The sequence below is a fragment of the Verrucomicrobiota bacterium genome (assembly GCA_039192515.1).
In the GTDB taxonomy this organism is placed as follows: domain Bacteria; phylum Verrucomicrobiota; class Verrucomicrobiia; order Methylacidiphilales; family JBCCWR01; genus JBCCWR01.
This window is the reverse complement of the sequence record JBCCXA010000018.1, coordinates 1-57,671: the sequence shown is the minus strand read 5'-3', so window position 1 is coordinate 57,671 and position 57,671 is coordinate 1. Positions and strand designations below refer to the sequence as shown.

Sequence of the window (57,671 nt, the reverse complement as noted above, 5' to 3'; positions counted from 1 at the left end):
GGATAAAGATGATGCGTTGCTATGCCTGGAACGGCATGCAACAAGTAAGCTTAAAAGTGCTGATGATTTGTTGCGCATAGGAAGCTATGGGTTTCGTGGCGAGGCTTTGCCAAGTATTGCATCAGTTGCGCGGTTTCGGTTGCTGACTCGAGTAAAAGAAGCGTTGAATGGTACCGAGCTAAAAGTTAATGGAGGTAAGTTACATGATGTGATTGAGTGCGGTTGTGCTAAGGGTACTACAGTTGAGATTCGCAGTTTATTTTTCCACACTCCAGGAAGAAGAAAGTTTCTTCGATCAGATCATACAGAGTGGAGTCATATAGATCATTACATCAAGTTAGCTTCGATGGTTAGACAGGATGTTGACTTCTTGCTGATTCATAATGGTCGAGAAGTAGCAAGATATTTAGCAACGGATGATTTGAAATACCGTCTCAAGCAAATGTTTGGAGAGGAATGGCTGCGAAATATGGTAGCTATTAAAGCTAGTGAGGAAGGCTTTAGCATAAAGGGTCTCATTGGTAAGCCCGGAGTTAGTCGAAGCAGTAGGCATGAACATTTTGTTTTTGTAAACAAACGTCCTATTCATAACAACGCTATCAATTTTGCGCTCATCCAAGGTTATCAAAGGGCTCTGGTGAGGGGACGCTTTCCTGTAGTCGCATTATTTCTTGAAGTTCCTCAGGAAATTATAGATGTCAATATTCACCCTGCTAAAAGAGAGGTGCGTTTTCATGATGAACTACGAGTCAAACACTTTGTATCTTTAACAGTACAGGATACTTTGCGTGAGGAGGTTTCAAGCCCATTGTCAGTAGAAATTAATAAGCCTGTATTAGAGAATGAAGATAAAAAGCCTTTGGTTGTGATGCCTCCACCTATGCTAGGTTCTTCATTTATGAGGGACCTTCCTGTAGCAAGCAGTGCCGAACCTCTCGAGAATAAAGCTGCTGCTAATGAGGACTCTATAAAAAATTTTGATCATCAGCAAGATGTTGAAATAGATAAGCCAATCAAACCGGTCCTAGAACGTAATCATGATTTAAATGTGCTTGGCGTAGTGATGAGCCACTACATCATTGCCGAGGGAGATTCGGGCATTGTCTTGGTGGACCAGCAGGCTGCACATGAAAGGGTCCTTTTTGAGCGAATGTTGGAGGCATTTCATGGCGAGCCAGCCATGAGTCAAAAATTGCTATTGCCTCTGACTTTAGATTTTCTTGCGTCCCATTCAGAAATTTTAATTCGGCAAGCAGATGCACTAGATCGTATGGGGATTGGTATTTCATCTCTAGGTGGGGATAGTTTTATGGTCGATGCACTGCCATCTGAAGTTGAAGTGCAGAATGCGGAGTCGTTTGTAAGAGGTATTGTAGAGGAACTAGACAAAACTGGTGGATCGAAAGCAAAATCTCGTGTGTTAGAGGATGAAGTGATTGCTAGAGTTGTCAGCCAAAGAGCAGTTCGAGGCAAAGTGTCTCTTAAAGCGGAGGAAATTGACAAACTATTAAAAGACCTTCATGTTTGCGAACTCCCCTATACCTGTCCTCAAGGTAGGCCTACCATGATTCATATTGGACGTAATGAGCTTCAACGAAAGTTTGGACGCTGAACAAGATAATTGGGTTTATCCGTAAGATTTGAAGAACTTACGTTTCTCATTTTCATCTATATTTTTTTCAGTTTGTTCTTCTTGGTGTGCTTCTTGAATTGGTTCTGAGGCGGGTGGTGACTCTTCTACAAGCTCCTCCTCATCAAAATCCGGCATGGGGATATCTGGAGTTCTTGAAGGCATCATGCCCGGTGGTGTTCCACCACTGGCTTGAGTAAATGCCATACTGACACTTTCTATGGCATCATCAAGAATTTGGCTCTCTTGTTTGCTGAGATTGCCTTTCGTTTTAATGCGGATAAGTTCTAGTTGGTCGAAAAGGACCTTGCCTGTTTCCAAATTTGGTTTGGCACTTCTTCCATCTGGGGTGGGCATTTGGCCTAGCACGAAGAGAATGTTTTGTGCCTGCATCATGATGAACTCCACAAAGCGCTGAGCATTGATGACTTTTTCTGAGTTTGCAGAAGCCTGCTCTTTCTTGCTCTCTGGTTCTTTTGATTCTTGGGATCCTTCTTTTTTTCCTAGTCCAAACATATCATCATACCTTTGTTATCTGGGTTTATTACAATTCTCTATCAGGCTGAACAATAACGCTTATATAGTTGTCTTGGGAGAAATATTTTTGGAAAGCTTCATTGACTTGTTCAGTGGTAGTGTCTCGGATTTTTTGGTTTATTTTTTCTTCAAAGTCGGCACCAAGTCCATAGAGATAAAATAATGCCGCTTTATAGGAACGGGTGGAGGCTGCTTGATCTTGAAGAATACGTTTGCCCAATAGTTGCACTTTAGCTCTTTCGATTTGTTCGGGTGAGAAGCCACTTTGGTTGATATCTTTAATTTCTCTAAAGATCTCAGTATGAACTTTTTCTGCTTTGTCCTTTTGAGTGCCGGCGTAATACATAAAATAGCCAGGATCTAGGCCTGCCAAGAGTCCTGTGCCCACAAAATAAGCTAAGGATTGCTCTTCACGAATACGGGTGAAAAGTCGTGAAGCTTGACCTGACAAAGCTTGGTCAATGATTTCTAAAGCGGGTCTGTCAGGACTATCTAAACTTAAAGAAGGGAACCCTATAGTCACGATCGCTTGTACTTTATCCGTTGGAAGAATATGCTTTTTGCTGTATTCAGGATTATCAGGTTTGTATCTGCCTTTGTAGCTGACAGGCTCTGAGGGTTGGAAAGAAGAGAGTTTTTTATTTAATTCAGCTATTGCTAGATCCTCGTCGAAGGAGCCGCCCAGTGAAAAAACAAGGTTATCCTCAGCTAGTAGTTTTCGGTAATAGCTTTTGAGAGTTTGCTGGTCAAGTTTGGCAAGGCTTTCCGGATTACCCAGGGTGCTCAATCCGTAGGGATGAGGCTTGAATAATGAGGCTCGCAATTTATTTCTAGCAAGAGAAACAGGGTTATCTATCTCTAACTTGATGTCTGTAAGGAGCTTGTCGCGCTCCTTGTCGATTTCATCCACAGGAAAGGTAGGATTTAGGAGAACATCTGTAAGGATATCGATAGCTTGACTAAGGTCACTATCCAGAACTTCAATAGCTAGAGAAAAGCTGTTATTTCCAAATTCAGCAGCAATTGAGCCACCAAGTTGCTCTACCTCTAACGCGAGATCTGAGGCAGAGCGGCTAGCCGTTCCTTTGGTCAAGAGCCTTGTCATGAGTTGGCCGATGCCATTATTTTCTTGTGTCTCGGCTAGCAATCCACCCAATGCAGTCGCACGGATTGTAACAAGAGGGGCCTTTGCATCTCGGATCATGACCACCGGCATGCCATTGTTCAGTTTTTTAATATTTTTACGTGATGGTTCTTTGACTAATTTATCCTCATCAGCATCTTGTGTGCTTTCTTCTCTGGGATAGAGTGAGACCAAGGTAAGACTATTAGGAGTAAAGTAGGTTTTAGCAGCACGTTGGATATCTTCTGCCGTGACATTTTTAATGCCTTTTAGATAGTTTTCATCGAAATAAATATCACGTGCGACGAACCAGCTAAGTCCTAGGCTAGAGGCTTTACCGCTTACGGTTTTGAGCTCTGCAGCATGGCTAGTGATGACTTGGCGCTTGGCTTTCTGTAACTCATTTTCGGTCACATGAGTATGCTTAAATTCTTCTAGGATAGAGGTGACTTCTAGTTCTATCTCCTTTAGACTCATGTTTAAGGGTGTAGTATCTGCTTTTGGTAGCAGTGTGGCGGAAACGGCCCATAGTCCTGAATGAGCTGGAGTATAAGAGGACGCACCGACGTCCCTTAGTAGTTTTTTCTTTTCTACAAGCTCTTGGTAAAGGCGAGAGCTGCGACCTCGGCCGGCAATCAGAGCTAAAACATCGAGAGGATATAAGTCTGGGTGTGTAATAGCTGGGATTGGGTAAGCCATGATCATACGTGTGACATCAGTTGAAAAGGGTTTAAGGTGTTCCCGGCGTCCCAGCTGTCGTGGTTCCTTAGGAATGAATACATCTGGAACAAACCCACGCTCTAGAGTAGAGGTTTCTTCCTCAAGTGCTTCTTTGATTTCCTGTGCGTTGACATCGCCTACAATAATGAAAGTGACATTATTCGGGACGTAGTGAGCTTGGTAGTAGTTGTATAGATCATCACGTGTGAGTTTATTAAATAGGTCCATGTGTCCAATGACAGGCTGCTTGTAGGGGTGTTCGACGAAGGCGGTGGAAAAGAGGATTCTAGAAAGGGCTCGATCTGGGCTATCCAACCCCATGGCAAATTCTCTGCGGATCACTTCTTGTTCTTTGATAAATTCATTTTCAGGAAGTTTGGAATGAAAAATAGCATCGGCTAGAACATCAAGTGCGGTTTTCCAGCCAGAACTTGGAGATTCAATGTAATAAACGGTTCGATCAAAGGTAGTATACGCATTTATATAACCGCCTACGCTTTGAACCTCTTCAGCGATTTGAGAGACGCCTCTACGATCTGTTCCTTTAAATAACATATGCTCGACGGCATGTGATATACCAGAGCCTAAATACTTGCCCTCAGTAATGCTTCCTGCGGGCACCCAAGCCTGAACGGATACCACTGGAGAGGTGCGGTCCTCTTGGACGAGTAGACGCAGGCCATTGCTGAATTCAAATTGTTCGACTTCTAGGCTAGCAAGGTCTTCTTGGGGTGTGACTACTGTTGATTCATTAGAAACCTTCGAATCTTTTTCAGGCTGAGGCGTGCAACTTGATATTATCATGGCTGTGATAAGAAAAACAAAATATTTATAGGCATGCATGTCTATCGAAATAATCTGGTTAAAGAATCCATCGCTGAAGTTACAACAATAGATCTTATGACGACAGAGAGGTGGTTATAACTCAGAAGAAGGTGTCTTCGGAGATGCTTTCTTGGTATTAGCTCTTCTTGTCTGATTTGATTTTGCTTTGCGGGTGCTAACAAGCTTAGGCTTTTCTGCAGGAAGAAAGGGTTGAACAAAGGCATGATAGAATGTATACCTTTCTTTGAAATCATCCAGTGAATCAGAATCACTTTTTCCAAGAACATTGTGATTTACCAAATTAAAGACAATATTGCCGAAGTCTTCACATTTTTCAATGCCCCATTCATTGAGAACCATCTTGCTCATGGGACCGAATTCCCGAAGAGTATGTTGTCTAAGGCCTTCCAGTAATTCGTTGCCAGTTACATGACGATTTGCTGAGTTAGAATTGCGCTTCAGCGTTTTAAGTGTGAAATCAAGACCTTCACGAACGAAGGTATAAGAATTCTTATCATAACGGGTATCCTCTTGACATATAAGTTCTACCACTTCTCCAAAACTCAACTTCGACATAATTTCTGGGCTCTCTATTTTATCTGCTGTGGAACGTCAGTCCACGATGCATTGTTTCTGATGAGATATATTGCCCCACCTAGCACGAGCAAAGAAAGCAGAAAAATAATAATTAATTGCTCCTTGCGCGTAAATTCAGGAAATAGAGGCATATATTAACCAATTACAATATTTATCATTCGGCCAGGGATTACGATAATTTTGCGCATCTCTTTGCCTTCAAGGTGTTTAGATGTATCAGAGTGGCGGCGAATAAAGTCTTCTATGGCTTCTCTATCCCAGTCGCTAGGGACTTTGACTTTGAAACGAAGCTTTCCATTTATTTGCACAGGTAGCTCGATTTCCGTCTCTATGAGGTATTTTTGCTCAAAAATTGGCCAGGTTTCGTATGCTAAAGAGCCGGAGTGACCGAGTTTTTGCCAGAGTTCTTCAGCTATATGTGGGGCAAAAGGGGCAAGCAATAAAACAAAAGTGTCTAGAACTTGCTTGGGCTTCAGTTCTAGTTTTGTGAGTTCATTGGTGAGAACCATAAGTTCTGCAATGGCTGTATTAAAGCTTAAGTGATCTAGATCTTCCGTTACTTTCTTGATTGTTTTATGAAGGGTCTTGAGGAGTTCTTCGCCTGGTGGCATGTCTGAGATTTGCTTGGAGAGGTTCCATTCTCCTTCTTGATTTTCTATCATTACAAGTCGCCAAGCGCGACCAAGGAAGCGGTAAACACCTTCTACCCCTTTTGTGCTCCAAGGTTTTGCTTGGGTCAGTGGTCCCATAAACATTTCAAATAGTCTAAGTGCGTCTGCACCATAGTCCTCTACTACCTCATCGGGATTAACGACATTACCTTTGGATTTAGACATTTTCTCACCATCTTCTCCTAAGATAAGACCTTGATTGACCAGTTTATAGAAAGGTTCAGGTGTTGAAACCACACCTATGTCGAATAGCACTTTGTGCCAAAAACGAGCATAGAGTAGATGTAAAACAGCGTGTTCTGCTCCGCCTACGTATAGGTCGACTCCATGATCACCCATCCAATATTTTTCAACTTCCGGGTCCACTAGCTTCTCTTGATTGTTGGGATCAAGGTAGCGGAGATAATACCAGCAAGAACCAGCCCATTGGGGCATGGTATTTGTTTCACGTATGAAGCCATCTTCTGACTCAAGCCATTCTTTTGCCTTGGCTAGAGGCGCAAGCCCTCCATCGCTAGGCCGATAATCATCGAGTTCTGGCAGCTCTAGAGGCAAGTCATCCGCTGATATAGCTTGATGTTCATTACCTCTCCAGAGAATGGGGAAAGGTTCACCCCAGTAGCGTTGGCGTGAAAATAACCAATCCCTTAGCTTATACTGTACTTTCCCGTTTCCGATACCTTTTTCTTCAAGCTCTTGAATCATTCGTGCTTTAGCATCGGGAGTTTTAAGTCCGTTGAGGTAATTGGAATTAATAGCTGTTCCACTTCCGCTAAAACATTGTTCATTGCCGCTATTATCTGTATTTGGAGCTTTTACAACTTGGGTAATTTCTAGATCAAAAGCTTTGGCGAAGTCATAATCACGCTCATCATGAGCGGGCACTGCCATAATGGCTCCAGTTCCATAGCTAATGAGAACATAGTCGGCAATCCAAATAGGAATCTTTTTGTCATTAGCTGGATTGATAGCATAAGCACCTGTAAAGACACCGGTTTTTTTCTTAGAAAGCCCTGTCCTTTCTAGGTCAGACTTTACAGAGATTTCTTGGATATAAGATTCGACCTTCTCTTTTTGAGCAAAAGTTGTGATTTGCCGAACTCGAGGATGTTCTGGAGCAAGCACCATATAGGTAGCTCCAAATAATGTATCTGGTCGAGTTGTGAATACTCTAAGAGTTGCTTCATGATGTCCATCTACTTGGAAATTTACCTCGGCACCGGTACTGCGTCCGATCCAATTTCTTTGCATCTCTTTTAAAGACTCTGGCCAATCAAGTTGATCTAGATCATTTAGTAGACGCTCAGCATAAGCAGTGATCTTGAGCATCCATTGCCGTAAAGGCCTTCGCTCTACTGGATGGTTTCCTCGTTCCGAGCGTGGTCCTTCTTCCGTCGTCAGAACTTCCTCATTAGCTAAGACAGTTCCCAGCTTTGGACAGTACCAAACAGGTGCTTCGGAAACGTAGGCGAGTTCTTTGTTATAAAGCTGAATAAAAATCCATTGAGTCCATCTATAGTAATTGGGGTCAGTGGTGTCTACTTCACGATCCCAATCATAGGAGAATCCAAGGGCATTGATTTGGCGTTTGAAATTAGCGATGTTTTTGAAGGTTGTTTCACGTGGATGAGTGCCGGTATTTATGGCATGTTGCTCGGCAGGTAAGCCAAAAGCATCCCAGCCCATAGGATGCAGGACATTAAAGCCACACATTCTTTTATATCGTGAGATGATGTCAGTTGCGGTATAGCCTTCGGGGTGGCCTACGTGTAAGCCCGCACCAGAAGGATATGGAAACATATCAAGGGCATAATATTTAGGTTTTTCAGACCCTTCTTCTCCCGGATTAGCTGCCTTAAAAGTCTTCTTCTCCAGCCAATAGTTCTGCCACTTAGGCTCGATTTCATGAAAGGGGTATTGTTTACGCATATTTTATAATTAAAGATCCGCCATTATGCAGAGTAGCGGATTTTTGCAAATAAAAGGTTAGGCGTAACAGGCTAAGGAGAACCTAGAAATAGGTTCGTAGACCAGCTGTGAAAGTGTGAAGCAGAACATCTAATTCAGTTTCTGAGGCCCCCAATTGGTCATCAATTCCTTGTAGGATAAGAAGGCGATAGTCTAAAGATAATGCAAATCGATCTGTAACAAATAGCTCGGCTCCTACGGGCACTTGAAAGGCAAGTAAAGCAGATTCGTAATCAGAATTAAGCGGAGTTGCTTCATCAACCCAAGCATGCCCTGCTCCGATGCCAAGGCCAACATACGGCCTCAAGCGCCCGATGTCTTTCTTCAGCAAAAGATTGGCGAGTCCAACAGCAACATCCATCTCAGCGTTTACCGGTAGTGTTCCGAAAGTGGTGGCATCAACTTCATGGTTGAGATAGAAACCCTCTATTTCGAGACCAAAAATCCATTCCGTATCGAAAGCCATGAAAGGGAAGTCATAGCCATACTTCAAACCCACCAACCATGATATGTTATCCTCATCGTCATCTAGATTATCTTCCACTCCACCAATTGTGGTTTCTTGGAAGTGATTTTGTATGGGAGAGATACCGCCAAAAACTCCTAGGCTGTGGCCAGTAGCATTTTTGCCTGCAGCGCTAGCATTTCTAGGTTTTGATTGGCGTGGTTTGATGTCAGCACGAAATGCAGGGGTGGGAGCAAGCTGTTTAGGCGGGGCTTCGGGTTGCGAGTTGTCAGTGAGTGGTCCATAAGCCGAAGGTATATGGCGTTGAGCGATAGATGTTGATACAAATATAGCTAAGGTTAGCAGATTTATAAGTAATTTCATATTATAACGACCTACTTAGTTTTAAATTAAATATATGTAAAAAGTAGCAACCACTAAGTTATTACCTTAAATGACATTTAGGTCAAGTATAATTAATAGATTCAATGTTGGCATTAAATTCCACATCACCTATCCGGTCCACCTGCTCGAACTCAATCCCGAACAAATCAGCTCGTTGATTACCTCAGGGCTCGATGCTTGTGGGCTGCCTCACAACGTCTTTCAGGATGATTTACTGACACTGCTGGTTCGTTCTTCTGATGGTATCCTAGGCGGGGCCCGAAACTTCTGCCACTCAGCTTATCAAAAAAAGCATTTGATTTGAACGAAGCTGCCTTGGCCACAACAAATAAAATAATTAGCTAACCTCCTTTGTGTCAGTACAGATTTTCTGTTAGATAATACAGCCTCAAAAAAGTATTTATCTATCGGCATTTGTAAATACAGTGGGAGGTTGTATTTTTTCTATGTTGGCTTTTAATTATAAATGATGAGACATGAACTCATAAATAAGAGAAAACAAGAAATGGATCTCTTGATCTCCTAAAAGATTGAGAAAAATCCCGATCTCATTCATGTTGTAAAAGAGAGAGTTCTTAGTAGACCTAGCAATCTAAATTACACTGAGAAAAACGACTTCTTGAAGTCTGCAATGAGAATATCAATTTTGCTAAGTCATGGTGCTTTGATCTAATCGACGCAACCTATGCCAGCTTACAAGTCGGACGAGAAAAAGGATCTTAATTTTCTTCAAGTCATGCTCAATGAGAAAATCATCAAGCCCCAAAAAGCTGTAACCAAGCAAGCGTTGCTGCAGCACGTAAATTAAGTGTTGTCATCTGGCGAATTCTCCAAGGCCATTATACTCCTTAAGAGAAGTAACCCAGACCCTTACCATTAAACTCACCAAGATTAGTGTGGTTATTGGCAGCACAGAGAATAAATATACGGGCTTCTCCATCAGCAAAGAATTTATAGAGCAAAAAGCAAAACTACTAACCCAGACTAGACTACTTGGCTTATCGCATATTTGCATGATCCGTGTCTGATAGGGATTGAAGTAAGTTTGCTCATTAAGTAATTTACTTGCAAACAAAAAGTTGTAATAATAACTTGTTTTAAAGTTTTTGGAGTTTATAATTTTGATTAAATCAAATAAAATAAACTAATAGATAATGCCGTTAGGTTTAATGATAGACTATTATGATAAATTTATTTATCATTAAATAATTATACTCTATATGTGAAAACACATAATTATAAATACCTGCTACTCGTAATAACCCTATTTTTATTTCAACAACCTGGGAAAACAGAGGTATCTGATCTTTATGGTGCCGATGGAGAGCTGAGAACAGATTTCTCTAGAATACCAGATTTTTCATACACTGGCTACAGAGAAGGCGAAGTTCCTATTCCTAAGGTGCCTACTGTTGCTAACGTAAAGGACTTTGGTGCTATTGGTAACGGGGTTGCTGATGATACGCAAGCATTCCTAGATGCAATTAAGAAGACAAAAAATGGGGCTATATTCATTCCGGAGGGCACTTATGTCATTACTCAAATTTTAAAAATCCAGAAGTCCAATCTTGTATTGCGTGGAGCAGGCAAGGACAAATCAATCCTCTATTTCCCCAAAAGTTGTAGAGAGGTATCAGATGAAAATTTTCATGGCAAAGGAGGCTTCCTTTGGGTTGAAGGCAAAAGGCAGCAGAGTGATAACCTGGCAAATATAACATCAAATGCCGTGCGTGGGGATCGCTTTCTTGATGTGAACTCGACTGATAATCTATCGGTTGGGCAAAGAATTGAAATTTCCATGAGTCTTCGGAAAAATAATATTCTTAATAATGCTCTTGTTAATCACCTATATGGTGGAGATCCTGGGGATGTCTCAATTTTACGAGGTGAGCCCTGGCAAATGTTTGAAATAGTTTCGTTAACGAAAAACAGAATCGAACTCGACAGGCCTTTGTTTTTTAATGCTCAGAGCAATTGGTCTCCCAAAATCAGAACAGTAAACTATTCCGTTAATGAATTCGGCATAGAGGACCTTGGTTTAGAGATGGCACGAGACCAATATGATGGACACTTTGAGGAAGAGTGGAATGGAATATATTTCCTAGACATATCGAATTCGTGGATCAAAAATGTGCATATTCATTTTGCGGATGAAGCTTTTCTCATTAAAGGTCGCTTTTGCACCCTGGATAACGTCAGCTATGACGCGCCCACGGGTAAGAACGGAGCGGATTTTGGGCATAATGGAATTTTTGTTGATAGGCCAGGAGGTTACAATTTAATCAAGAACTTTCAGGCTAATGCAACCTACATGCATAGTTTAGCGGTGCGCGGAAGCTCAGGAAATGTGTTTTCAAAGGGCACAGGTGTGCGAATCGATTTCGACATGGCTGCCCACTGTCCCTTTTCAAATCTTTATACTGAAATAGAAATAACACAACCAAATTTGATATGGAAAGGTAGTGGTACACCTGGATCTGGTAAATCAGCTGCTGCTTGGAATACCTTGTGGAATATAAAAGCAGACTCATCAATATCTTATCCTAAAAAAAATACTTGGTCGAAAATGATTAATGTGATCGGAGTAACATCAAATCAAAAATCTAAAAAGAATCCTGACGCAGATTGGTTCGAAGTTATTGATCCGGACAATCTCATACCTCAGAATCTATATGAGCACCAACTAAAGAAGAGGCTGTCTGATGAAGGTGGGGGAAATGGGCCAGATAACAAAGCTCCAACGGTTAGCTTTGATCCTACAGCTTCTACCTTGGAATTAGAAGAAGGATATAGCTCAATTAATATCGTAGCTATCGCTAATGACGAGGATGGAAGCATAGCCAATGTTAAACTCTATCTAGATGAGATTTTAGTTGGACAGGACAAGAATCCAAAATACAAATGGTTGGGAAGTAAAGAGCCCGAATTACTAGGATTGGGTGCAGGAACTTATCAATTAACCCTCATAGCAACAGATGATGATGGAGCTATGAGTAATAATGCAATGGCAGAGCTTACCATTACAGCTGCCGTAGGCAATATGCCACCTACAGTTCAGTTTAATAATAATAAGTCAACCCTAGAGCTTACTGAAGGTTATAGCACGATTTTGATTAGAGCTAATGCATTAGACATTGATGGAAGCATTGATTATGTTCAATTGTATTTGGGTGATGATTTAATCGGAGAAGACTACACAGCCGTATATAAGTGGAATCAGAACACAAATCGCGAGTTACTTGGACTCGCTGCAGGAACTTATGAGCTAACCCTTATCGCTACAGACAATAAACGCGCTACGGCTCAAGCAGTTACCAACATGACGGTGAGTATGACTGCTAAAACCCCTTACCAAATCTGGGAAAAAGAGAATGGTTTGGCAACTGACTCGGGTGATTTAGACACGGACAATGATGGTTATAGCAATAAATATGAATTCCTCTTTGCCCTAGACCCCAATAACCCTCTAAACCCGAGAAAAGCGCAAGTTTATGTGGATGAGCAAGGTCATTTGAACAAGACTTACACCCGTCGCAAAGATCAATCAATTACTTACACTGTTGAGATTTCAACAGATCTCATCCCAGGTTCTTGGGCGTCATTAGGTAATGAAGAGTATACAATCACTACTAGCTCGGCTGATAACGGCGATGGAACTGAAACACTTACTATCATGTATAAACCTGCCTTAAAAGATATTGCAGATAAATTATTCTTTCGTATTAAAGCCAGTGAATGAACTTCAAGTAATATAAAATGATTTTGTAATGATTGCTGTCAACTCCATTGATTGGCAAATTTATCCTAGCATAGCTTCATTTTTCAAGGAGCTTCAAAATGATTCCATAGCCGCGTTATCATAACAGTAACCGGTCGCTCTTTTGAATAAAAAGTCTGCGCTTATCGACCATGCCATGATCGACGATAATTGAAAGCCTTGATCAGAATGAATAATGAGTCCTTGAGAAGGAATTCTATTTGCTAGGGCAAATTCGATAAGCGGAGTCTTCATATTATCTTCTAATGCTCAATCAACAATTTTTTTAGTTACCCAATCCATAACAACAGCCAAATAAAACCAGCTTTCTCGAGTGTATGTAGGTAATATCACTCACACAGACCTGGTCATGTTTAAAATCTTCTAAGTTAAAATCTTTAGGTCGATTGGGTGCCACGATCTCTTGCTGAGCTCTGTTGGGCGGTGCGTGGACGAAAAAATCTCTTTTTTTAAGCTCGAAGTCCAGTTTATTTAATCATCGATGCCACCCTGTTTTTTGAATAGACTTGCCCTCTGGAGTTTAAAATTTTTGCAATTCTTGAACTACCATAGTGTCCTTTGTATTCCTGGTATATCTGCTTAATTTGATTACTCAGCGCATTATATTGCAGCTTTAGATAATTGGTTTTCTTCTTGAGCCCATCTGTAATAATCACTACGGCTTAGTTAGGGTTTTGCAGAGTTCGCTCACCTTATACTGAGTCGAAAGTTCTTTAATAATCGTATACCTTCCATCGACTCGCCTTAGAGAATGCCCACTATTTTTTTAGTACTTCTCGTAGTCGCTTAACATATTCAAGCTCTTTTCGTAATTCCTGCTAATTATCCAAAGAATTGCTCAGAATCAACCTTTTCTCAGGAAATTTCTTTAACCATTACTATCTAACATTTACGAACTTTCAAAGTGATGAAAATCATGTGTCAATGATTAAGGTGAAAAGTGCAATGGAATGGGAATGATTCAACATCCTCAAAAACGTCGCCTTTGGTGTCATTTGTCCATTTTGAACTCTTAATTTGTTGACTATCAAGATTTTATGTCATCAGACAGTAAGAGATTCGTACCTCGTCAGTTTTATGTAACTCTCAATCGTTATCCTTTCAACATCTGTGAATAAGACTCAAGACAGAACAAGCTGTAAAATATCAAGAATGGGGCTATTGATTAGCTTGACGAACTTCTTGTATTTGTTCCCTTAATTCCCTCTCTTCTCTAGTAGAGAGTTCGCCATCGCCATTTTTGTCGTAACGCATGAGCACCATGAGCCATCGATGTCGGCCTGTCTTATCATCTTTGATTTTTTCAATGACAGCATTTCTTTCAACTTCATCTAATCTGCCGTTGCCATCTGAGTCATGTTTATCTAGCACTTTTTGCCAGCGATCTTCACGCATAGTTTCAATTTCTCGTTCATCGAGCTTTCCATTTCCATTTCGGTCATATTTTTCTAGGTTGTCGGGGTCATGGACACCGCCACCGAATATTGGGTGGCCTCCATGACCAGGCTTATTTAGATGTTTCCCAGGCTTACCTTTCCCTTTAACTCCGTTGTTGCCCTTGGCAAAGGTGTCATTAACAGTTAATAAACTGAAACTCAATACGAGCGCCATTACAGATATCAGTGGTTTTCTTAGTTTCATATATATTATAGAACGACCAATTTGAAAAAAAGTTTTGCAATAAAAGCGATTTTTTTTGTAGCTGGTATTTTATGGTTCTGTGGTTAGATTTCGCATAGTTCATGATAGTTTGGAAATTCGCACATATCCTCGTTTTAGTCGTTTCTAGTTTCTGCCTATTATCTTGCCAAAAGCGCACCCATGCAGTGGACTTTATATTTTTGAACGGTGCGGAGCCGCAAACCATTGATCCGGCTACTTTAACAGGGCAACTGGAAGGCAGAATTGCCAAAGCACTTTTTGAGGGCTTATATAATTATAGCCCAGATGGTAAAGTAGTTCCTGGAGTTGCGGATAGCCATACTGTATCAGAAGATGGTTTAAATTATACTTTTACCATTCGCCAAGGGGTGTCGTGGAGCAATGGAGAACCAGTGACTGCCCATGACTTTGAGGCTTCTTGGCGTCGAGTGCTTGAACCACTCACTGCATCAAAATATGCTGAAATCCTCTATTTCATTGACCAGGCCGAAGCCTACAATAAAGGGGAAATTAATGACTTCTCATTAGTAGGTTGTAAGGCTTTGGATGCTAACACCTTCCAAGTAAGACTTCATACACCGGCTGCCTACTTTCTCGAATTGACTGCATTTAGCACATACCTACCGGTTCATATCCAAAGTGTGGAAAAATATGGGGATGCTTGGATTAAGCCCCAGCATCTGATTTGCAACGGTCCTTTTAAGATGAAAAATTGGTTTATTAATGACAAGATTGAATTAGAAAAAAACGAGCACTATTGGAATAAAAATACTGTGCGATTTAACCGCATAGATGCCCTGGCAGTGAATAGCGCCAGCACTGCCATAAACATGTATCTGACCGGACAGGTTGATCTAATATTAGACAAGAATCTTGTCCCGGGAATGCTTATGGCAGATTTGCGACAACGTCATGACATTCATATCTATGACTACTTGGCTACTTTTTTCTTACGTTTCAATGTCACCAGGCCCCATCTCAAAGATCCTCGTGTTCGTAAGGCATTAGCACTATCTGTAGACAAGCAAGAGATTGTCGAACGAATCACCCGAGGGGGTGAAAAAGCTGCTCATACTTTGTGTCCACCGGGTATCCCTGGATATCCTTTGCCTGAAGGATTAAATCATGATCCTGTTCAGGCGCGTGAGCTATTTGCAGAGGCTGGATATCCCGATGGAAAAGGATTCCCCCGAACGGAGATACTTTTTAATAAATCTGAGCTAAATGAGCAAATAGCTGTAGAAGTTCAGTCTATGTGGAAGAAGCAATTAGGCATTGATGTAGAGTTGCGAACTCAGGAATGGGCGAATTATTTATACTCCATGGACCATTTGGACTACGACATCGCGCGCTCAAGTTGGATAGGAGATTATGTTGATCCCAATACATTTTTAGATTGTTTTGTGACAGGTAGAGGAAATAACCGCACTGGATGGAGTCATAAAACTTATGACAGCCTGCTCTTGGAAGCGTCTCTAACCACTGATGTTAATAAGCGCGCTATACTGTTTCAGCAAGCAGAGCAGATTTTGGTAAAAGAGTCCGTAGCAGTTCTTCCCGTTTATCACTATGTAGGCGTCGTATTTTATGACAAAGAACGTTTGGGTGGGTTTGAGCCGAACTTACTGGCTGAGCATCCCTTTCAGCATATGTATTGGAAGGATTCGTCTCAGTGATTTCATTCTTAATACAGCGCTTTTTACAGTCTATATTGGTTATTCTACTGGTGGTATCGGGAACTTTTTTGTTGATGCGGCTAGCTCCTGGTAGCCCTTTCGCTACAGAACGGAAGCTACCTCCAAAGGTGGAACAAACTCTTCTCGAGAAATACGACTTGGATGGAAATTTGGGAAATCAGTTTTTAAGCTATTGGGGAAACTTATTGAAGGGGCAATTGGGTTATTCAACTAAATTTGAAGGGCGCTCCGTTGTAGAAATTTTAAAGCAAGCTTTGCCCAAGTCATTGCTTCTGGGCTTCTTTAGCTTGGTTGTAGCACTGGGTTTGGGAATACTTTTGGGCAGTTATGCTGCTATGAATCATCAAAGTTGGCGAGATTGGATCGCTATGTTTTTGGCCTTTGCTGGGATTTCCCTGCCAGTATTTGTGATTGCGCCATTGGTTGTGCTATTGCTGGGTATGCAATTTCGGATTTTTCCAGTAGCAGGCTGGGGAACTTTAGCACATATGTTTTTGCCTGTGCTGTGCTTGGGCGGCTATTACGCGGCCTACTGTTCACGCTTGATGCGTGCTAGTATGCTCGAAGTATTGGACAAGAGCTATATCCGAACTGCTAGGTCTAAAGGCCTGCGGGAACTCTATGTGATTTACAAGCACGCCTTCAAGAATGCGGTGCTTCCATTAGTAAGTTATAGCGGCCCCTTGGCAGCACATTTATTCACAGGCAGTATGATCGTTGAGGAATTTTTTAAAATACCGGGTATGGGGTCTTTCTTCGTAAACGGAGTTTTAAATCGAGATGTTTTTTTAGTGGGCGGAAGTGTGATTGTCTACTGCACTTTGCTCTTAGCCATGAATCTTTTCGTGGATCTTTTGTATGTAGCCTTGGATAAGAGGATTAAGTTGTGGTAAGGGAGGGGGCATCATTAAGAAAAGCCAAGAGAGTGATGACCATGGCTTGCATTTTATTGGGAATAGTTGCTGTGATGGCTGTGATTGGACCAGTCATAAGTCCCTATGGTTACGAAGAGACATCTGAGATACAATTTGGAGCTCCTAGTGCAAAGCATTGGTTTGGTACTGATTTACATGGACGAGATCTTTTCACTAGGGTCTTATTCGGTGCTCGAATTTCTCTGCTAGTGGGTATTGTCGGGACTTCGATTAGTTTAATTGTGGGAGTGAGTTATGGGATTATCAGTGGCTATATTGGAGGTAAGGTGGACAGCTGGATGATGCGTCTAGTAGATGTTCTTTATGCATTACCTCGAATTGTTTTGGTTATTGTTGTCATAGCTGTTTTTGATAGTCAGGTAAAAGATCTCTTACATGCATCAGCTTGGTCTGAGGCTGTTCCATATACAAGACTCGTGTTGATGTTTATCTCTTTAGGTATGGTGGAGTGGTTAACAATGGCTAGGATAGTGAGAGGTCAGGTATTAAGCTTGCGAAGTCGTGAATTTATTCAAGCAGCTCAGAGTTTGGGGCAAAGGCCTTGGAAAATTGTTGGCAAACATCTACTACCAAATCTTCGTGGTGTTATCATAGTGTATCTAACTTTAACGGTGCCCGCGGTTATTCTGGAAGAGTCCTTTTTGAGCTTTTTAGGACTAGGTATTCAGCCTCCTCAATCGAGCTGGGGAACCTTACTTGCCGATGGAGCGTCTGTGATCAATCCAATTCGATCTTACTGGTGGGTTATGATGGGACCTGCCTTATTCATGGCTATTACCCTTTTTGCACTTAATTATCTTGGTGATGCATTGAGGGATTACTTTGAGCTAGATGATCAATCTGTAAAGTAATCAGTTAAGTCTGGCCCTGCCGGAACAATTTTAGTGGGATTAATATCGTCGTGAGTATAATAATAATGGCGCTTGATATGATCCATATTAATAGTCGGAGCAATCTTGGGATGGTTGGCCATGTTTTTGGTGAAGAGGAAGAGGTTAGGGTAATCAACCATTCTTTTTAAGTTACATTTAAAGTGTCCAACATAAACAGCATCGAACCGGATGAGCGTGACAAAAAGGCGAATATCGGTTTCGGTCATTTCTGAACCGAATAAGTACGTTCTGTCTACTAACTTGATATCAAGTTTATCTAGAGTTTCAAAAAGAGGGTAAACTGCTTGCTCATAAGCTTCCTGTGTTGTAGCGAAACCAGAACGATAGACTCCATTATTAACCTTTTGATAAATTTCTTCGTTCCAACTATCGATTTCATCCTTTAGATTCTTAGGATAAAGATTTAAAGGTGTCTCAGCTAGGGCCTTAAATTCCATGGGTAACATGCGTAATAAATCATCATCATTATTACTAACGATTTGATTCGTCTTTTTGTCCCATAGTACAGGTACTGTAATCCGCTGATTATAATATGGATCTGTCGCCAGGTATGCTTCTTTGAGTAATTTAAACCCATTGATAGAATCCTCACTGTAGCCTTCACCGTGACGAAAAGCCCATCCATCATGGTCATTGCGGATAGGGTCTACAACGGTCATTCCAATCGCTTTATTTAGACCGAGCAGTGCTCTTGCAATAATGATACGATGCGCCCATGGACATGCATAGGATACATACAAATGGTAACGGTTTGAGTCTGGTGTAAAAGCAGAAGAACCATCCGCTTTCACCCACTGGGTAAAGGCATCTTTTTGTCTATTAAATGAACCATCCTCATTTTGCTCTTGAGGAAATTGTGCTGAGTCATTCATCACTAAAATTCGGTTGTTAAATGGCTAAGAAATAAATCCAGCATCTCTATCCAGCTTACCGGCTCTTCCAAGGGAAGAACACCTTTCCTTACAAAGAACATGAGCCCAACATTCCAGAAGCCTAAGCACAGAACGACCAGTTCCAAGCAATATTTAGCATACTTATTTTGTTTAAGCTGCTCAAATCCCCAAGCTAGCCCTAACATCATAACGATTAGAGCGCCTTCAAAAGCCCTTGACCCAAAAGATGCACCAAACCACCAACAATACCAAGATGCGTTAATATAGACTGTAATCAATAGCGATGCGACCATCATTATAAATGCTGCATGGCGCATCTTGTATAACATGAATAGACAAAAAATGAGCCCAAACAGTAAACCAGGGTGCCAATAAAAAAGGCCGTGTAATGGTGAAAAAAGAATGTTGAGTATCTCCGGTTCTAGAAAATCAAACCCTTCATTTGTATAGGTATAAAGGATAGGTTTACCATAAACAGCTAGCCATGCTAACATTTGCAGAATAATCAAGATGAGGCCAGATAGAACACACAAGCTGATGCCTAATAATTTCTTTCTTTCAAATGTAAGCAACTCCTTTAAAGCAATTCCAAAAGGGTAAATCAGCATGATAACCGCCTGGTATCGTGCTAATACAGCGAGACCAGTCAGTACTCCAAGAGCTACCCATATCATATAACCACTTTGGCCTAATTCTATTTTCCGAGTTAATAGCCATGATCCAGCTAGACAGCTAAAAACTAGGTTATGGGACATAGAGACATCTATAATCTGGTAATAGGGAAGAAATGAAATGATCCAGATGCCAAATACTCCAAACAAAGAAGCTGCCCTTGAGAACCAAGATCGTGCTAAGAGATATGAGGCTATTAAGCCCAAGAAAGCATAAAGATATTGACCAATGAAAATGGTAAACTGATAAGGAGGCGAAAATCCATCGCGCTCGTAATCGATGCCAGGCTCCTGATTCATGACAACATATAAATCAGCAAGGAGATACCAGGGAAGGCTACTGATTGCCCAGCCTATGCCGTATTTATTAGCAACTAATCCGAGATCAGTTTTTTCTTGTTGTAGGAAAAAGTCTCTTATTTCCATGGGCAGAGTGTTACATTCGATGAGATCATCAGAAAAATCAAAATCACCTCCCACTAAAGGTGACCGAAGCCAGAAGTAGTAAAAAGACTGGTCAGACCCTCTTATGACTGGCCGGAAAGGATCAGCAGTAAGTCTTCCCAAGTAATCAAAGGAAAAATAAGCAAAAGTTAAAATAGAGAAGACTATTAAGATAATGAGTTCTCTATGTTTCATTTCCAATCTACTAGGACACTAGCCGTCTGTTATAAGAGGAAGCTACTTTAAATAAGCTCGGGAATCATCTCGAATCGGCATTAATTCCTTAAGAAGGTCATCTGTCCCAATGTGTTTGCCGTAAATTTTGAGAGCGTATCCGTCGGTCATTCCAGCAATATAATCGCAAGCAATACGGGAGATGCCCTCTTTCTTAATTCGGAGTGCATATTTATCACCAATCAAATGAGGGTGTTTATGGTAGAGTTCAAAAAGAGACTGTAGGATCTGACAAGCTCGCTGGTTTACCGAGTGAACTGATGGGTGGTAGTAGAAACGCTGTAAAAGAAAGTCACGTAGGTTTTGAATTTTTGCACGTGTTTTGAGTGAGAATGAGATGAGGCGCTTATTCTGATCTTTGGCTTGGTCTGCAGATTTAGGATTAGCTTTTCGGATATTATCCGAAGAAGATTTACAGAGATCTTCGACGAGGAAATCGATCAAACAGCGAATAAGGTAGCGGCGTTTGCGTATTTCATCTAAGCGAGAGTATTCAAGAGATAAGCGGTCATAAAGTTCCTTCCACAATTCAATATCACTTAAGTCTTTACTGGTGATGAGATCATTCTCTAGAGCGTCATCAAGATCGTGGCAACAGTAAGCTATTTCATCAGCCATGTCTGCAACTTGTGCCTCTAACGAAGGTTGGAGGTCGGTTTCTTTTCGTTTATGATGTTTTTTATTGAGCCCGTCGAGCAGCTCCCAAGATAGATTCAGCCCATTGAATTCAGGATACTTCATCTCGAGTTCTTCAACTACTCTTAAGCTTTGTTGGTTGTGTTCGAAGCCTCCAAACTCTTTCATTAAAGAATTCAAAGTGTGTTCCCCAGGGTGACCAAAGGGTGCATGGCCCAAGTCGTGTGCTAGGGCGATTGCTTCAGCAAGGTCTTCATTAAGAGCCAGGGAACGTGCCGTAGTGCGAGCAATCGCCGCGACTTCAATAGTATGTGTCAGTCTTGTCCGAAAGTGATCACCCGTCCCATTGAGAACCACCTGTGTTTTGTATTCGAGTCTTCGGAAAGCTGTGCTATGCAAAATACGGTCACGGTCGCGCTGGTATTCACTGCGGAAGACATGAATAGATTCTGGGTGTGAGCGACCTCTACTCATGGAGCTGAGTTGAGCGTAAGGCGCAAGGAAATCACCTTCTTTTAATTCCCATTGGATACGAGATTGCAGCGGCATGGAGTTGGAAATCATGTTAAATGTAGCGCATGCTGTCCAGTGGAATTCGCAGAAATTATCAGAAGTAAAATAATGGGTAACGCATTCTCCTATTTGACAAGCGCATGCCCGAGTTCTAGGTTGGGGACTTTATGGCAATTTATTCGATGCATCAACTCGGGCAATCTACGCTAGGTCTTTGTGCTATGCCTGGTGTTGAGAGTGCATCAGTGGGTTTATGGTTTCGAGTTGGATCAAGGCACGAGCCAGAGATATTGAATGGGGCAGCGCATTTTATCGAGCATATGCTTTTTAAGGGGACTCGAAAAAGAAATGCTTTAGATATTAGCCAGTCGGTAGAAAGTGTTGGCGGGGACTTAAACGCTTTTACTTCTGAGGAGATGACTTGTTATTTTGCTCGGCTTGGTAGTGATCATTTGGAAATGGCCCTTGATGTATTGTTCGATATGCTTTGGCATTCAACTTTTATTAAGGAAGAAGTTGAGCGTGAAAGAGGTGTTATTCAAGAGGAGATCCGGATGTATGAGGATCAGCCGCATGTGCATGTAGGTGAGCTGCTAAATAGCTTGCTCTGGAAGGGTAACTCCCTTTCCAGACCGATTGCTGGCTCAGTTCAGACAGTTGAAAATTTCACCAAACAAGCCTTGGTAAAATTTTGGAAAAATCATTATATCCCTCAAAATCTAGTCGTGACGGTGTCCGGTTGCTTTGAGGAGCACAGATTACAGAAATTGCTTCAAAAACACACGAACATTGAGCGGCAGGGTAACAGGGCTGATTCTTTCAAACTCAAATTGAGATCATATAAAACAGTGCAATGTCTAGCTGAGCCTAAAGAGATTCAGCAAATGAATGTTTCCATGGGGATGCGCGGTTATAAAAGAACGGATCCTCGGCGGTTTGCTGAACGCGTATTGAGTATTATTTTAGGAGGGAATATGAGTTCTAGGCTATTTCAAACTGTTCGTGAGAAACATGGATTAGCCTATTCGGTTCATACTTCTGCTAGCCATTTTCATGATACGGGAGCCTTTTATATCCAAGCAGGACTAGAGGCGGTGAATATAGAAAAAGCTTTTAAGGTCATCGCAAAAGAGCTCTCAAAGATCAAAAACACAAGGGTTTCTTCCGCAGAATTAAAGCGTGCTAAGGACTATATCATTGGGCAGCTTAAGTTAGGGTTAGAGAGCACATCTAATCAAATGATGTGGATGGGAGAGAGCATTATAGGTCGAGAAGAAATTCTTGATCCCCATGAGGTTATAGATGAGGTGAATTCTGTGACTGCTGAGGCTGTAAGAGGTGTTGCGCAAGATTTATTTCAGCCTGGTAAAACTTTTGTAGCATGCATAGGACCTGAAGTTACCCAAAGTATATTAAAAAAGTGGTTAGCCCCTTTTAATCAACTATGAATGTTAAAGATTCCGTCGGACTCTTCCCAGCGCCAGCCACTCGTGTTCAAGAGCAGTGTTTTTATGTTTTTAAAAATCCGGTAGAATGGATTTCTGGTTCGCTAGAGGAAATGCATTGCATCAACAAGGTGATCGAAAATTACCGTGAAGTGCTTCCAGATGGTCAGGATCCTCATGGAGCGGTTTTTGGTAGAGTCGATTATGAAGGCCATTTTGAATTTGCCGTCTGTTCTGAGATTGAAGTTATTTCTGCAGATAAACTTTTGCCAGAAGAGGTTGTCATTGAGCAATCGAGTAGTGAATTATGGCAACAAAGCATGACGGAAAAGGATTACTGTAATAAGGTAGAACTCGCTCAGAAACACATTGCAGATGGAAACATTTATCAGGTTAATTTGGCCCGTCATTATCATATTATGGAACCACATTTAGATGAGTGGGAGTTATTTAAGCATCTTTGGGCCTTAACAGAAGCCCCAAGGTCGAGCCTATTTATTGGACAAAAGCGTTCTGTTATCAGTGCTTCGCCAGAATGTTTTTTACAAATGCATGGCAAGCAAATCATGACACAACCGATTAAGGGGACTCGCCCTCGTGATAGGGATGAGACAAGGGATAAGCAGAATGCATTTGATCTGATGCATAATGAAAAAGAAATTGCTGAGCTTGTTATGATCACGGATTTAGAGCGAAATGATCTGGGTAAAGTGTGTGAGTATGGCTCTATAAGAGTAAGGGATCTTGTCGCGAGAGAAGCCTTTTCTCATGTCTTTCATTTGTATTCTACCATAGAAGGAACCATACGTCCTGAGCTCTCGCATGTAGATGTTTTACAGTCCTGTTTTCCCGGAGGTTCAATTACCGGAGCGCCCAAAAAGAGAGCCATGGAGATTATTCGTGAGCTAGAGACCTCCTCGCGCGGCACATACACAGGGTGCCTCGGTTACTTTGGCTTTAATGGAGATAGCCATTTCAACATTGCGATTCGTAGTTTTGAGTATCAAAATGCACAATTATCATTTGGAGTAGGAAGTGGTATTACCTCAGACTCCATAGGCGATAAAGAGTACGAGGAAACTGAGCACAAAGCCCAAGCGTTACTTGAAGCATACGAGAGTTATAGGCTTTCCCATCAATACGATTATCTTGAGGCTTTAAAATGACTTTAGATCCTTGGAATGAGGGAGTACGTTTCGGAAGAGGCATCTTTGAAACAATTAAAGTTCAAGATGGTAAGGCTATCTTGAAGGATTGGCATCTTGAATCACTCACGCGTGCTTGTGAGGCGTTAGGTATACAAGCCGTAGACATTTCTAAGTTTCATTTAAAACCGGGCATGGAAAATGGCATTTGGAGATGGTTTGCTACCCGAGAGAAATCATGGGACTTATGGACTTTTTCAGCCAATAAAGCCAAAGAATTTTATACTCTAAGTCTTAGTCCCTTCTATGTGAACAGTACGGCATGGGATGCACTTTATAAGACAATGAGCTACCTTTTACATGTACAGGCTCGTGAGTCAGTTGAAACAGATGAATGCATTCTCTTAAATGAACGCCATGAGATTGCCTCAGCTTCTATGGGCAATATCTTTTGGGTTAAAGATGGTGTTACCTATACACCTGATATTAGTTGTGGTTGTCGTGCAGGCGTAACGCGCCGCTGGGTTATCGAAAAATCTGATCAAAAAGTAGAAATAGGAGCTTGGTTTCTAGAAGATCTTGAGCAAGCTGATGAGGTTTTTGTTTCTAACAGTTTAATCGGCATCATGCCAGTAGCAGAGTGGCAAAGGAAAGGTCGTGTGACTAGCCTGAGAAACAAATTAACCTCCACTCTGCGCGACAAGTATCATGAGCAATTATCGAATGGATTCAGTTCTTTTTTGCCAAAATATGAGGACTTTTAGGTCATTGAAACTAGATGATGTTACAGAGTTTGAAAGAGATACGCACAAGCTTTAATCACCAGAAAAAGAGAATCAATGAAGATACGTGAAAAGGTGAAACTTCTTTAGAAAACTCTATGTTACTTGAGACGAAAATCCTAGAGTCTAGGACATTCACAAACCATAAAGGTTAAGAAAACTCGGATCAACACATCGGATGATCCGAGTAACTTTATGAAATGCTTGATTTTACTTAGTTAACAAGTGCGAGATCTACGGAACTTATTAGCTGTTAGCGTATGGTAGTGAGGAATCTTGTAAAAAGATAAGAACTCTTCCATCATCAGTTTTTACATAACCTTTGGTATACTCAACTTTGGTTTCCTTGCCGTTAGAGTCAGTAAAGTAATAATGTCCCATAGCTATTGCTTTGTTCCCGAAAATTTTGACATTATGGTTATCAAAACGAACGTTTGTCCAAGGCTTGAGAGCGAAACCTTTGTCTTCCTCATATTTTTCATTACCTGATACAAAATATGATAGCGTTCCTTCAAGATCAGGGCGAAATGGTTGCTCTGAAGCTAAAGTAGGTTTGAATTGAATAGGTCCAAGTTCGAAAGCATAAGCAGCTTTGGCTGCTTCTTTGGCAACTTCAGTAGCTTTATCACCCGAGGCTCCTATTTTGACAACGGCACTGCCCCACATATCTTGTGCTGCGCTAATATCGGCTTCTGTAATTTCAGGTCCACTTGGAAGCGTTCCACTGTGAGCTGATAGATTAGAATTTTCTCCAGCTATTAATGTGCTTGTAAGTATAAGGCCAGAAAGCCCAGGTAATAATTTATGAATCGTTTTTTTTATCATTTGATTTATCTCCTTAATCTAGTTTGTGTTCAATGTGTTTTGCAAATGCCGCGAAGTTGGTTTCCCCATTCCAACAAAGTTAACGCTATTGAATTCAATAGAACTACTAAAAAGTATGATAGATTCTACTTATTTCAAATGGAGACGGATCGATTTTTTAAAAAAAGTCAGCTTTGAAATGTGCTGGCCAATGACTTTATTCAATAGGCATTCGCTCAGTAAAGTCTCGAATAAGCTCCTGAGAGACGGAACCTAGAGAACTAAATCCTACGCCTGTATTATTTGCTGTGCCATTCCATACGGTTTGGCCTGTTTGACTATCTAGAATATGAACTGTGATGGCTACAGCAGGATCCGCATCTAAATCCACTTTGTAGCGATATTCAATCACAGTGCCTAAAAGAAGGTAGGGAATCTTCATCTCTTGGGCAATTTTCAGATACTCGGACTCGGTCTTTTGAGTAATAGCGAGAAACTGTTGTTGGTCATTCGGTTGTTCGAGACGTTGAACCGAGATGCCATATTTTCTTAGCTGGCTATGTAATAACTCAGTAATGGCAATTCCCGCATTTTCATCGTGAGTCGCATTGGTAAAAGGGATGAGCAACAGGGGTTGGTTGTTTAAATAGACCTGTTGGTTCTGGGCTGTTTCAATGGTAGAAGCACAGCTAACCAAGATCATGGGACATACAACTGCGATAATCGGACGTGATAGCATTCTCTTATAGATATAGGCCGGAAATGTTTTTTTTTTAATAGAAACAAAAAGAAGTGAGATTCATTTGCTCAGAAAGTTGCTCTGCATGATAAAACTAGATGGATACTATAAAGATTCAAAGATCTAGGAAACATCTCGCTCAACTTCTTTGACATCATCCGTTTTAAGAAACTCTAAAAAAAGGCATTAAGCTCTAGAGCAACATCTTGCGATTCTGCGCCCGCATTACTGCTAGAGGCATCGCTGGAATAACCTGCTTCAAGTCGAAGAGAAATGCTTTTGGTGAAATAGTAGGTGGTGGCTGAACGGAAACCATAAAAAGGGTTTTCATCGGCAGGTAAGGAGTAACCAACATTCGAAGATACTTCAAAGCTCCACTGATTGGTAATATCACTGATCATTGTGGTGGTGAATTGATGTCGGTGGATTTCGGAGTCAACCAAGCCATCAAGAACATCCTGTCTCAGAGAAAGATCTGCATTATCTTTAAAAATGGGATCGACAAGGGTAAAATCACTTGTGCTTCTTGCCAGTGCCATATACTCACCAGAGTAGGTCAAAATCACTTGAACCGGCTCATTAAAGATGGAGCGATCTATTGCCCATTCAAAGCCGACAGATTCTCCGTAAAGTTTTTCTTCAAACCCATCGCCTAAAGTGAGTTGCCTGAGGTTAAGCTCTGCACGAGCAACGGTGTCTCGGTTTATCTGATATAAAGTTCCCAGTGCTATTTGATTTTGGCGACCATCTAGGAGCTCGAGATTGATGCTGTCGGTTGCCCGGTCATTATAATGAAATCCAAGATAAACATACTTTTCTCTTTCAGGTTCCAGGAGGTGACGTAATTCGAAACTAGCAATGAGTCGTGAGTGCTGATTATTGCTTCCTGTGGCACTTTCGCCGCCACCTAACTTATAGGTGCTAAAAAATTGAGGGTGGTGACGAATTTCAACTCCGGCAAGTGCTTGGGTTCGACCTTCATCTCTTGTTTGAACTAATGTATCCCCATCCTGCCAAATGTCATCTCGCCGGATATCGATAGACATACGATGGTTGAGAGTAACATGTTGTTTATAAGTCACTTCTTCTCGCAAGATTTTCCCTTGAGTTAGAGAGAAGTACTCTGCTCGAGCTCTAAGATGGGGCAGGTGTCTGACATAAAGCTCTTCTAAAGCAATGCGTGCGTCATGACGCAGTTCTCCTTGAACCGAAGGATCTAAAAGCATCTTGCGGTAGACGGAGATGGCATTTTGCCAGCTGCCAGCTCGATGAGAAGCACGAGCGAGGTCTGCTTTATGAGGAAAATCGGCAGGATTCTTGTACTTAGCTTGCATTTTGAGATAGATCTTTTCTGCTTCCGCATAGTGGCGCTGCAATAGCATGGCGAAGCCCAGATAGTAGAGTCCCTCCGGGTCCTCTTTTTCTATTTCCAAGAGCTTACGAGCATATTTTTCCGTCATGGGACCGTCTTGATTTGCTTGATACATAGAGACAAGCACAATGAGAGTGTCTCGATCAAGTGGGTGTTTTCTTAGAATTTCCTCTCCTAAATGGTTTGCCAGTCTCGTTTTATTCAGTTTGGCATAGAGATAGGTGATCTCCCTTTGAGAAACTTGATCCAGGGTGGGGAATTTCTCTAGTAACTCCTCTTCGGTCGCATAGGGAGGGTTTAACGAATCCCTTTGAGAAAAGGGCTCAAACTCAGCGAAAAGAGGTAGGAGAGTCCAAAAGTAAAATGCTAATAATGGTATTAATATTTTTTTACTTTTAATTATTTTTTGACAGTAGGTTCCAAAAAGATGCTCTTGATTTGTCAAAAAAAATTGAAAATAGACTATATGATTTTTGGACACATTGGGAAAAATCTAAATCATACTTTTTGGATTTAATCTATTATGATGATCTGTAAGAGAATCAGATTTTTTTAGATCTTTTACTGTTTCCGAAAGAGCTCTTTCATAGGCCTGTTTAGCTTTTTGGCTATTTCCAGACTGCTCTAAAAGCTCGGCTAACAATCTCCAAGAGTCACTGTCAAGTTTACTTTCAACACGACAGTATTGTTCCATGTGGAGCAATGCTTTTTTGTGAAAATTAAGTTTAGAATAAAGCTGGGCTGCTAGTCTTAGGAACCGAGGGTTATTCCCAAAATCAAAGCTTTTGATGAGATCAACAGCTGCCTGACGATCGTACATTTTATCATAAATGTACGCTAAGCTTTCTGCTATTTCGATTTTTGTAGGATCCTTTTCATAGAGAATCAAGTAAAGCTCCCGTGCTTTTTGTAGATTTCCGGCTCGCAGATAAATGTAAGCAAGAGTGGGTGCTAGTTCTTGTTGCTCCAGGAAGGTCGGATCAGATTCCTTGATATAACTATAAGCTTTGCTGTCCTGTTCCGTGGCCAATAACAAGTAGAGATAAAGAATTTGTGCTTTGGTAGACGGGTTTTCCGATAAGGTTGGTTCTAGGGTAGCAAGGGACTGCTCAAACTCTCCTTGGTCATAGAACATTTGTGCAAGATTCAACTTCAGTTCATGGTCATTAGGGTATTTTTGCTGTGCAAGATTGATAGTATGTAGAGCTGCATCGCTCTGGTCACTAAGTTGATAGTAGTAAGCCAGGGTTTGATAGTTTTCAGCATCTAGTTCGTCTGCTGAAGAAACAGCTAAGAGAAGCTCATTTGCCCTGATGATATCATCGATATATCCGAGTGACTTTGAGATTGTGAGATATTGCTTAATAACTTCGGAGTGTTTTGTCTTTTCAGATAGCAATCGTAGGCGAGCCGTGGCGTTTTCGTAATCGCCCAAAAGGACTTCCATTTGAGCGAGGCGGAAAGTGGCCAGATGATGATCTGGGTTGTCGCCGAGAACCTTATGATATATGGCGATAGCCTCAGGAAAATGGTTCATTTCGGTTTCTAAAGCGGCAATTTGCACAAGGACATGGGTCCGGTCTGTGTTGGAGATGAGTGCAGATGAGTTAAGGTATTCCAAGTATCTTGCTTGAGCCTTTTGATAAGCACCTTGTTGGACAAGCAGGTTAGCAAGCGTCAGGGTTAGTTGAGGTTGGCGCTGCTCTGAGTTTTTAAGCTGAGATTTCCCGAGTTGGTACTCTATGGCCTCAATCAGGTCCATGTCACGGAAGAGCCCTGGATTGAGGGCAATCATTCGGTCTAAAGCAAGCTCATTTCCTTGGAGTGCTAATATACGATAGTGATGAAATGCTTTGCTTGGCTGATCATTCCACTCTAAAATTTGGGCAAGCTGGAGCCGGTGTACTGGATTGGAAGAATCAAATTGTACAAGGCGCTGATATACATAAAGAGCTTGTTCTTCCTCGCCTAGGGCCAGTGATAACTCAGCATATTTTCGGAGTGTTGCTTGATCTTTAGGAAAGCGTTGAGTCCAAGCTAGGTAGATAGGTAGGAGCTCTTTGGCTCTTCCAGCCTGCAAGCCAACTATTTCCAGTAAATCAAAGGTTTCTTTAATCCCTAGTTGGTGCTCAAAATGGTCTCTGTGCTTTGCCAGCAATTCAAAGGCTTGGCCTGATAGGTTGACTTCGCGCAAGAGTTTGAGTTTTTCGTGATAAATAGAACCCAGCTCGGCTAGGTGCTCTTCATAAGGCCTAACACGGTCGAGAAAAGTATTAATATCTGCAAGCGCTTCTTCTGGTTTGTTCTGAGATCGCCACAATCCAATAAGCTCTTTGAGGTTTTTAGTCGAGCGGTCTCCTTCTTCTATTTGGTGGCGTTTGAGAAAAATCCTTGGTACTGGATTACCTAATGCTTGAGATTGCTCTTTGAGATTTTCTGAAAAGATGGCGAAATCTTGCTTTGATAGGGTTTGTGAGATATTTGGAAAGTAATTTGAACATATTTTAAGCGAAGGGGTTGCTCCAAGAGTTTGTCCTAATTCGATAGCGAAGTCTTCAGGGTATTCGAATTGCTGGTAGGCTCTGAGATTTCTTTCTAAAAGCTTTTTCGAGCTACTATCTGCTAGGTGTTTTGAGTCGTTCGTGCTTTGAGCATCTCGGCGGTCGATCCTAAGTTCCGCAATAGTGAAAATTAAGGAATTGGAGGGTCTGGTTTGTTCAGGAATAGAAGCGATGACTTCTTTGAGGCGGTCAAATTCCTCATCCATTAACATTCTTTCTATAATTTCCTCTTGGCTAGGGATCAATAGCGAAATGAACAAAATCACGCTTCCTAGCAGTGGAAGAGTTATGGTGTAGGGAATAGCTTTCTTGTCTTTCGCTGCGGAAATGGTGGAAATAAAAGGTTCTACAGATGTCTGACGTCCACCTTCCTGCTCATGATCGTGTTGTATCTCATTACTCATTTTCGCTACTCAAGAAAATCATCACATCAGCTTCTGAATCGAGATCTAACTCTATTTTTCCCAGATCATCAGTTGAGACAGTACTCTCCCGTTGATTCGCGCGTATACCCAAAGTTATATTCGGCCTAAAACCGCCAAATATAACTTTTACTGGACGAAAATCTTTGGTTGAGAAAGAGATATTATGTTCACTAAAATTACTAAAATTAATAGAACCTGTTGAAGATATTAAATAGGGGTGGAGGGTAGGTGATGGAGAGAGCACGAGTTCTACATCCCCAGAGTCATCTGTAAAAATATAAATTTGATCCCTGACTTCGTTAAAACCAAGGATTCCTTTGCTGAGATGGAGATCCGGCCAGAGGTTATTAGGCAAGCGAAAGGTTCGAAGTCGCCCTTTATTTTTTATATGAAAGTGATTCTTTCCTAATTGATGGATGGCGGTCCTACGAGCATCGGTGGCAAGATGGGCGTATTGAGCCGAGGTGACTGAATGCAGATTATGGTGTTGTTCGTTGCAGACCCAGTCATAGAGTTTTTCTAGTGCTACAACGGATTCCTGTTTGTCACCACAAAAGAAGTGATAGTAAATGCAGACGGGTTTGATGCGCCTTGGAAACTCTGTAAGTTCAAAGGTTTGCAGAACATTTACAAACCCACCATAAAAAGGGCCTTTGAAGCCGTTGGTAAAGAGCATCTCATTTTGAATGGGAGTGTAGACTTGGATTTCATTGTTCCACTGCATTGTGCGTGGAGCTATGGTCGTAATCGTAGGATGGCGTCTGGATATAATGGTGTCTCCACCATTCATTTGCGCCAGTTCTAAAGAATGGATAACACTTAAAGCATGTGGGCCTGGGCGACAGTTTCCAGACCATAGGAGGATCTCGCATTTCTTATCCGCTGGAGCCAGTTGAGTATTGATGTAATTGATTGACCCAATGATTTCTCTCTCATAGTCGATGCCTGTCCTTTTTTCAGGATCGGGATCAGGGTAAGGATCTGATAAGTTGACATAGCGAGTTGGGTATAATTTAGACTTATCATGGTCCATCCAGTAATAGGGATGAGCAAAGGTATGACTGGCCACTTGAATATTGGGGAGTTGAAAAATGGATCTGGCAACTTCTGGTAACTCCACTTTTTCACGTGGTAACTGACCTTGGATCATGCCTCGTATTTCTGATTCGATAATCGACACCGATATAGGCACAGGGTATTTCTTTAAAATCCGATCACGTATAATTTCTGCGGCGTATTTGCCAATGGTTATTTCAGATCGATTGCTAAACCCGTCTCCATCAATATGGCTGCAAAACATACGTAGACCTGCGAAAGTGGTTGTGTCTGGGATAGGAAAATGAGATGGCCCAAGGCAATCTTGGAGCAGTTGAAAGGGGTCCATAAGCCAAAGAGAAGTGTAGTCGGGTCTTAGCATCAGGACACATGGATCGAGTGCCATGAGGCCCCAAGGCGCTACAAAAACGGAGTCCGAAATACTTTCCTTATTGGAGGCCTTGTTTTTGACTATGAGGGAAAGGTGTACATGAGCTGTTGGCGGAGCTTGAATGAGAGGAAAATGAAAGAGCCCCTTTTGCAGCCGCTTAGGAAACTGTTCTGAGGCTTCGAATTGAAATAGCTCTTGGTTTATGTCATTTACTTTTGTGACTTTTGATAATGAAGTGAGGGAGTTGCCGGTTTTCGTGATGCCTAAATCTTTAAACAAATAGCTTCGATTCGTTGGATCGACAAAGGGAATTCTACTAAAGAATAGCAGCTTAATGGCCTGCAGGCTCTCGTTCTTTTGCCTGATAAGCCATTGGGTATAAGCATCTTCCAAAGAATTTGAAAAGACAAGATCTGGATCTATAACGATTGCCTTAAACTGCTTATAGTCAAATTTAGTAGGAGGAGCTTGATCAGAAGCGTGCCAATACTCTGCTTCGTAACCAAGATATTCAGCAGGAGTTTGTAGATGCCTGGCTGTCCAAGTATCTGCTGGCCAATAACCTTTTCCTCCGGCATCTACTCCTCCCGGTTTTCCATAAAGTACAAGAATTTTGCGAGGAATAGGCTGGGGTTCATGCCTTTCAGCAAATAGCATGGAAGCCCTTAGACTAAGCAAAGAGCACATAGCTACAAACAAGATAGCGGACCTCCGGTATAACATAGACGTCATTAAAAACAAACCTACCCACTTACCCTATCGGTAATAAAAGAAAGGGATTAATCCATAATACAGTAAATTGTCCTTACATTGAGCCGAATTTAAAATTGTGAAAATTCTTGTAGCTGAAGACGACTCTGTCACTCGAATGGTTATTGCTTCGACACTGAAGTCTACAGGCAATGAGGTAAGCGCATTCGCCGATGGTAATTCGTTGTGGGAGGCTTGTTCCAAAATGGAGGGACCCAGAATTCTCTTTTTAGATTGGATTATGCCTGGCTTGAGTGGGTTAGAAATTTGTAAGAGGTTAGATGCCTTAGAAGAGCGAAGCCAAGTATATGTCATCATGTTAAGTGCAAATGATTCCGTAGAGGATGTTGTGCATGGTTTGGACTCTGGGGCAGACGACTACTTAACTAAGCCTGTATTACGGGCCGAATTACATGCAAGGCTACGCGCAGCTCAAAGAACCTTGGGTTATCAGATTGAGTTAGCGAAACAAGTTCATGAACTCAAGGATACGATCAATGGACGTTACGAACCTGGAGAACTGGTTGGTTCAGGCGGACTTGGTTCTGTTTACAAGGGGAAGGATCGCTTATTACAGCGTCCTGTTGCTATTAAAATCCTCAATACCGCACTGATGGGAGACGGGATAGGGAATGGTTGGGATGAAGCACTTTCTGAAGCAATGCTCACAGCTAGTATCTGTCATCATAACATTATGTCGGTCTATGATTGTGGCCAAAATGCGCAAGGAGCCTTCCTGGTCATGGAGCTCTTTGAGGGGCAAAATCTTGAGCAGATTCTGGATGAGTCAGGAGCTCTGTCACTGAGTACCTTTTGGAAATTAGCCAAAGAAGTGCTTTTAGGCCTCAAGGCGGCCCACGATAATAATATCCTACACAATGACATTAAGCCTTCCAATATTATGGTGAGACCCCTTGAAGGAAGCCCTAATGACCTAGAGATTCGTATTTTAGACTTTGGGTTGGCTAAAGTGAGGGATCAAGATGATTATGGAGATGACAGTGAATGTGTGATGGCAAGTATTCATTATTTGTCTCCTGAAATTATAGTCGGTGATCCCATCGATATGCGCAGTGATATCTATTCATTGGGACAGGTTTTCTATCATTTATTAGCTGGTCGTCCTGCCTACAACCTTAAAACCGTTGATGATATGCTTAGGGCGCACCTCAAAGGCGATTATGAAAATGTTCGCACTTACAATCGAGAGGTTCCTGAACAGGTATCCTACTGGTTAGACGGCATGTTAGAGCATGACTGTGACAAGCGTTACCAAAGCGTAGATGAGGTGTTGCGTGTCTTTCAAGAAATTGAAACAGAATGTGCTCTTGTCTAAAGTAGTAGGTTAACGATATCTATTCACTTTTTCCTGGAATAATACTCTAAGTCATGCGTCTTAGTATTGATATTAGACTTGCTATAGTGTCTGTGAGTCCGTTAGCATAGTCTGCAAATACACAAGTAAAATATGCATTCATTATTATATAGCAGTGTAGCAAGATACCAAATGTCTAAAGAGGATTTGCTCAGCCTCTTAAATCATAGCCGAGAAAACAACATCCAGAGCGGGATTACTGGCATGCTTATTTATAATGAGCAACTTTTTATGCAGGTCCTCGAAGGTTCTAAGGAAACAATAAAAAGTTTGTATGAGAACAAAATCAAGAAAGATACGAGACATACTTTGGTTTCTTTATACCTTTTTGAACCGATCGAAGCGCGTGAATTCGAAGATTGGTCTATGGCGTTTCATGATCTCAGGGATTACGATTTAAAACAGGTGGAAGGGTATTCAACTTTTTTGCAAACGGGCTTTACCCAAGAATCCATTTATAAAAATCTATCTGTAGCAAAAGAGTTGCTTGTTCTCTTTCGTGATTACGATACATCAAAAAAATTTGCTTGAGAGAGCCTTAGTTCATCAGGTCAGTTAGCAAGTTATATTTCTAAAAAAATACTCCAAGCGTAAGTAATAGAGTAGCTTGTTGTCTTTAGATTTTATACTGACTAAAATGAATGAGATCTATAGAATCTTTATTATGAGAATAGCAATACATCTGAAGCTAATGGTCTATGATGCAATAAGAGTCAAAGATCTTTCCTAGATCTTTAAGTCTCAACTGCATAATCCGGGTTAAAGCGAATCAAGGGAATGACGATGTAAAAAGGTGTGAGGTGAAATCATTCACACTATGATTCGCTATGAAGGCCCATTCAATATCGCATGCTTCGCCCTCGAGCAACGGCTCAGGTCCTCTCGTCTCACGTGCAAAGGGAGTAAGTATAAGTGACCGGCAAAATTACCAATCTTTAAACTTGCTACTTATTGAAGACAATCAGGACGATGCGTATTTTATTAAAAGACGTTTATACGCGAAAGGGGGAGCTGCTAATTTTCATTCAACGGAAACCTTATCTAGTGCTAAAGCAATTTTGAACAGCTTGCAGATAGATATCATACTAACGGATTTGCATATAACGGATAGCTCGGGCTTGGAGACATTGGAGAGGCTGCTGGCAGTTACTCACCAAAAGATACCAATTATTGTGCTCAGTGGGCTAAATGATGAAGAGCTCGCTTTGAAAGCAGTCAACCTAGGTGCGCAAGATTATTTACCGAAAGGCAAGATTGATAGTTTTGGTCTTAAGCGGACTATTCTACATAGTCTGGAACGTCATCAAATGCTTAAAGCCTATGAGCAAAAGAGCGTTCAAATAGAAAACACTGTATCTAAAGTCAGAGCTATTTTAGAGGCTTCTAGTGCTATGATTATGATTCTGGACGCAGATTTTTCCATCTGTGAATCTAACCGGACATGTCAAAAAATTCTTAGTCGCTCCTTTGAGCAGCTAAATGGATCCAGTTTGGAAGACATTATGGAAGTCAGCAGAGAAGAGATCAAAAAACTGACTCTCGAGCTTAGGGAACTTGTAACTGATTCAAAAGATGTTGTTTGCTTTGACAGTTTTCTTCTTCCAGATCTACAGGGCCAAAGACGTTATGTATCTTGGAAGATTACTCGAATTGAAAAGGGCTATGGTAGAGACTATAACTTTATTTTTACAGGCACGGACATCACGGAGCGCTATCAATCCGAGCAAGAAAAAGCAACGGAAGCGGAACTAGATACCTTAACAAGACTGCTAAATAGGAGTTCCCTAAATGCTGCTCTAGAGAACTCCATCTTGAATGCTCAGTGCGGTAAAAATGCTGCACTGGTCTATGTTGATTTAGATAATTTCAAAATTATCAATGACACCATGGGGGGGCATCATTCGGGCGATAAAGTTTTGGTGCAGGTTGCTGAAATATTACGGGGTGCAGTCAGAGATAGAGACAAAATCTTTCGCTGCGGTGGAGATGAATTTGTCATTATTCTCAATGATGTAGACTTAGATTTTGCCCGAGATATTTCTGAACGTATCAACCAAATGTTAGATGATTTGGATATAGAGCATGAAGGGAAATGCATGCATGTTAGTGCATCCCTTGGTATTACTCGAGTGAAGCCGAATGTCAATGCAGAGGATCTCATTAATCAGGCGGATGCGGCTTGTTACGTGGCTAAGTCTAATGGCCGGCATTGTGTGGAAATCTATGATGAGCAAATTTCTCAAAATGTTTCAAGGACAAAGGATACGGATTGGTCCAAGAAAATTCAACAGAGCTTAAAAGAAGATCTTTTTGCTTTGTGGTTTCAGCCTATATGCCGCACCTCTAGCAAAGAAGTTATTTTCCACGAGGTATTATTGAGGTTGCCCGGTGATGATGGAGATTTGCTTTATCCTCATCAATTTTTTCCTCCGGCCAAGAGAGCTAAACTCCTTAAAGATATTGATCATTATGTTATTGGTAAATCTTTCCCACACCTTGCTGAAAATCCTCAATTAAGATTGTCCATTAATCTTTCCGGAGAATCGATAGGCGAATCCAAGATTGTCAATTATATAGAGGGTTTACTCAAACAGTATAAGATTGATGCAGAGAGACTAGTTTTTGAAATTACAGAGTCCGAAATGATTTCAAACCTAAGAGTTACAAAGTCGCTGATGAATGGCCTAAGAGCGAAAGGCTTTCGATTTGCTATAGATGATTTTGGAGTAGGTTTTTCTTCGCTATCTCACTTAAGAAACTTACCTGTAGATGTTTTAAAAATAGATGGAAGCTTTATTCGTAACCTGTCTCAGAACCAAACAAGTCGGGTTTTCGTCAGAGCAATCAATGATATTGCTCATGAATTAGGAGCCGTAAGTATTGCGGAGTTTGTAGAGGATAAAGAGACTCTCGGCATCTTGCAGCACTTGGGTATCGACTACACTCAGGGCTACTACTTAGGCCGACCATCGGTTGAGCTCTGTCCCTAAGGCAACAAAGATTATTTATTGCTTCACTGTTGAGATACCAATAACCGAGGCATCACACCTGTTAAATACAGTTTGATATCATAGAGACCTGAACCTCTTACCATTTCCTTCGATTATTGTAACCTGGGTTAAAAATAATCGTGTGTTTTTTTTTAGTTTGACATTCCATCGTTTAATTACAATTTCTAGTGTTTTAAGGTACTTAGAGGAGTTTTATGCAAGTATTAGGTAGACTTTCAATATTATGTTTGGGCTTGGTACTTTCCTCTATAACAATAGTTGTAGCTCAACAGAGGGCGATTGAGGACTTTGAAACAATAGAACGGCTTGAAGGTCTTCAAAAAAGAATTAAATCGAGCGATTATTTTAATTCCACTACACCAGAAACGATAGATGTGCCTGAGTTATTTGCCAGTGAGCGTGAAGACCTCGGTCCCCAATTTATCGTTCGCAGGATCCCCAGAAGGAAGTGGTTTGATGCCTATGTAGACACTCAATATTTCTATAGCTCAAATGTAAATTTAGCCAAGAACTCGTTTGATGCTAACCATCAAGACACTGCTGTTTGGGTAAACACCTTGCAGCTGGCAATTGCTCCTGATCCCTATGAGATTTTTGAAGGAGTGGCTTTATATCCATCGGTAGGATTTCGTTACCAGTGGTACAACTATGGTCTATTGCAGGGTGATGATCATCTGAATCGATTGGATTTCGATTCCCAAACGACTTTTGCTGAATGTCGATTTGTCATAGATGATCTATGGGTGGTCACAGCTGGTTTTGATTGGAACCGTTTAGTAGGGCACGAAGAACCCAACTACCAAGAGCTTTATCGCGAATACAAACCACATTGGGGTGTGGAGAGGTTATTTCCACTAGCGGAGGATAAAGCCGTCAGCTTAGGCTATCACTCTTCTTACCATTTTACTGATGTGGGTGAAATACTGCCCGGCCTAGGTCAACGAGATAGAAACGATCGCATGACACACACGTTTTCTATCGTTTATACTCAGGTTTTCTTTGAAAAATTGTTTGTTCAGCCTTTCTATAATTTTGAATTGAAAGATTTTATGGCAGGGTTAAACGGAGATCTCGAGGAACAAGTTCACTTGGCTGGAACAAGTGTGACCTACTTCTTTAATGACTGGTCTAATGTAAGAGCCTTCTTCACCTACACGAGACAGAACTCTAATAGAACGACATCTTTAGAATATGAAAAGTGGGATGGAGGAGGCGGTTTATCTTTGAATTTTAGGTTTTAATGCTTGATGAGGTAATTTTAATGAAGATGTTGATTAAACCAAAGATCCGTATTGTTTTTCATGGTTGCTTCTTAGTACTCACATTGGTGAATCAAGTTCATGCTGCCAAAGGCAAGTTTGATGAAGCTATCTTTACCCATGTTTTAAATGATGTTCGAGTCGTGGATAGCACAACTCTGACTCAAAAGAGTAAGGCTAAGGAACAGGATCTTTTGAAGGCTCCGGATTTGGTATCTACAGGTGTTAAATCCCGAGCAGAATTAAAATTTACTGATGAAACGGTAACGCGTATCGGATCTAATACCAAAATGTCTTTCTCCCAGGATAGAAGGACTATAAATTTAAAACAAGGTTCGGTTATTTTACATACACCAAAGGGACGTGGAGGCGGGACTATTCAGACTGCTGGCGTTACCGCATCTATCTTGGGAACAACTATTGGAGTTGGCACTACTTCTAATGGAGGCTTTAAGCTTCTAGTCTTAGAGGGCAAGGCAAAAGTAAAACTACCTGGGGGCTTAGCGAAAACTCTAAGAGCAGGCAATATGACCTTTGTGATACCTGGGAGAAAAAGGCTTGGTCCAATTATCGAATTTGACCTATCACGTAATATCCAGGGCTCCCAATTACTCAATGGCTTTTCCAATGATATCAGCTCGATGAACAAAATTGAAGAAGCAGCTGGACAACAGCAACAAGACATTACGGATGGGAAAGCAGAGACGGGAGATGTTGAGATAGGGGATGCCAAGTCGGATGCTTCCTTTGAGCTCCTGGTGCTCAATCAATCGAATCAGACCGGATTTGAGCAAGGCTTGTTTGGTAACCCACTGGCAAGAAATATACTTATTTCTGGGACCATGATTGATGAAAGCTTTTTACAAGATGCGGAAGCGGTAAAGAATTTTATAGACGCGCAAATAGCAGATAATCCGGATATCGATATCGATACCTCCGTTATTGATGTAATGGGACAGCATGTTATTGGGAATCACATTACCTTCGAGACTCAGGGCCTAGATCTTTCTCCTTTCAGTGAACAGACAGCTATCGCTTTTGCCGCCTCAGGTGATATTATTTTCAATTCTTTTGGAACAACAGAAGGGTATCAAGGTGAGCTTGTGTTCGGCGCTGTCGGTGAGATCCATTCGACTGCTGTTAAGTTTGAACACGCAGGGGATGTGCAATTTGCCTCTGTGAGCACTATGAGCTTCGATGGCACCACTTTCATGGCACCTGAGTTTAACTTTGATGCAGTATCTGATATAGCTATCAAAAATTCACAATTTCTTGGGGCAGGCCTCGTTACTAACATTACAGCGAGAAGTATCGTGTTAGAAAATGTTGTCTTCCCAGTTTCATCCTCTGGCACATTTACTACAGAGACAGGACAATATAGCTCATTTGCTGTCCTCCCTGGAGGGTTAACATTATTTAATGTTAGTTTTGATGATGGAGCCACTATTTTTACCGGTTCTGGAGGTCCTGGAACAATATCGGGTGCTTTTATCTCGGAGGCATTGTCTGACTAAAAGTAAAAACTCCAAACTCCTTTTGGTTTTGTCCTACTTTGTTTAAACGGGAGCATCCAAGAACGCAGCACTTTTCACGGTGGCTTAAGCTCTTACGCATCTCGTTCAACTTTTATTGCATCATTTTGGTTTTTACCAATCGTTAGTTGTAACTTTTCTGAGGCGCTTGATGATGGAGCGTCGCTTCTTTTGCTTGAGAATTTGTTCCTGAACGTTTTTTGGTCTTTTTGCTTTGGCAATACGCTTGCGGCGCTGTTGGGCTTGACGATTGAGCTTGCCTTTCTCCCTCTTTTTCTCGAAAAACGTGACTAAGCGCTCGCGAGCAAGGCGCCGATTCGTACTTTGTGAGCGAGAAGTTTGCACCCGAATCACCACACTTGTGGGAAGATGTTTTAAAGTGACCGATGTAGAGACCTTGTTAACGTTCTGACCTCCAGGTCCTGAGGAGCGTGCAAAAACCTCCTCAAGATCATCCTCGAAAATGCCTTGAGCATGCATGCGTTTAATGAGTTCATCGGGTAAGCCTAAAGGGGTCATTACACAAAGGTTATCGCGATTTAGAGTATTTTTGAATCAAATTTAAATATCCCTTATTTATCATAATCCAGTTCAATCGAGGTCTCCCGGAGATCCAAGTATTCATAGTTTTTTTCACGGGATTGATTCTCCGATATCAGTCCTGATCCAGGTATTATGAGGCTAATTTCAGGTCTCAACTAGAGGCTTTTACTGATGAACTCAGATAATGGACAGCTCGTACGAAACACAGTTGCTAATTTATAAGAAAATGCACGCGACAGAATGGAGAAAAAAAGCTCTTTAGAGTATCCCCCGAGTCTATTGATCGATGTTTTACTGACTTTTTGAAGGCTCAGCGTCACTTCTTACTTGCTGGGATAAAGCCTTGGAGACTCTTTCTATCTTGGAGCTTAGAGCTTCTTTGAGGTCCGAAGCTTGGGGGAGGGCTTTTTGCCAAGTTTCAATTGCCAGGTGAATTTGGCCCGTCCTTTCATAAGCATCTCCCAAGTGATCGTAAATGACGGGGTCGACATTGGGTTCCATATATTTGATGGATTTTTTTAGATAAGCAATAGCTTCGTCATATTCTTCCATCTTATAATAAACCCAGCCCAGGCTATCGAGGTAAGCTGGATTATTAGGCTGAAAGCTAAGCGCCTTAACAATCATAGCCTCGGCCTCGGCGAGGTTGATGCCGAGCTCGGCCCACATATAACCCAAAAAGTTGAGTGCTTGATGATCATCAGGGTTTAGGTCGATAAGTTTACGCAATAGCCGTTCAGCAGTGCGGTAGTTTTTATTCTTCTCTGCAATAGAGGCATATTCCAGGTAAAAACCTTGTGTCAGTAACTTAGGGTTGCGACTCAAGGCTTCATTTTCTATTTCACTGAGTAATTCTTCAGCTTTAATGTAGTTTTTTTGTAAGATAATTACCTGCGCTCTTATAAGCTTGAAGTTGGTAATGTTCGGGAAAAGCTTTTCAGCCTTAAGGACTGTTTCGAGCGTTTTTTCATAATCTTTGCGATCTAGCTGAATCTGTAAAAGCTGCACATAAAATCGCGGGTCCGGGTCGTTCATCAACGTGCATAGATGATAGTAATCCTCAGCTTTTTCTAAGTTATTTTGCTTTAGGTGGAGTTCGGCCAACATAGGGTAGAGCACCGTATGCTGAGGTTTTATCTCTAAGATTTTCTCAAGCACCTCAATGGCACGCTGCTGGTTGTCAGTTGCGAGGAATGCAATGGCAAGGTGTTCGAGAACGTTGGGTGAATTTTCTTTTTGAGATAATATCTTTTCATACAGCTCAATAGCGCGGTCGTATTCTCCAGCACGAAAAGAAATTTCTGCAACATTAACCAGCAAGTCAGAGTGATCGGGATTGATTTCAAGCGCCTTATTAAATAGGGGTAAGACCTTTTGATAGTGCTCTGTTTTGGTGATGTTTCTGTTCGAGTTGCTCAGTATTTTTAGCCACATTTGACCCAAACGAAGATAAAGGCCAGCATCATCTGACTCGGTATCTTTAGCTTGCTGAAGGAGGTCACCAATTTCCTCATTTTTACCTTGAAGGGTAAGCCCTTCGACGATGATGGGGTAATTTGCGATAAGTGAGGGATCACCTGCTAGTGCGTCTCTAGCATGAGACATCGCCTGAGTGAAGTCACCTTTAAGTGTATAACAATAAGCGAGAAGAGAGTGGAAATCTGGTGAGTTTGGAGAGATTTCTAGATGCTCTTGAAGAAGCGTGACGGCTTTTTGGATGTTTTGTTTACGTAAATGTACGAGCGCTTGACGGATAGGGATTTGGTCAAATTCCTTATCTAAAACGGCAGCTTGCTCATAGTATTTGAGTGCGTCAGCAAATTTTCCCCTTTCCTCGGCTTGCCGACCCATAGCAAAATTAGCAAGGGCTTCAGCAAGGTCTCGACGTTCCTCTGAGGTGCGTCTAGAAGGTGCCTTCGACGTGCTTTTGTGTAATTGCTCGGAAGTCTGAACTTGTCCTGACCCAATGATGCTATCAGAGGTTTGTCCCGCATTACCATCAACAGCCGCAGTGAGAACAGATGCCCCTGAAGCAATTAATAGGGTAATGATATATTGAACCACCCCTTAAATTTACTGGATTAAGACTTGTAACGCAAACGCTTCTTGTGGCGATTTGCCTTCATGCGTTTTTTGCGTTTATGCTTTGCAATCTTTGTTTTACGTTTCTTTTTAATTGATCCCATAATGAGAGCGCTTTATTAAAGCGATTTTTTCTTAATAGACAACCTTATTTAATGGATATTCGATAATTCCCTCCGCTCCGTGTTCTTTGAGCTGGGGTATAATCTCACGGACAACGTGCTCATCAATGACAGTTTCAATAGCAACCCAGCTAGAGTCAGCTAAATGGGCTACTGTCGGATTACGTAGGGCCGGAAGCTTTTTAAGTATATCTTTTAATTGTTTTTCAGGGAGATTCATTTTTAGGCCCACTTTGTTACGGGCTTCCATGGCTCCTTTTAGGAGTAGAATCATGGTATCTATCTTCTTCTTCACCGCTGGCTTCTGGATAATTTGTTTGTTGGCGATGAGCTGAGGGTAAGATTCAATGAGTGTGTCAACGATTCTTAATTTGTTGGCCCGTAGTGAGGAACCCGTCTCAGTGATATCGACTATGGCATCGACCAACTCGGGGACTTTAACTTCGGTGGCGCCCCATGAAAACTCTACTGCGGCTTTGATTTTATGCTTACGCAGGTAACTTTTAGTCATATGAACAGCTTCTGTAGCAATTCGTTTGCCTTGTAAATCAGTGGGCTTCTTGATTTTTGATTGCTCCGGGACCACCAGAACCCAGCGAGCAGGAGCACTGGTCGCTTTACTAAAAGGAAGATCGCATAGCACTTCGACCTTAGAATTAGTCTCATGAACCCAGTCTTTACCTGTGAGACCAATATCTAAAAAGCCTTGTTCCACGTATCTTGCAATTTCTTGTGCTCTAAGGAGTCTAATTTCGAGATCCGGGTCGTCGATATTCGGTTTGTAAGATCTGCTAGAGAGAACAATGCGGTAGCCAGCCTTTTGGAAAAGCTTTAAGGTGCTGTCCTGGAGACTACCTTTGGGTAGGCCTATGCGTATCTTTTTTTTAAGATGTGGCTTCATTGGGCGAAGCAGCGTGCGGATCAGATTTCCTTTTGTAAAGCCTTTTTGAGAGTTTTGTAGACGACGTCTAGATCGTGCGGGTGCACGCGGGTTTCTGCTGTCGTGGTGAGAAAATTAGCATCGTCTTTCCATCTAGGGACAACATGGACGTGTAAATGCTGGGGGAATCCAGCTCCAGATCCGAGTCCCATATTGATGCCAACGTTGAAACCGTGAGGCTGATAAGCATCCTTGAGCAGTTGAGTCATTTCGTTGACCGTGGCCCATAGGTCTAAAAGTTCAGATTCTGAAAGCTCTTGCAAGCAGCTAATCTCCTGGTAAGGGATTACCATCAAGTGGCCAGAATTATAGGGGTACTTGTTAAGCAGTGCATAGCAGCTCTTGGAACGGTAGATGACATGATGCTTTTCATCTTCCGTAGATTGCCCAATTTCATAAAAGAGATGCTCGGAGCGGACTTTCTTTCCTTCAACATATTGATTGCGCCAAGGGGCCCATAAGTGTTCCATAGGGGTGTACCATAGCATTACATTCATGAGCGAGAGCAAGCTGAAAGCGAAACATATATTAGTGTCTGGGGATGATGAATTTGCCATCAAGGAGAGGGGTAAAGTTTTGGTGGAGGCTTTGAAACCTGAGGATGAGATGAATTTAGAGGTTGTAGCGGGAGACGCTGAGAATGTAGACGACGCTTGTCGAAAACTTGAGCAGGCTATTGAGTCCATGTTGACCCTTTCCTTTTTAGGTGGCAGTAAGTTGGTTCATTTGAGGCATTGTAATTTTGTGGCAGATACCGTGACCTCTAGGAGTGAGGAAGTTAAAAAGCGTCTCGAAAAGCTCTTAGAAGTTGCCAAGGATACAGCTCCCCATGAAGCAAGGCTAGTGATTACAGCTATCGGTATTGATAAGAGAAAAGCGTTTTACAAAAAGTTTCAGAAGCTTGGTCTTATCGAATTATTAGATCGTCCTGATATTAATAATCCTCGAAGTGAAGCTGTCTGGGTAAAAGAAGTGCTCAAGATGTTGGAGCGAGAAGGCTTGCAGGCTCCCCATGAGGTTGCGGAGCGTTTGGTGGAGCTCTTGGGCAATGATAAGCGGGCTTTACAAATGGAAATAGAAAAGCTTGCTCTGTATGCTCATCCAGACTCAAGGATTACAGAGAGTGATTTGCGTCATATTGTTTCTGGCAATCGAGAGTTACTGATTTGGGATTTGTGCGATGCCGTCACGTTGGGCAATTCTACTGAGGCCTTATTGATTCTCAAACAACTGATGCGCCAGGGTGAGAGTGAGGTGGGTGTTTTAATTCTACTCAGCCGGCACATCAGGCTAGCTGCCTTGTGCATGCATTTGTTTGAGACAGGTAAATTGCGCCTTGAACAAAATGGGCGCTATACGAATGTTGTGATTACTCCAGAAGGTGAAGATCTTTTGCCAACGACTAAGAAAGGAGCTAAGCCAAACCCCTTCCGATTGCAACGTATCACGCAACAAGCGCGTCATCAGCCTTCAAAAAAATGGTTTGCTGCTGTAGAAAAACTCTACCAAACCCATAAAAAAATGCTGACAACTGGACCCGATAAGCAACAACTATTGGAGTCAACTATTTTATTTATTTGTGGGAAATGATTTTTTTCGTGATGTGATGAACCAATAATTGGAGTCCAGGAAGTGTGACGCTGTAACTCGGAGCGATTCCAAGTTTAGCTACCATCATGCCACAGAGATAAAGATCGAGCTAAGATCTTGGGCCCAGGAAACATAGAGTCTCCTAGAGAGATCATCCACTGATATAACTTAGTCGACTCTCTTTTCTTGTAACTTTTTGCATTTTCTCGTGAATAGGCAACCGGCCTAATCTAACCTATTACGCTCTTGTTTCACCGCTGAAAGCCTCTTGAGATCTGTGTAATGACTTGGTGCTTGGATCCGTGTTGATATCAGGGGGATCAATCCGATAGAAAACTCTATGAATAATTCAATCTTCCGGATACCCCGTTTGAACTGGGGTAGGACAAATGGATTTTTAAAATGAATTAAAAAATGCTCTAAGCTTTTAGGCATCTTGCTCAACTTCTATGATATCATCTGTCTTCAACACTGCTTTTTGTATGCACTAGCCATTTGATGAATTACGTGTAGATAGCTGGGATAAGTATTCTAGAGAACAGTCTTGCCAACCATCTTGCTTGAGAATGAAAAGAAGGAGTAATGCGGAGGCGGAGGCATCATAGAGGGCATCATGGGGAGCAAGTTCCGGGCAGAGTTTTTTTAAATCTGAAGTCAGCTCTAATGCCTGGGACAAATCTTCTAGGGCATAAGATTTTAGGTTGGGTAAAGCTTTTCGTGCAAGTTGCAGGGTATCAATCCAAGGGCCTAGTTGATGCAGTGGTATGTATTGGGTAAGAATATTCCGTTCAACTGAGATATTGTGGGCAGCAAGTGGAAGATTTCCTAAGGTGGGAGAGAGTTGAGGCCATAAAGAGGTAAGAGTAGGGGACATCTCTAGTTGGTCACGTAGCTGGTGGTAATTACCAGGAGCACGCGGGTGAAAAGGTCTATTACCTATTTTTAGGTGGCTCATAAAGGACTTTTGCGGATCAATGCTACCATCTTCCACGCACACATAGCCTATTTGCCAAGGTTCGGATGGCAGATTCTGAACAGTACCAGTGGTTTCAAAATCTATAACAATGAATTTCGCATCAAGGGCTCTCATCTAAAATTTAGTGCTGGGGAGATTGCCTTCAATATGGCCAAAGTTAAGAGAGATGGGAATGTTTTGCTGTTGGGCAAGTTCTTTAAGTTGTTGTGTGATTTGTTCTTCGGCTTGCCAAGCTAGATCGGTTTGATTGGCGTGCATGCGTGCAGCTTGTAAAAAAAGATTGAGAACCTCCTCTCTTTCCGATTCTTGAATGCGGTTAATCCAGCCATGCTCATTATGGCTATCGATCATGCCAATTTGCTCGATGCTCAAAAGCTTGGCTGCAGGTAATGAGGCAGTGACGGATTGTGATTCTTGGTCATAAAGCAATTGGAAGGATTCTTGTAGGTCAAAGCCTGCCTTTGCTCTAAATGATGAAGTAAGTTTCATTTTTTTTGTGCTGGTCAGCCAGCGATGCTTCCATTCGTAAGTAAAGGTAAATTCTTGTTCGATCATGGCCAGTTCAGTAATGGGTGCAGATTGTTTTTGAATGACTTCTTGGTTCATGATGATCTTAGGCTGCACTTGCAGTATCTCTTCAAATAACTCGGATGTTTTGGAGAGAAGTTCTTGGGTCTTTTGCTGTGTTGCCGTAAGAGCATCGGTTGGGATATCTGATATTTTCTGAAGAATGACTTGGATTCCAATGATAGCAATGATAAGCGATAACAGGCAGAATGCCGGTAATGTGTAACGTAATCTCACTTATGGTTGATACTAGGTTCAATATAAAACACTTGTCAAAGCTCTGGCATAGGCGAGGGGCTTTTAAATCCTAGGATTGATTCTTCTCGTGCTGGTGGGATCTATTCTATTTGGATACTTTTAGTCTTTATTCACTTAACAGGTGATTGGCTTGATGCTTGTCTCATAAATTCTGAAAAGAATATTGAACCGTTTTTGCTAGACTATTGTCTAAAGATGTAAAGAATAAGGTTCTTAGTATGTTGAAACAAATTACTCCGCTTTCTTTGGTGGCTATTCTAGCCGTTTTCTCTTCTTGTAACTCAACCTCGCCCGGCACTGGCACTGTTGTTGGTTCATCTGCCGTGGGTGCAGGAACTGGTGCTGGAATTGGTGCTCTTGTTGGGGGTGGAGAAGGTGCTGCTATCGGTGCATTAGCTGGTGCTGCTGGCGGAGCCCTCATAGGTGCAGGAGCTAATGCTGCTAATGAAGGAAACATTGCCTATCCTGAAGCACAACGTGATCCTAATAATCCTGGCGTGGTTATCAATCCTTATGATGGCACGAAGCTAAATGTTCGTGGGGCTGCTCCCGGGAAGAAGATGAAAGACCCTCAAGGCCGTATCTTCATTGTCGGCCCTTACTAAAAGAAGTTATTAAGTCTTATAATAAAGCAGATAGGAAATACTGCGTTGCAAATGAAGCAGAGCTGTCCTCTATCTCTCACTTATTAGTTATCTTTTAATCTATCGTTCGAATCATGGGGAGTGGGCGGTATTTGTCGTTCAGGTCTAGTCCGTAGCCTACGACAAATTGATTGGGAATTTCAAAACCCCACCAAGTTGGCATGACTGGGTACGGACGTTCAATTTTTTTGACCAAGAGAACACAAGACTTCACATCTTTAGCACCCAGGCCATTGAGGTGTGAGATAGTTTTAAATAGGGTAAGACCTGTGTCCAGGATGTCGTCAATTAATAATACATGGCGTTTGCTGTAATCACTTTTGTGGTATTCTAAGCCTTTGACGATTCCGGTTGACCTTTTGTTCTCGTAACTAGAGATATTCCAGCACTCAATTTGCACATGATAGGGCAAATAACGGACTAAGTCAGTTAGGAAAAAAATGCTGCCATGGAGGAGTGCAATGAGTGTCAGTGGTTTTCTACGATAATGCTTTTGGATTTCCTCTGCCAGCTCTTTAATCCGTTTTTGAATGCGGCGTGAGGAAATAAGAGTACGGCCGGGAAGAGTAGGTTGGGGGGCTGATAGAGCTAAATGTTTCTTCAAGGCATTACAGCTTTGAGAGTTGAGCGTTCATTTTCTTAGCAAGGTCGGATGTTGCTAGAATATGAACACCTTCTACCCATGATTCTTTGGCATCTTCTTCTCTTTTGAGTTGCTTGTATGATAAGCCGGCATAGTAATGGATAGCTTGGCGAATATCAGCGGTATAGGCTTTGGGTTTCGAACGAATTGTTTCGAGCAATACCTCAAAATCAGCGCGTGCATTATCTCGCCTATTAATAAAGGTAGGCAAGTGATAGTTGTTGACAGCTCGTATAAAACGAACAAACACATCTTTAGGAACTGCCTCAACGGCTTGGTCCATCTTCTTTAATCCTTTTTTTAGCAAATTGATTTTATTAGGCCCGGGGAAGGCGTCGCGGCTAGCTAGGGTGTAGGCGCTGCCTAGGTACGCTTGCATTAAATGGTGCTTAGGATCTTTTTGGGTCAGTTGCTCAAGTTTTCCTACCAGCAGTTTAGTGGCATCTTTATCACCCTGCTGAGATTGATCATGAAGTTTATGAACTTCGGCAATGAGCTTGCTTCGGTAAGGCTTGGTGGCATAACTCTTTGTCTGAAGGCAAGTGATAACAATAACTACAAGCAAATACTTAAAGAATAAATGCATATGGGACAATATGGCAAAGAGATCTGGTAGATGGCAATAGGAAAGTTTTCTCCCGTAAAGGCTATGAGGCGAAAATGCTTAACTTGCTAAATGACTTTATGGTTGCCATATAGACTTGAGTTCTTGGCATTCAATGATTTGATTATAGCACTCCGCAGTCATTTCTGAAACAAGTCTCACATGATCTTTGGCAATCTCCTTTTCACCTCGCTTTGCATGTAAACGTGCTTTAAAGAGATGCCACATTTCATTTTCACCGTATTTATTCCTAAATTCATCCAATAGAGTAAAGGCTATCTCATGGGACTCCTTTCTGAGGTGAATTTCGATATTTAGACAGGAGACAGCAGAGTCATCTTTATGACGACTGGGTAGTTCCTCAAGTTGAGTGAGAGCTTCATCAAGCATACCTAAAGAAAGGAACCCTTTGGCCGCATCTAGATTGGTATTTAAAGGCATAATCGTTTAATAGTAGATTGATATAATGGACCTTAAGAATCGTCCCGAATGAGCAGATCTTTAATTTTATAATGTGAAAAAATCCATTGTTCTTGGAACCTTGCAGAAAAAGGAGTAACCGTCAGTTGTTGGGGGGCTAGTCTATTTATCTAATTGTTTATGGGCGCGTGTTACATCAAGTTTTTTTACTATGGCTCCCTTGAAAACCAGAGCATCCTGATAGGAAAGCTAAATAGCCTGTGTCCCATCACTTTTGACGTTTATCATTTAGATAGGATTAATGTCACAGAAAAACCGCATCTATCCCGTCATGGCCGCTATCTGTTGAGTGGATGATATAATCTTCTTTTCCTAAGGTGTGTTCCAAACCGACAGGAATGGCCTTTTCGTCGTCAATGAGAAGTATTTTGGCGGGTCTTGATTCTAAATCAGGGGCATTAGCCTCAGGAATGATGGGTGATAGCTCCGTGGTAGGTAGATAAACCGTGAAAGTGGAACCCTTACCAATTTGAGACTCAACCTGAATACAACCATTATGCTTATTAATCACAGCATAACAAGTGGCTAGACCAATACCGTTGCCGTAAGATTTCGTTGTGTAGTAAGGGTCAAAGATTTTGCATAGTGTCCGTGTGAATAGGCCACTGCCCTCATCGGTAAAGCTAAGCTTGAGGTATTCCCCCTTAACTAAATGAGAAACTTGATGATGCTTTAAGAGGACTTTATCTATCTGGACGATGAATTTACTCCCCTCTGGACTGGCCTCTCAGGCATTAATAGCTATGTTATCAATGACTTGCTGGAATTGTCTAACGTCTAGGAGAACAGAAGGTAAGTGACCTTGAATTTTAAACAGCTTTGAGCATGGTGTCGCGTAAGGCGAAGTCAACCGCATCCACTACTACTAGTCCTAGATTGATAATCTAAGGATCCGAATTACCGCCCTTCGAAAAAGCGAGCAGCCTTTTGGATTGTTCTTTTGCTCTTAGGGAAGTTTCTTGGCTTTCTTGGAGAACTTCTTTCTGTTCTTTCTGGGTAAGGTAATCCTTCATGACACTTTCAATGTTTAGATTGATTGCCGTAAGGATGTTATTAAGATCGTGAGCGATTCCTCTTGCCAAGAGCCCCAAGACTTCCAATTTGAAAGCCTTTAAATCTTCCTCGGTCTTAACTTTCCGCTTTGTGATGTTTTAGCAGATACCCGTAAATCTTACAGCTCGTTGAAGTCTATCGGTTTCGACTATTTTACCTGTTTCAAAAATTCAAATCCATTCACCTGAACGAGTCAGCATGCAGTGCTCGGATTCATAAGAGCTGGTTAGCTATCCAGAGCTTTTTGCATGGAGGATAAGTCTTTTGGATGAATCAGTCTCTCAAGTTTATTGGGAGCAAGCTCCTGAATTTTTTTGGATGTATCTCAAAATATAAACCAGTTTTTCACTGAAGAGAAAGGTTTGCGTCTTAATTTCCCAATCCCATATGGCGTGATCGGCCGATGGTATAAATTTCCATATCCTACCCAACAGAATGAGGTCTATAACTTAGGAACTAGTTCGGCCATACACCTAAAGAAATGATAAACAATTTATAATAATCAATGATATTTTAATTCATTAATTAAAAAAATGATAGATAAGTGATTTCTATTCAAATGTAGTATATCATTAAGTGAGGTTAATATCTATTTAATGAATGAGCCTAATTTTTTCTTTAGAAGACCTCTTTAGTTAGTTTAAATATATTTGACCAGAGTAGCAACGAATGACTATCTTACGACATAGAAATAGAGAGCCAAATGTTTCATATATTAGTAATTGAGGATAACCCCGCTGACCAAAAGATTATTGAAAAATATCTTTACAATAAGCAGACAGTTTATCCATTTGACCAAGATTTTAAGCTTCATAAAGCAGAATTAGCTCGAGAGGCATTGGAGATGTTTGTGGAGGGAAAATTTGATCTCGTGCTTCTTGACCTATCTTTACCTGATATCCATGGAGTAGATACGTTTGATAAAATCTATGAATGCATGCAATCGATTCCCATTATTGTTTTATCAGGCTTAGAGAACCAAGAAACAGCTGTAGAGTGTTTAAAAAGAGGTGCTCAAGACTACCTCCTCAAAAATACAATTAACTCACAAGCCCTCATTCGTTCGATTCTTTATGCTTCACAACGGGCTGCTATGCAGAGGCAAAAAGACCAAGCTCGCGAGCTTCAGTTAAAGGAAAAAAGCTTTGTTAGGTTGAGACATTTATCAGAAGAAAAAGATGTTTCCGTCACTGCCAAAGCCTATGGAATGCCCGAGTTACACCATTCAGCTCCTCAAGAGTGGGAAGCTCTTATTGATCGCTATGCAGATGTATTGGATTTGGCTATCGAGATCAGGGCTTATAAAGTAGAGGCTGATTTATCCGAGTCTTTAACAGACCTTGCAGAACAAATAGGCTTTCTTAAAGGAACACCCAGAGATGTTATTCGTATTCACACTGCGGCCATTAAGAGAAAGCAGTCCTTCAATGAAATCAAGAATAATGTCTATATGGAAGAGGGAAAATATTGTCTCATTCAACTGCTTGGTCAGTTAGTCCTTTTCTATCGAACCAATTCATTGGGTACAAGTAACGGCCATTTCGCATGATTTAAAAGTTTCTATTGAATATTTTTTGAGAAAGAACTAAACATACTGGCGTGCAGGATAATAAGAATAAGCTCAAACTGAGGTTATATGTAGCAGGAGTAACGTCAAATTCTGAGAAAGCTGCTGCAAATATTCGCGAAGTCTGTGAGAAGGAATTAGACGGTCAGTATGAGTTGGAAATTATTGATATTTTTGAAAAACCACAATTAGCTGAAGATGAGCGAATCTTAGCGACCCCAACTCTCATTAAAGAGCTACCACCCCCACTTAAAAGAATCATTGGAGATTTATCAAGTGTAGAAAAGGTATTAGTAGGGCTTGATCTCAGATCCTCTGAATAATTTTATTTTATTACTATTAGCTAGATCAAAAACACAGAAAGGGGAGAAATCTATATAATTTATGGTAGTTGATAAACATGTGACTCATATTCCGGGACTAGATCTCATATCCCATGGAGGAATTCCCCAAGGAAGAACGACCTTAGTGTCGGGGACTGCCGGGAGCGCTAAAACTGTATTTGCCTCCCAGTTTTTAGCTGAAGGCATTACAAATAGCGGTGAAACAGGAGTTTTTGTTACTTTTGAGGAGTCGGCAAAAGACATCAGGACGAATATGGCCACCTTTGGTTGGAATATCGCCCAGTGGGAAAAAGAAGGTAAATGGCTATTTGTGGACGCTTCCCCTGTGCCTGGTCAACATGTTGTGGAATCCGGAAATTACGACCTAGGCGCTTTGTTGGCTAGAATCGAAAATGCGATCAAAAAAATAGATGCCAAGCGTGTTTCGCTCGATTCGCTTGGAGCCATTTTCAATCAACTTTCCAATGCGCGTATTGTTCGCCAGGAACTATTTAGAATCAGCCATGCCCTAAAAGAATTTAATGTGACTTCCATTCTTACCGCGGAAAGAAGTCAAGAATACGGAGAGATTTCTCGTTTTGGGGTGGAAGAGTTTGTTGCCGACAATGTGATTATTTTTCGCAATGTTTTGGAAGAGGAAAAACGAAGGAGGACCATTGAGATTTTAAAATTCAGAGGGACTAAGCACCAAAAGGGTGAATGGCCTTTTACTATCACTCCTAAACAAGGAATTGTGATTTTGCCTCTCTCTGGCATAGAGTTGAAACAGAGATCCTCTGCTGTGCGCATTTCTTCGGGTATAGATGTGATTGATGATATGTGCTGTGGTGGTTATTTCCGAGATTCCATTATTCTGGTATCGGGAGCCACTGGAACGGGTAAAACTTTAACCGCAACTCACTTCGCGGGAGCTTGCCCGAATGAAGGAGACCGTTGCCTATTGCTTGCTTTTGAGGAAAGCCGAGAGCAGCTCTACCGAAATGCCGAAGGATGGGGAATTAATTATGCTCAGCTAGAGCAAGAGGGTAAGCTAAAAGTGGTTTGCAAATATCCAGAGACCTCTGGTTTAGAGGATCACTTGCTAGAAATTAAGAATGAAGTTGAATCTTTTAAACCAACCCGGGTGGCTGTGGACAGTCTCTCAGCGCTAGAAAGAACTTCTACACAAAAGGCTTTTCGAGAATTTATTATTGGATTAACATCTTTTATTAAGCACGAGGAGATAGCTGGGCTTTTTACTTCAACAACTTCCTCCTTACTCGGGGGCTCTTCCATTACCGAAACCCATATTTCAACCTTAACGGATTCCATCATTCTCCTGAGGTACGTAGAAGTGAACGGAGAGATGAGACGTGGTTTAACGGTTCTGAAAATGCGTGGCTCTATGCATGATAAACAGATTCGGGAGTTTACGATTGATAATAGTGGAATGCATGTGGGAAAACCGTTTCGGAATGTAACAGGTATTCTTGCTGGTAATCCTATTCATATGAGTGATAGCGAAATTGATCGCATGGACGGTCTATTTAAAGATTCTATGTAAGGGGTAAGCGTTTTTGAGTTTCACAGCACGGGTAGTTAACAACGCTGCTGGCAAATTCTATTTGCCTTGTCTAGCCTGCCCTATATCTTTGGAAAGCGATGGATGAAGAGTGCCAAATACGGATGTTTATCTCCAAAGACACTACCAATTCCGATTGGCTCATCAGTCGGTTATCCATGTTTTGTGAGTATCATCTCCGTATCCCCTACAAGATAGTGGTTGTCGTCGTAGAACAAGAGCCTGATCTTGCGGAGGTATTTCGTGTGATGGCGATTCCTACACTGCAGATCACCTACCAAGAATTTGATACACGTTTTATTGGTGATTATACAGAAAATGAGCAATTTGGATGGGCCCTAGAAGCAATGATTAGAGGCATTTCAGTGAGAGCCAAATCGAATAGCATTATTAAAAAGTCTAGGTCTTATATGAAAAACCTTAATGGGACCAATCGTATTTTGAAAGATTAACGTGTTTTATAAATTGATAGGGATTGTTGGATTAAATTCTTTTTAACTCTCAGCCAATTCTGACTAAGTACATAGTGAATTTAGCTACTGGCAAAGAGGCTGCGCATTTTTGCATAAGCAGTAAATAGCACTAAACCTGCAATCTACTCCCTGGATAGACTTAGTTGTTTACAATCAGATAAGTTATTAGTTATTTTTGCATCACTACTTCAAGTAAATATGTTGAATGAGAACAGTAATCAGTCAGGGAAATGCTCACAATATCTAGAAGCACTGGCTGATTCTTATGATCATTTGCCCATAGCTGTAAATCTATTTGACAGTCATGGAAAGCGGCTGTTCACCAACCATGCTTATGAGACCTTATTCGAGTCAGATCATCAGGTTTTAAATTCTCGCTTTATAACTGATTCTATTGAGCAAGATGAAAAAGGTGATCTACAGAATTTATGTGATCAATGGTTGTCAGGCGCATTGAACGATTTTGTTTCCGAATGTCGTTGTCTAACAAAGAGAGGTTCAACCATTTGGTGCAGGTTAACTGCCAAGTCGCTAAAGCAAGGTGGTCATGGCTATTTTCTTCTTATTTTTGAGGATATCACTTTCAGCAAAGAACTCTCTACAAAATTAGAGTTAAGCGAAAAAAAATACAAAACTCTTTATGAAGAATCCCCTGTTATGCATATGAACTTAGATCCTGAGACTGCTAAAATCATCAATTGCAATAACATGCTTGTTCACAAATTAGGGTATCATGCAAAAGAAGACTTAATCGGCAAAAAGATCTTTAGTATTTATGGTGAAGAATGCCTAGAGGAAGCTCGGAAAGCATTTGAGACATTTAGGCGAGAAGGCAAACTAGTAGACAAGGAACTAAGCCTAAAGCATAAGGATGGAAGAGGCATTCCTGTTGTTTTAAAGGTAGCTGCTGTGAAGGATAGTGAAGGGAAAATTCTGCATAGCTCATCAACTTGTGTGGATATCACGGAAAGAAAAAGGGCAGAAAAAAAATATTTATCTAAAAATGCTGCCTTTGAAGCGGTATTAGAGGGAACATTAGCAGGATATTGGGACTGGTTCATCCAAGATGACCAAGAGTATCTGAGCCCTGCTTTTAAAAGAATGTTTGGCTATGAAGATCACGAAATGGAAAATCACCCTTCTTCTTGGCAGAAAATTATCTACCCAGATGATTTGCCGGGTGTCTTTGAACTCTTTGACCAACATGTTACAAGCAAGGGAGAGGTGCCGTTTCATAATGAGGTGAGGTACTTTCACAAAGATGGCAGTATTGTATGGGTTTTTTGTCGAGGAAAAGTCATCGAATGGGATAGGGAGGGAAGGCCCGTTCGTATGGTTGGTAGTCATATAGATATTACACCGCTAAAAGAGATTCAAGTGAAGTTACTCGAAAGCAATAAGGAGTTAGAGCAATTTGCTTACATAGCCTCTCATGATTTACAAGAGCCATTGCGTTCCATTAAAAATTTTTCCGAGCTATTAGCGGTAGAATATGGAGATAAGCTCGAAGGTGAAGCCGTAACTTATTTAGAATTTCTTACCCGTGCTTCAAATCGTATGAGTCATTTGATTCAAGCTTTATTGGATTACTCCAGACTTGGCAAAAATTTACGTCTAGAAGAGATTGATTGTAACATGCTTGTAGATGAGGTCTCTGAGGACATGAGCGCAACGATTGAAAGCCAGAAAGCTATGATACAGATATATGACCTTCCTAAAGTTACGGGAGACCGGTCGATGCTACGCTTGCTATTCCAAAATCTGCTATCGAATGCTATTAAGTTCCGCCAAAATGACCATGGGGTGATCGTCAGTATTTCATCCACTAGTGATCAAACGCATTGGATTTTCTCGGTAAAGGATAATGGAATTGGTATTTCTTCAGAGTCCCAAGAAAAAATATTCCAAATATTTAAAAGGCTCCATTCTCAAAGCAAGTATGAAGGATCTGGTATAGGTTTAGCTCATTGCAGAAAGATTACTGAGTTCCATGGAGGGCGCATTTGGGTAGACTCAGAGTTGGGTAGGGGCAGTAACTTTAGGTTTTCTATTGCTCGCAATACTTCGCATCGTTAGCTTCACTCTCTGTATGATGTCTAAAAAATTAAACATGGTCTTGCTTATTGACGATAGTGAAGAGGATAACTATGTGCATACTAAGGTGATTAAAAGGGCTGGCGTGACGGATAAAGTCGTCTCTGTGCAAAATGGCTATGAAGCTTTAGATTTTTTATCTTCTAAAAATGAAGAGAGTAACTTTCCTCAGCCGGACTTGGTATTTCTCGATATTAATATGCCGGGAATGGATGGTTGGGAATTTTTGGAAAGATATGCTGAGCTGCCGGAAGCTCAAAGAGCTAAGATCATGGTCTTCATGCTTTCAACTTCAACGAATCCTGCGGATATTGAAAAGGCTAAGAATAATCTATACGCGGCTGGTTATGAAAGCAAACCTTTAACCGTAGAGATGTTGGAAAAAGTGATGCAACATCATTTTCCGGAGCTTTGTTGAGAAAATTTTACTATCTAAGACACTTTTTATACATGGATTCTGTGAGGCTTAGTTATATCAAGACCAGTGCAGAGAAACGTTGTTTCATTATGATCAACTCTAGAAATATTTATGGATATATGGCGCTGGCAAGACCTAGAGAAGCAATCGATATAGCCTTCAAATGAAAGGACTTTATTGGGAATCTTTTTAATATCCTCTATCTGATCAAAAAAGTCTTTGTTCCCTATAGAAGATTCATATAAGAGATCGCAAAAATGAATACCGTCAAAATTTTCAATGATTTGAGATGAGCATTGCTTACAGATGCCCTTGACCTCTTCAATATATAATTCGTTATTGAGTAAAAAAATCAAACCTCCTGTAGACTTCTGAAGAAAGAAGCTTTTTTCTGTGAAGCCCTTTTTACTATTGAGCATGTAGGAGTGGTGCAGGCTGTGAAAGATACTTCCTCTTAAAGTTTCAATGTCTTCTTTTAATAAATAGTCCTTAGCACCTAGTATGACTGCATCCAAAGCTACCGCTTCATCACTGAGACCACTTAGCACAATGATGGGCACTTCCTTGTCCAATATTTTAGTTAGTTCATATAGGGTCGCAAGTCCATCACTATCCGATAGATAAAGGTCAGTTAAAATCACGTCTATAAGCTCCTCTTTGAGATATTGTCTCGTTTTCTGGAAAGACTCAGCATGGTACACGTATGAAATTTCGGGTATGGTAGATAACTGTTTTTTTATGATGACCGCGTCACTTTCGCTATCTTCAATGAGCAATAGACTGAGAGAATGACCTTCTTCTTGATCGCG

The 57,671-nt window shown here is 41.3% G+C and carries 50 protein-coding genes (1 of these 50 running past the window's edge); 23 read left to right on the top strand and 27 right to left on the bottom strand.

Features of this window, described 5'->3' with window-relative positions; translation table 11 throughout:
• Positions 1 to 1,612: the 3' portion of a DNA mismatch repair endonuclease MutL gene (gene mutL, locus AAGA18_09505; protein ID MEM9445576.1), read on the top strand. The gene continues 194 nt to the left of window position 1, outside the view; 1,612 of the gene's 1,806 nt are visible here — the last part of the coding sequence; its start codon lies beyond the left edge, outside the window; its stop codon occupies positions 1,610 to 1,612.
• A 15-nt stretch (positions 1,613 to 1,627) separates the two neighbouring features.
• Here mutL and AAGA18_09500 read toward each other — a convergent pair whose 3' ends face one another.
• From AAGA18_09500 to AAGA18_09480, 5 genes are all read right to left on the bottom strand, one after another.
• A complete protein-coding gene (locus tag AAGA18_09500; protein ID MEM9445575.1) occupies positions 1,628 to 2,146 on the bottom strand; it encodes a DUF1844 domain-containing protein in 519 nt (172 codons plus the stop codon).
• Between the two features lie 28 nt (positions 2,147 to 2,174).
• On the bottom strand, positions 2,175 to 4,814 hold the full coding sequence (locus AAGA18_09495) for a pitrilysin family protein (protein MEM9445574.1): 2,640 nt from the start codon (positions 4,812 to 4,814) through the stop codon (positions 2,175 to 2,177).
• Between the two features lie 114 nt (positions 4,815 to 4,928).
• Positions 4,929 to 5,411 (bottom strand): Minf_1886 family protein, encoded by a 483-nt coding sequence (locus AAGA18_09490; protein ID MEM9445573.1) that lies wholly within the window; start codon positions 5,409 to 5,411, stop codon positions 4,929 to 4,931.
• Between the two features lie 155 nt (positions 5,412 to 5,566).
• Positions 5,567 to 8,032, bottom strand: a complete 2,466-nt coding sequence (gene leuS / locus AAGA18_09485; GenBank protein ID MEM9445572.1) for a leucine--tRNA ligase — start codon at positions 8,030 to 8,032, stop codon at positions 5,567 to 5,569.
• 82 nt (positions 8,033 to 8,114) lie between these two features.
• Positions 8,115 to 8,900 (bottom strand): outer membrane beta-barrel protein, encoded by a 786-nt coding sequence (locus AAGA18_09480; protein MEM9445571.1) that lies wholly within the window; start codon positions 8,898 to 8,900, stop codon positions 8,115 to 8,117.
• 70 nt (positions 8,901 to 8,970) lie between these two features.
• Here AAGA18_09480 and AAGA18_09475 point away from each other — a divergent pair, with 70 nt between their 5' ends.
• The 3 genes from AAGA18_09475 to AAGA18_09465 all read left to right on the top strand — a co-directional run bounded on the left by AAGA18_09475 (position 8,971) and on the right by AAGA18_09465 (position 12,660).
• Positions 8,971 to 9,225, top strand: coding sequence for a hypothetical protein (locus tag AAGA18_09475; GenBank protein ID MEM9445570.1), 255 nt, complete (start codon positions 8,971 to 8,973; stop codon positions 9,223 to 9,225).
• 381 nt (positions 9,226 to 9,606) lie between these two features.
• Complete coding sequence (locus tag AAGA18_09470) at positions 9,607 to 9,729, top strand: hypothetical protein (GenBank protein ID MEM9445569.1); 123 nt, start codon at positions 9,607 to 9,609, stop codon at positions 9,727 to 9,729.
• 414 nt (positions 9,730 to 10,143) lie between these two features.
• Positions 10,144 to 12,660 (top strand): Ig-like domain-containing protein, encoded by a 2,517-nt coding sequence (locus AAGA18_09465; protein ID MEM9445568.1) that lies wholly within the window; start codon positions 10,144 to 10,146, stop codon positions 12,658 to 12,660.
• A 1,197-nt stretch (positions 12,661 to 13,857) separates the two neighbouring features.
• On the opposite strand, the gene AAGA18_09460 is transcribed toward AAGA18_09465, so the two are convergent.
• Entirely contained in the window at positions 13,858 to 14,340 is a 483-nt protein-coding gene (locus AAGA18_09460) for a hypothetical protein (GenBank protein ID MEM9445567.1), read from the bottom strand.
• A gap of 101 nt (positions 14,341 to 14,441) precedes the next feature.
• Between AAGA18_09460 and AAGA18_09455 the strand changes: the two genes are divergently transcribed.
• Genes AAGA18_09455 through AAGA18_09445 form a run of 3 tightly spaced genes read left to right on the top strand, consistent with a single transcriptional unit; the run spans position 14,442 to position 17,844 of the window.
• The gene (locus AAGA18_09455) at positions 14,442 to 16,037 is read left to right on the top strand and encodes a peptide ABC transporter substrate-binding protein (protein ID MEM9445566.1); all 1,596 of its coding nucleotides are present in this window, start codon (positions 14,442 to 14,444) and stop codon (positions 16,035 to 16,037) included.
• Positions 16,034 to 16,951, top strand: a complete 918-nt coding sequence (locus AAGA18_09450; GenBank protein MEM9445565.1) for an ABC transporter permease — start codon at positions 16,034 to 16,036, stop codon at positions 16,949 to 16,951. The genes AAGA18_09455 and AAGA18_09450 overlap by 4 nt, the downstream gene beginning before the upstream one ends.
• A gap of 41 nt (positions 16,952 to 16,992) precedes the next feature.
• Complete coding sequence (locus AAGA18_09445) at positions 16,993 to 17,844, top strand: ABC transporter permease (GenBank protein MEM9445564.1); 852 nt, start codon at positions 16,993 to 16,995, stop codon at positions 17,842 to 17,844.
• Here the strand turns inward: AAGA18_09445 and AAGA18_09440 are convergent.
• Genes AAGA18_09440 through AAGA18_09430 form a run of 3 tightly spaced genes read right to left on the bottom strand, consistent with a single transcriptional unit; the run spans position 17,829 to position 21,328 of the window.
• Complete coding sequence (locus AAGA18_09440; protein ID MEM9445563.1) at positions 17,829 to 18,758, bottom strand: glutathione S-transferase C-terminal domain-containing protein; 930 nt, start codon at positions 18,756 to 18,758, stop codon at positions 17,829 to 17,831. The two genes, AAGA18_09445 and AAGA18_09440, sit on opposite strands and share 16 nt — an antisense overlap.
• A gap of 2 nt (positions 18,759 to 18,760) precedes the next feature.
• Complete coding sequence (locus AAGA18_09435; GenBank protein MEM9445562.1) at positions 18,761 to 20,089, bottom strand: hypothetical protein; 1,329 nt, start codon at positions 20,087 to 20,089, stop codon at positions 18,761 to 18,763.
• 42 nt (positions 20,090 to 20,131) lie between these two features.
• Positions 20,132 to 21,328 carry a deoxyguanosinetriphosphate triphosphohydrolase gene (locus AAGA18_09430; protein ID MEM9445561.1) on the bottom strand — a complete coding sequence of 399 codons (1,197 nt, stop codon included), beginning with the start codon at positions 21,326 to 21,328 and terminating at the stop codon, positions 20,132 to 20,134.
• Positions 21,329 to 21,444: 116 nt separating this feature from the next.
• Here AAGA18_09430 and AAGA18_09425 point away from each other — a divergent pair, with 116 nt between their 5' ends.
• From AAGA18_09425 to AAGA18_09415, 3 genes are read left to right on the top strand one after another with little or no spacing between them, the layout of a single operon-like run.
• Positions 21,445 to 22,725, top strand: a complete 1,281-nt coding sequence (locus AAGA18_09425) for a pitrilysin family protein (protein MEM9445560.1) — start codon at positions 21,445 to 21,447, stop codon at positions 22,723 to 22,725.
• Complete coding sequence (locus AAGA18_09420; GenBank protein MEM9445559.1) at positions 22,722 to 23,888, top strand: anthranilate synthase component I family protein; 1,167 nt, start codon at positions 22,722 to 22,724, stop codon at positions 23,886 to 23,888. The genes AAGA18_09425 and AAGA18_09420 overlap by 4 nt, the downstream gene beginning before the upstream one ends.
• The gene (locus tag AAGA18_09415) at positions 23,885 to 24,631 is read left to right on the top strand and encodes an aminotransferase class IV (protein MEM9445558.1); all 747 of its coding nucleotides are present in this window, start codon (positions 23,885 to 23,887) and stop codon (positions 24,629 to 24,631) included. The genes AAGA18_09420 and AAGA18_09415 overlap by 4 nt, the downstream gene beginning before the upstream one ends.
• A 264-nt stretch (positions 24,632 to 24,895) precedes the next feature.
• Here AAGA18_09415 and AAGA18_09410 read toward each other — a convergent pair whose 3' ends face one another.
• The 5 genes from AAGA18_09410 to AAGA18_09390 form a co-directional block, all read right to left on the bottom strand.
• Positions 24,896 to 25,474 carry a hypothetical protein gene (locus AAGA18_09410; protein ID MEM9445557.1) on the bottom strand — a complete coding sequence of 193 codons (579 nt, stop codon included), beginning with the start codon at positions 25,472 to 25,474 and terminating at the stop codon, positions 24,896 to 24,898.
• Between the two features lie 196 nt (positions 25,475 to 25,670).
• Entirely contained in the window at positions 25,671 to 26,192 is a 522-nt protein-coding gene (locus AAGA18_09405) for a hypothetical protein (protein ID MEM9445556.1), read from the bottom strand.
• Positions 26,193 to 26,365: 173 nt separating this feature from the next.
• Positions 26,366 to 28,009, bottom strand: a complete 1,644-nt coding sequence (locus AAGA18_09400) for a hypothetical protein (GenBank protein ID MEM9445555.1) — start codon at positions 28,007 to 28,009, stop codon at positions 26,366 to 26,368.
• 48 nt (positions 28,010 to 28,057) lie between these two features.
• On the bottom strand, positions 28,058 to 30,529 hold the full coding sequence (locus AAGA18_09395) for a tetratricopeptide repeat protein (GenBank protein MEM9445554.1): 2,472 nt from the start codon (positions 30,527 to 30,529) through the stop codon (positions 28,058 to 28,060).
• Entirely contained in the window at positions 30,522 to 32,708 is a 2,187-nt protein-coding gene (locus AAGA18_09390) for a hypothetical protein (protein ID MEM9445553.1), read from the bottom strand. The genes AAGA18_09395 and AAGA18_09390 overlap by 8 nt, the downstream gene beginning before the upstream one ends.
• A 97-nt stretch (positions 32,709 to 32,805) precedes the next feature.
• On the opposite strand from AAGA18_09390, the gene AAGA18_09385 reads away from it, so the two are divergent.
• The 5 genes from AAGA18_09385 to AAGA18_09365 all read left to right on the top strand — a co-directional run bounded on the left by AAGA18_09385 (position 32,806) and on the right by AAGA18_09365 (position 39,885).
• Positions 32,806 to 34,062 carry a protein kinase gene (locus AAGA18_09385; GenBank protein ID MEM9445552.1) on the top strand — a complete coding sequence of 419 codons (1,257 nt, stop codon included), beginning with the start codon at positions 32,806 to 32,808 and terminating at the stop codon, positions 34,060 to 34,062.
• A gap of 132 nt (positions 34,063 to 34,194) precedes the next feature.
• On the top strand, positions 34,195 to 34,632 hold the full coding sequence (locus tag AAGA18_09380; GenBank protein ID MEM9445551.1) for a BLUF domain-containing protein: 438 nt from the start codon (positions 34,195 to 34,197) through the stop codon (positions 34,630 to 34,632).
• 296 nt (positions 34,633 to 34,928) lie between these two features.
• Positions 34,929 to 37,091 (top strand): EAL domain-containing protein, encoded by a 2,163-nt coding sequence (locus AAGA18_09375; GenBank protein ID MEM9445550.1) that lies wholly within the window; start codon positions 34,929 to 34,931, stop codon positions 37,089 to 37,091.
• Between the two features lie 215 nt (positions 37,092 to 37,306).
• The gene (locus AAGA18_09370) at positions 37,307 to 38,353 is read left to right on the top strand and encodes a hypothetical protein (GenBank protein ID MEM9445549.1); all 1,047 of its coding nucleotides are present in this window, start codon (positions 37,307 to 37,309) and stop codon (positions 38,351 to 38,353) included.
• A gap of 26 nt (positions 38,354 to 38,379) precedes the next feature.
• Positions 38,380 to 39,885: a FecR family protein gene (locus AAGA18_09365; protein ID MEM9445548.1), complete on the top strand. Its 1,506-nt coding sequence runs from the start codon at positions 38,380 to 38,382 to the stop codon at positions 39,883 to 39,885.
• A gap of 132 nt (positions 39,886 to 40,017) precedes the next feature.
• Here the strand turns inward: AAGA18_09365 and AAGA18_09360 are convergent, their stop codons facing one another.
• From AAGA18_09360 to AAGA18_09340, 5 genes are all read right to left on the bottom strand, one after another.
• On the bottom strand, positions 40,018 to 40,422 hold the full coding sequence (locus AAGA18_09360) for a peptide chain release factor-like protein (GenBank protein ID MEM9445547.1): 405 nt from the start codon (positions 40,420 to 40,422) through the stop codon (positions 40,018 to 40,020).
• A 315-nt stretch (positions 40,423 to 40,737) separates the two neighbouring features.
• Positions 40,738 to 42,510: a tetratricopeptide repeat protein gene (locus AAGA18_09355; protein ID MEM9445546.1), complete on the bottom strand. Its 1,773-nt coding sequence runs from the start codon at positions 42,508 to 42,510 to the stop codon at positions 40,738 to 40,740.
• Positions 42,511 to 42,527: 17 nt separating this feature from the next.
• Positions 42,528 to 42,632 carry an AURKAIP1/COX24 domain-containing protein gene (locus tag AAGA18_09350; GenBank protein ID MEM9445545.1) on the bottom strand — a complete coding sequence of 35 codons (105 nt, stop codon included), beginning with the start codon at positions 42,630 to 42,632 and terminating at the stop codon, positions 42,528 to 42,530.
• 31 nt (positions 42,633 to 42,663) lie between these two features.
• Positions 42,664 to 43,551: an ATP phosphoribosyltransferase gene (gene hisG / locus AAGA18_09345; protein MEM9445544.1), complete on the bottom strand. Its 888-nt coding sequence runs from the start codon at positions 43,549 to 43,551 to the stop codon at positions 42,664 to 42,666.
• Positions 43,552 to 43,571: 20 nt separating this feature from the next.
• Positions 43,572 to 44,060 (bottom strand): HIT domain-containing protein, encoded by a 489-nt coding sequence (locus AAGA18_09340; GenBank protein MEM9445543.1) that lies wholly within the window; start codon positions 44,058 to 44,060, stop codon positions 43,572 to 43,574.
• A gap of 25 nt (positions 44,061 to 44,085) precedes the next feature.
• Here AAGA18_09340 and holA point away from each other — a divergent pair, with 25 nt between their 5' ends.
• Positions 44,086 to 45,180, top strand: coding sequence for a DNA polymerase III subunit delta (holA, locus tag AAGA18_09335; protein MEM9445542.1), 1,095 nt, complete (start codon positions 44,086 to 44,088; stop codon positions 45,178 to 45,180).
• Positions 45,181 to 45,667: 487 nt separating this feature from the next.
• On the opposite strand, the gene AAGA18_09330 is transcribed toward holA, so the two are convergent.
• The gene (locus tag AAGA18_09330) at positions 45,668 to 46,270 is read right to left on the bottom strand and encodes an exonuclease domain-containing protein (protein ID MEM9445541.1); all 603 of its coding nucleotides are present in this window, start codon (positions 46,268 to 46,270) and stop codon (positions 45,668 to 45,670) included.
• On the bottom strand, positions 46,271 to 46,960 hold the full coding sequence (locus AAGA18_09325) for a DUF4230 domain-containing protein (protein ID MEM9445540.1): 690 nt from the start codon (positions 46,958 to 46,960) through the stop codon (positions 46,271 to 46,273).
• A gap of 239 nt (positions 46,961 to 47,199) precedes the next feature.
• Between AAGA18_09325 and AAGA18_09320 the strand changes: the two genes are divergently transcribed.
• Complete coding sequence (locus AAGA18_09320; protein ID MEM9445539.1) at positions 47,200 to 47,586, top strand: hypothetical protein; 387 nt, start codon at positions 47,200 to 47,202, stop codon at positions 47,584 to 47,586.
• 94 nt (positions 47,587 to 47,680) lie between these two features.
• Here the strand turns inward: AAGA18_09320 and hpt are convergent, their stop codons facing one another.
• The 5 genes from hpt to AAGA18_09295 form a co-directional block, all read right to left on the bottom strand.
• Entirely contained in the window at positions 47,681 to 48,229 is a 549-nt protein-coding gene (gene hpt, locus AAGA18_09315; protein ID MEM9445538.1) for a hypoxanthine phosphoribosyltransferase, read from the bottom strand.
• Between the two features lie 4 nt (positions 48,230 to 48,233).
• Positions 48,234 to 48,854: a hypothetical protein gene (locus AAGA18_09310; GenBank protein MEM9445537.1), complete on the bottom strand. Its 621-nt coding sequence runs from the start codon at positions 48,852 to 48,854 to the stop codon at positions 48,234 to 48,236.
• Positions 48,855 to 48,950: 96 nt separating this feature from the next.
• Complete coding sequence (locus AAGA18_09305; GenBank protein ID MEM9445536.1) at positions 48,951 to 49,313, bottom strand: hypothetical protein; 363 nt, start codon at positions 49,311 to 49,313, stop codon at positions 48,951 to 48,953.
• Between the two features lie 283 nt (positions 49,314 to 49,596).
• Positions 49,597 to 50,043 carry an ATP-binding protein gene (locus AAGA18_09300; protein MEM9445535.1) on the bottom strand — a complete coding sequence of 149 codons (447 nt, stop codon included), beginning with the start codon at positions 50,041 to 50,043 and terminating at the stop codon, positions 49,597 to 49,599.
• 193 nt (positions 50,044 to 50,236) lie between these two features.
• A complete protein-coding gene (locus AAGA18_09295; protein ID MEM9445534.1) occupies positions 50,237 to 50,434 on the bottom strand; it encodes a histidine kinase dimerization/phospho-acceptor domain-containing protein in 198 nt (65 codons plus the stop codon).
• Positions 50,435 to 51,108: 674 nt separating this feature from the next.
• Here AAGA18_09295 and AAGA18_09290 point away from each other — a divergent pair.
• From AAGA18_09290 to AAGA18_09265, 6 genes are all read left to right on the top strand, one after another.
• Positions 51,109 to 51,954: a response regulator gene (locus tag AAGA18_09290; protein MEM9445533.1), complete on the top strand. Its 846-nt coding sequence runs from the start codon at positions 51,109 to 51,111 to the stop codon at positions 51,952 to 51,954.
• 50 nt (positions 51,955 to 52,004) lie between these two features.
• Positions 52,005 to 52,295 (top strand): circadian clock KaiB family protein, encoded by a 291-nt coding sequence (locus tag AAGA18_09285; GenBank protein MEM9445532.1) that lies wholly within the window; start codon positions 52,005 to 52,007, stop codon positions 52,293 to 52,295.
• Between the two features lie 61 nt (positions 52,296 to 52,356).
• Entirely contained in the window at positions 52,357 to 53,859 is a 1,503-nt protein-coding gene (gene kaiC, locus AAGA18_09280; GenBank protein MEM9445531.1) for a circadian clock protein KaiC, read from the top strand.
• 98 nt (positions 53,860 to 53,957) lie between these two features.
• Positions 53,958 to 54,329: a circadian clock KaiB family protein gene (locus AAGA18_09275; protein ID MEM9445530.1), complete on the top strand. Its 372-nt coding sequence runs from the start codon at positions 53,958 to 53,960 to the stop codon at positions 54,327 to 54,329.
• A 219-nt stretch (positions 54,330 to 54,548) separates the two neighbouring features.
• The gene (locus AAGA18_09270) at positions 54,549 to 56,426 is read left to right on the top strand and encodes a PAS domain S-box protein (GenBank protein ID MEM9445529.1); all 1,878 of its coding nucleotides are present in this window, start codon (positions 54,549 to 54,551) and stop codon (positions 56,424 to 56,426) included.
• A 13-nt stretch (positions 56,427 to 56,439) separates the two neighbouring features.
• Positions 56,440 to 56,862, top strand: coding sequence for a response regulator (locus tag AAGA18_09265; GenBank protein ID MEM9445528.1), 423 nt, complete (start codon positions 56,440 to 56,442; stop codon positions 56,860 to 56,862).
• 26 nt (positions 56,863 to 56,888) lie between these two features.
• On the opposite strand, the gene AAGA18_09260 is transcribed toward AAGA18_09265, so the two are convergent.
• Positions 56,889 to 57,671: response regulator (locus AAGA18_09260; GenBank protein ID MEM9445527.1), on the bottom strand; the 783-nt coding region annotated here is incomplete at its 5' end.

Coding starts and splice junctions, on each gene's coding strand:
- AAGA18_09500 (MEM9445575.1), bottom strand. CDS start 2,146: ATGTTTGGACTAGGAAAAAAAGAAGGATCCCAAGAATCAAAAGAACCA.
- AAGA18_09495 (MEM9445574.1), bottom strand. CDS start 4,814: ATGATAATATCAAGTTGCACGCCTCAGCCTGAAAAAGATTCGAAGGTT.
- AAGA18_09490 (MEM9445573.1), bottom strand. CDS start 5,411: ATGTCGAAGTTGAGTTTTGGAGAAGTGGTAGAACTTATATGTCAAGAG.
- leuS (MEM9445572.1), bottom strand. CDS start 8,032: ATGCGTAAACAATACCCCTTTCATGAAATCGAGCCTAAGTGGCAGAAC.
- AAGA18_09480 (MEM9445571.1), bottom strand. CDS start 8,900: ATGAAATTACTTATAAATCTGCTAACCTTAGCTATATTTGTATCAACA.
- AAGA18_09475 (MEM9445570.1), top strand. CDS start 8,971: ATGACATTTAGGTCAAGTATAATTAATAGATTCAATGTTGGCATTAAA.
- AAGA18_09470 (MEM9445569.1), top strand. CDS start 9,607: ATGCCAGCTTACAAGTCGGACGAGAAAAAGGATCTTAATTTTCTTCAA.
- AAGA18_09460 (MEM9445567.1), bottom strand. CDS start 14,340: ATGAAACTAAGAAAACCACTGATATCTGTAATGGCGCTCGTATTGAGT.
- AAGA18_09455 (MEM9445566.1), top strand. CDS start 14,442: ATGATAGTTTGGAAATTCGCACATATCCTCGTTTTAGTCGTTTCTAGT.
- AAGA18_09445 (MEM9445564.1), top strand. CDS start 16,993: ATGGCTTGCATTTTATTGGGAATAGTTGCTGTGATGGCTGTGATTGGA.
- AAGA18_09440 (MEM9445563.1), bottom strand. CDS start 18,758: ATGAATGACTCAGCACAATTTCCTCAAGAGCAAAATGAGGATGGTTCA.
- AAGA18_09435 (MEM9445562.1), bottom strand. CDS start 20,089: ATGAAACATAGAGAACTCATTATCTTAATAGTCTTCTCTATTTTAACT.
- AAGA18_09430 (MEM9445561.1), bottom strand. CDS start 21,328: ATGATTTCCAACTCCATGCCGCTGCAATCTCGTATCCAATGGGAATTA.
- AAGA18_09425 (MEM9445560.1), top strand. CDS start 21,445: ATGGCAATTTATTCGATGCATCAACTCGGGCAATCTACGCTAGGTCTT.
- AAGA18_09420 (MEM9445559.1), top strand. CDS start 22,722: ATGAATGTTAAAGATTCCGTCGGACTCTTCCCAGCGCCAGCCACTCGT.
- AAGA18_09415 (MEM9445558.1), top strand. CDS start 23,885: ATGACTTTAGATCCTTGGAATGAGGGAGTACGTTTCGGAAGAGGCATC.
- AAGA18_09410 (MEM9445557.1), bottom strand. CDS start 25,474: ATGATAAAAAAAACGATTCATAAATTATTACCTGGGCTTTCTGGCCTT.
- AAGA18_09405 (MEM9445556.1), bottom strand. CDS start 26,192: ATGCTATCACGTCCGATTATCGCAGTTGTATGTCCCATGATCTTGGTT.
- AAGA18_09395 (MEM9445554.1), bottom strand. CDS start 30,529: ATGAGTAATGAGATACAACACGATCATGAGCAGGAAGGTGGACGTCAG.
- AAGA18_09390 (MEM9445553.1), bottom strand. CDS start 32,708: ATGACGTCTATGTTATACCGGAGGTCCGCTATCTTGTTTGTAGCTATG.
- AAGA18_09380 (MEM9445551.1), top strand. CDS start 34,195: ATGCATTCATTATTATATAGCAGTGTAGCAAGATACCAAATGTCTAAA.
- AAGA18_09375 (MEM9445550.1), top strand. CDS start 34,929: ATGAAGGCCCATTCAATATCGCATGCTTCGCCCTCGAGCAACGGCTCA.
- AAGA18_09370 (MEM9445549.1), top strand. CDS start 37,307: ATGCAAGTATTAGGTAGACTTTCAATATTATGTTTGGGCTTGGTACTT.
- AAGA18_09365 (MEM9445548.1), top strand. CDS start 38,380: ATGTTGATTAAACCAAAGATCCGTATTGTTTTTCATGGTTGCTTCTTA.
- AAGA18_09360 (MEM9445547.1), bottom strand. CDS start 40,422: ATGACCCCTTTAGGCTTACCCGATGAACTCATTAAACGCATGCATGCT.
- AAGA18_09350 (MEM9445545.1), bottom strand. CDS start 42,632: ATGGGATCAATTAAAAAGAAACGTAAAACAAAGATTGCAAAGCATAAA.
- hisG (MEM9445544.1), bottom strand. CDS start 43,551: ATGAAGCCACATCTTAAAAAAAAGATACGCATAGGCCTACCCAAAGGT.
- AAGA18_09340 (MEM9445543.1), bottom strand. CDS start 44,060: ATGGAACACTTATGGGCCCCTTGGCGCAATCAATATGTTGAAGGAAAG.
- holA (MEM9445542.1), top strand. CDS start 44,086: ATGAGCGAGAGCAAGCTGAAAGCGAAACATATATTAGTGTCTGGGGAT.
- AAGA18_09330 (MEM9445541.1), bottom strand. CDS start 46,270: ATGAGAGCCCTTGATGCGAAATTCATTGTTATAGATTTTGAAACCACT.
- AAGA18_09320 (MEM9445539.1), top strand. CDS start 47,200: ATGTTGAAACAAATTACTCCGCTTTCTTTGGTGGCTATTCTAGCCGTT.
- AAGA18_09310 (MEM9445537.1), bottom strand. CDS start 48,854: ATGCATTTATTCTTTAAGTATTTGCTTGTAGTTATTGTTATCACTTGC.
- AAGA18_09305 (MEM9445536.1), bottom strand. CDS start 49,313: ATGCCTTTAAATACCAATCTAGATGCGGCCAAAGGGTTCCTTTCTTTA.
- AAGA18_09290 (MEM9445533.1), top strand. CDS start 51,109: ATGTTTCATATATTAGTAATTGAGGATAACCCCGCTGACCAAAAGATT.
- kaiC (MEM9445531.1), top strand. CDS start 52,357: ATGGTAGTTGATAAACATGTGACTCATATTCCGGGACTAGATCTCATA.
- AAGA18_09275 (MEM9445530.1), top strand. CDS start 53,958: ATGGATGAAGAGTGCCAAATACGGATGTTTATCTCCAAAGACACTACC.
- AAGA18_09270 (MEM9445529.1), top strand. CDS start 54,549: ATGTTGAATGAGAACAGTAATCAGTCAGGGAAATGCTCACAATATCTA.
- AAGA18_09265 (MEM9445528.1), top strand. CDS start 56,440: ATGATGTCTAAAAAATTAAACATGGTCTTGCTTATTGACGATAGTGAA.